The organism is Comamonas sp. UBA7528 (assembly GCF_002479375.1).
In the GTDB taxonomy this organism is placed as follows: Bacteria; Pseudomonadota; Gammaproteobacteria; order Burkholderiales; family Burkholderiaceae_C; genus Comamonas.
On the sequence record NZ_DLMU01000015.1, the window covers coordinates 169,571 to 223,047 of the forward strand.

Here is a 53,477-nt window from a genome sequence, read left to right on the forward strand (position 1 = left end):
GCCGCCCGCCAAGATGGAAGGCATGCACGACATCTACTACGGCACGGCCATTCCGCCGCGCCGCGTGCCGATCAACATGACGCATGCGGACGACCGCATCGGCCAGCCCTATCTGCGGGTGGACCCGAGCAAGGTGATTGCCGTGGTGGAGACCCACAAGGGCGACCGCGACAACGTGTTTGCCGTGCCGGACGAGAACTCCAACAAGATCGCCAGCTACATCATCGATTTCCTCTCGCACGAGATGAAGATGGGCCGCCTGCCCAAGGAAATGCTGCCCATCCAGTCCGGCGTGGGCAATGTGGCCAATGCCGTGCTGGCCGGCCTGCTGCACGGCCCGTTCGAGAACCTGCTGGGCTTCACCGAAGTGCTGCAGGACGGCATGCTGGACCTGCTGCGCGCCGGCAAGATGAGCAAGGCCTCGGCCACCTCCATCTCGCTGGGCGCCGCCGCCTGCAAGGACTTCGAGGACAACATCGACTTCTACCGCGAGCGCATCATCCTGCGCCCGCAGGAGATCTCGAACCACCCCGAGCTGGTGCGCCGCCTGGGCATCATTGCCATGAACTCGATGATCGAGGCCGACATCTACGGCAACATCAACTCCACCCACGTGATGGGCACGGGCATGATGAACGGCATCGGCGGTTCCGGCGACTTTGCGCGCAACGGTTATCTGTCGTTCTTTGTCACGCCGTCCGTGGCCAAGGACGGCAAGATCAGCTGCATCGTGCCCATGTGCTCGCACGTCGACCACACCGAACACGACACCCAGATCATCGTCACCGAACAGGGTCTGGCCGACCTGCGCGGCCTGTCGCCCAAGCAGCGCGCCAAGGTCATCATCGACCAGTGCGCCCACCCCGACTACCGCCCCATGCTGCACGACTATTTCGACCGGGCCCGCCAGCAAGGTGCACAGCACACGCCCCATCTGCTGACCGAGGCCCTGAGCTGGCACCAGCGCTTCGTCGACACCGGTGACATGCGCACCTGAGCCCCGTTGTGCCTCCCGCGCCACCGCCTGCAGCCGCACTGCAGGCGGCAGGACCACCCCGCCCGGCATGCCGGGCTTTTTTGTGCCCGCCCCGCGCGGTGCGGAACCTTACCAAACCGTCATGTGAAGTTCATGCCGCACGCGCCGGCCCGCTCCTAGCATCCACGACCTGTGCCTACCTGGGTGCGGGACGCCCCTCGACCTGCACCGTTTTGCGAAAGACTGTGCATGCTCGATCTGATTCCGTCCCTTCCCCTTTCCACGCTGTCAGCCCGGCTGCAGCGCCACCGCTCAGCGGCCTTGCTGGCCGGCGCACTGTGTGCCTTCCCGGCCTGGAGCGAAACCCCGCCCGCCGTGCAGGTGGCCCCGGCCGCGTTGCACGCCGTCCAGGTCGCCACGGTGCAGGCGCCACAGGCAGGTCAGCTGTTCTGGGCCCCCGCCCACCTGGAATACCTGCCGGGCCAGCTCGACAGCGTCGTGGCCCCGGTGCAGGCACGGGTGACCGCCATCCATGTGCAGCCCGGCCAGACCGTCAAGGCCGGCGCCCCGCTGGCGACCCTGGTGAGCGCCGATGCCCTGCGGATGCGCCACGAAGTCCGGGCCGCGCAGCTGGCCTCCGAGACCGCCAAAACCGAACTCCAGCGCCAGCAGAACCTGGTGGAGCGCGGCGTGGGAACCGACATGGAGCTGCGCTCCGCCCAGGCCCGCAGCAAGGAAGCTGCCCAGGAGCTGGAACGTGCCAGAGGCACCGCCGCCCTGCTGGGCCAGGATGGTGGTGACCGCATCGTGTTGCGCGCGCCGCATGGCGGCGTCGTGGCCCAGCACCAGGCGACCATGGGCGCACTGGCCGAAGCCGGCGCCGTGCTGTTCGCCATCGGCAATCCCCAGTCGCTGGGCATTGTGGCGGACGTGTTCGAGGCCGAACTCGCCGGCCTGAAAGCCGGCAGTGCCGCCCAGGTCGAGCTGCAGACCCAGGCCATCGCCGTGCCCGCCAAGGTGCTACAGGTCGGCGCCGTGGTGAACGCTGAATCCCGTCGCGCACCGGTCCAGCTGGCCTTTGCGGACAAGACCGTGCCGGCCGGCCTGCGGGCCGGCATGCAGGCCCGCGTCGGCATTGCCATGGAACGCGGCGACCAGATGATGGTTCCCCTGGCTGCCGTGCTGATCAAGGGCGAGAACCGCACCGTGGTGTTTGTGCAGACCGGCGAACACGCGTTCGCGGCGCGGGACATCCAGCTGGGCCAGCCCGTGCGCGGCTGGGTGCCCGTGATCTCCGGCCTCAAGCCCGGCGAGCGCATCGTGGTGCGTGGCGCCCTGCTGCTGGATGGCGCTGCCAGCCAGATGCTGTAAAGGATTCAGGACTACAGCATGCTGCGTGCGTTTATTGACTTCGTCGTCCACCGACGGCTGGTGGCCCTGTGCGCCACCCTCGCGATTGCCATCTACGGCATCTACGCCTACCTGCAGACCGCCATCGAGGCCTACCCCGATGTGACCAATGTGCAGGTGGGCATCATTGCGCAAGCCCCCGGCCTGGCTCCGGAAGAGGTGGAGCGCCAGATCACCCAGCCGCTGGAGCGTGAGCTCAACGGCACCCCCGGGCTGATCTCCCTGCGCTCGGAAAGCTACTTCGGCCTGTCCATGGTGAACCTGGTGTTCAACGATGACGCCAACAGCTTCAAGGCCCGCGCCGAAGTGGCGCAGCGCCTGCCCCAGGCCGACCTGCCCCCGGGCGTCACGCCCGAGATGGCGCCCGACTACACCCCGCTGGGCAAGATCTACTACTACCGCCTGCGCAGCGACCGCCATACGCTGGACCAGCTGCGCTCGGAGCAGGAATGGAACATCGTGCGCGTGCTCAAGCAGGTGCAGGGTGTGGCCGACGTGGTGAGCGTGGGCGGCTTCGTCAAGGAATACCACGTCGAGGTGAACCCCGACAAGCTGTACCGCCTGGGTCTGTCGCTGGGCGATGTGACCGAGGCCCTGGAGAAGTCCAACCGCAACGTGGGCGGCGGCCTGCTGCGCCGGGGCGAACAGTCGTTCATCATCCGCGGCATCGGCCTGCTGAAGTCTCCGCAGGAGATCAAGGACGTGGTGGTGCAGCTGCGCGGCGGCGCGCCCGTCACCATCGGCGATGTGGCCCAGGTCATCCAGTCGCACACCCCCCGCCAGGGCTCGGTGGGCATGGACGACGAGGACGATGTGGTGCAGGGCATCGTGCTGCTCAAGCGCGGCGAGAACCCTTCTGTGGTGCTGGAAGGCATCCATGAAAAGGTGGAGCAGCTCAATGGCGGCCTGCTGCCCGAAGGCATGCACATGGAGGTCACCTACGACCGCTCCGACCTCGTGGGCCACACCCTGGCCACGGTGCAGCACAACCTGCTGTTCGGCGCCTGCCTGATCATTGCCATCCTGTGGCTGGTGCTGCGCAGCATCCGCGGCTCGCTGATCGTGGCGGCCGTGATTCCGCTGTCGCTGCTGGTGGCCTTCATCGGCCTGCACTGGCTGGGCATGCCGGCCAACCTGATCTCCATGGGCGCCATCGACTTCGGCATCATGGTGGACGGCGCCGTGGTGCTGGCGGAGAACATCATCCGCAACGCCCGCCTGCGCAAGCCCTCCACCCAGCGCGAGATGCGCGCCATCATCATCGATTCCGCCATCGCCGTGGCCAAGCCCACGCTGTTTGCCATGGCCATCGTGATTGCCGCGCTGATCCCGGTGTTCTCGCTGGAAAGCATCGAAGGCCGCATCTTCCGTCCGCTGGCCATGACCTACAGCTTCGCGCTGCTGGGCGCCCTGCTGTTCGCCATGGGACTGGTGCCCGCCCTGTGCGCGCTGTTCCTCAAGCCCAAGCATGTGATGGCGCCCGAGCCGGCGGTGTTCGAGCGCATGGACCATGGCTTCCACCGCTGGATTGCCGCGACGCTGCACAACCCACGCCGCCGCACAACGGTGGCGGCAGTGGCCCTGGCCATCCTGGCGATTGCAGGTCTGTCCGCCACCAAGCTGGGCACCGAATTCCTGCCTGCCCTGGACGAAGGCGATGCCTATGTGCTGGTACAGATGCCCGCCTCCATCTCGCTGGATAAAGGCCAGGAAGTGCTGGCCGATGTGCGCCAGATCATCCGCCAGTTCCCCGAGGTGATTTCGGTCAGCACGGAACAGGGCCGACCGGAGTCGGGCACCGACAACGAGACCTTGAACATGGCCAAGGTGCTGGTCCGCCTCAAGCCGCTGAAGGAGTGGCGTGCCGGGCTGGACAAGTCCGCACTGATCGAGGAAATGCGCGCGCAGCTGGGCACCATCCCGGGGGTGGCGTTCAACTTCTCGCAGCCCATCCGTGACAGCGTGGAGGAGTCCACCTCCGGCGCCCGCGGACAGGTCGTGCTGAAGGTCTTCGGACCCGAGATTCCGCAGCTGCGCGCCATCCTGCAAAAGACCATGGAAGAGGTGCGCCACATCGAGGGCGTGGTCGACCTGGACCTGTACCGCGATGCCCCCGCACCGCAGCTGCACGTGGAGTTCAACCGCGACGCACTGGCACGCCAGGGCATCCCTATGGACACCGCGCAGAAGACGCTGGAGCTGGCCCTGGCCGGCGACATTGCCACCACGCTGTGGGAAGGCGAACGCGGCATACCGGTGCGCGTGCGCCTGCCCTATGCGAACCGCATGGATGAATCCAGCATCCGCGACATCGCCATCCCCACGGCCTCCGGAGGCTCCGTGCCGCTGCATGCCGTGGGCACGGTGTCGGTGAAGATCGGCAACGCCTCCATCTTCCGCGAGAACAACCTGCGCTACATGGCGCTGAAGTTCAACGTCGAAGGCCGCGACATCGGCTCGGTCGTCAAGGAAACGCTGGCCACCTTCAAGGACAAGGTGCAGGTGCCCGATGGCTACCAGGCCGTCTGGGGCGGCGAGTGGGAGAACCAGCAGCGCGCTGCCAAGCGCCTGCAGGTGGTGGTGCCGCTGTCGCTGCTGATCGTGTTCGCCCTGCTGTTCGGCGCGCTGGGACAGGCACGCAGCTCCTTTGTGATCCTGCTGTGCACGCCCTTCACCATGGTGGGCGGCATTGCCGCACTGCACTTCACCGGTATCGAGCTGTCCATCAGTGCGGCCATCGGCTTCATCGCCCTGCTGGGCCAGGTCGCGCTGGCGGGCCTGCTGGTGATCTCCTCGGTGGAGTCACTGCGCCGCCAGGGCACGCCGCTGCTGGAAGCGGTCGTGGAAGGCACGGTCGAGCGCCTGCGCTCGGTGCTGCTGGTCGCCATGCTGGCCTTGCTGGGCCTGTTGCCCATGGCTTTGTCCACTGGCGTGGGCAGTGAGACCCAGCGCCCCTTTGCCTCGGTGATCGTGGGCGGCATGTTGGTGCTGCCGATGGTTGCACTGGTGCTGCTGCCCGTGCTGTACGTATGGCTGGGCCCCAAGACCCTGAAGAAACCGGATGAGTTGGATGAAGACCATTAAAACCATTGCCGTGGCCGCTGCCCTGGTGGCAGCAGGTGCCTGCCTGGCCGCAGAAGCGGTGCCCGGCACGGGCACCCGCGTTGCGGGAACGCCTACCACCACCGCCACTGCCGACTCCCTGCCCCAGTCCCTGGGTCTGGTGGAGTTCCTGTCCCTGGTGCGCAGCCACCATCCGGCGCTGCGCGCCATGCCGCTGCGCCAGGGCATGGACCGTGCCGATGTGCGCACCGCCGGCACCTGGGCCAACCCCAGCATCCACTATTCCCACAAGCCCGATGAGAAGGAATGGGGCATCGAGCAGCCGGTGCCGGTCTTCGGCCAGGTGTCTATGCGCACCCAGGCCGCCCAACTGGCCGCAGCCACGGCACAGGCCGAGCGCTCCGTCGAAGAGCAGGACATCCTCAACCAGGCCGCCCAGCGCTTTGCGGAGCTGCTGGTGGCCCAGGAAAAGCTGAGCGCCAAGCAGCAAGCCATGGAACACCTGAACCAGGCGGTCAAGGTGGTCCAGGGCCAGGTGGAACTGGGGGCCCGCAGCCAGTACGACGGTGCGCGCGTCGAGCTGCAGCGCGCCCAGCTCGACGCCCAGCTGGAACAGCAGCAGGCCGAGACACAGTCCGCACAGGCCGCCCTGGCGGAGCTGCTGGCCCAGCCCCATTGGCACCCCCGAGCCATCGGCAGCCTGCTGCCGGCCAAGCCGGTGCCCGTTGCTGCCGACACATCGTTCGACCGCCTGTGGGAGCAGGCTGAGCCCCGGCTGCCACAGCTGCAGGCGGTCCATGCCAAGGTGCTGCAGGCCGAACAACTGATCAGCCAGCAGGCCCGCGAAGCCCTGCCCACCCCCAGCATCGGCGTGGCACGGGTGCGCAACCGCCCCGACGGCAGCAGCTACAACCAGGTCGGCATCTCGATGGAGCTGCCGCTGTTCGATCGCAAGCAGGGGGCGGTGGAACGTGCCCGGCTGGAGTACGAGCAGGCCCAGCTGGAAGAGCAGTCGGCACAGCAACTGGCACGCCAGCGCCTGCAACAGGCCCTGGCGCAACACAATCTGCTGCGCAAGACCCTGCAGTCGTTTGAGCGCCGCGGCCTGACCCAGCTGGACCCGCTGCGGCGCATGGCCCTGGATGCCTACCGCCTGGGGCAAAGCAGCATCCTGGAATGGCTGGACGCCATGGAATCGGTGGCAGAGCACCAGCAGCAGTACCTGGATCTGACGCTGCGCGTCTGGCAGGCCGAGTGGGAACTGCAGACGGCGCAAGGCCGCCAGCCGCTGCCGCCGCAGTGAAACGGCCTGCGGCGCCAACATGCCCCTATAGACAGGGGTGAACCACCCCTGTCTATAGTAGGCGGACTGCCGACTCCACCACTGCCATGCCCCGTTTCCTGATCATTGAAGACGACACCCAGAACGCCCGCTTTCTGGCCGAAGGCATGCGCGAGCTGCAGGCCGAGGTGTGTGTGTGCCACGATGGCATGGAAGGGCTGACCCAGGCGGTCACCGGCCACTGGGACGCCATCGTGCTGGACCGCATGCTGCCCGACGGTTTCGACGGCCTGAAAATCCTGCAGGCGCTGCGCGGCATGGGAAATACCACGCCGGTGCTGGTGCTCAGCGCCCTGTCCACCACGGACGAACGCGTGCGCTGCCTGAAGGCCGGCTGTGACGACTACCTGACCAAGCCCTTCGCCTTTTCCGAACTGCACGCCCGCCTGGAAGCCCTGCTGCGCCGCGTGCACACGCCGGCCCCCATCCCCATGCTGGAAGTGGCGGACCTGCGGCTCAATCTGCTCAGCCGCTATGCCGAACGCGGCGGCACCACCTTGCAGCTGCAGCCCCGGGAATTCCGGCTGCTGGCCTTTTTGGCCCGCCATGTGGACCAGACCGTCACCCGCACCATGCTGCTGGAGTCGGTCTGGGACTACCGCTTCGATCCGCAGACCAATGTGATCGACGTGCACATCAGCCGCCTGCGCAACAAGGTAGACAAGGGCTTCAACCCGCCCCTGATCCACACCGTGCGCGGCGTCGGCTACTGCCTGTCCACCACCGCACCCACCGCATGACCGCGCCGTCTTCCATCGGGCGCCCGTGGAGCTCCATCGCCTTTCGCCTGGCGCTGTACTACGGCGGTCTGCTGCTGCTGACCATGGTGGTGGTGCTGGCCATCTTCTACGTGCAGATGGTGGGGGTGCTCAGCAACCGCATGGACCAGCAGGCCAAGCAGGACCTCAAGCGCCTGGAAACCCTGTCCCGCCACTACGGCGAGGCCTCGCTGGAGCTGGAGATCCGCAACCTGCTCAACGACGGGGTCGACAGCCAGACCGAGATCGTGATCCTGACCGATGCCAACGGCGCGGTGCTGCTGGGCAATGCCAGCATCCAGCCCGAGCGCAGCCTGACGACCGCAGGCCTGCGCGAGCTGCGGCTGCAGCGCCATGGCCGCACCATCACGGGACGCGTGGCGGTGGCGCTGCTGCCCAGTGGCAACATGCTGGTCGTGGGTTCCGACATGGAGGCGCTGCGCGATATCGAACAGCGTTTCATGCGCGCCAGCCTGTCTGCGGTGGTGATCGTGGTGATCCTGGCCCTGTCCGGCAGCGTGGGTTTCCGGCGCCTGGTGGATGCGCGCGCCACCAGCATACGGCGCACCCTGCAGCAGGTGGCCAATGGCGAACTGGGAGCCCGCATTCCCCTGGCCGAGCGGGACGATGAATTCACCCGCCTGGCACACGACATCAACCGGATGCTGGACCAGGTCGAGCAGCTGATGGATGGCGTGCGCCATGTCTCCAACACCATCGCCCACAACCTGCGCACGCCGCTGACCCGGGTGCTGCTGCAGCTGCGCAGCGCCCGCTACCTGGAAGGCCCGGAACAGCGGCGCCAGCTCGAGCGCGTCGAGCAGGAGCTGCAGGACCTGGGCACGGTGTTCGAGAAGCTGCTGCAGATTGCCGAGCTGGAATCCGGTATGCGCCGCCAGGAATTCACCGCCGTGGATCTGTACACCCTGCTGGCCGAAGTGGACGATCTGTACGCCCCCGTGGCCGAGGATGCGCAATGCACCATGACGGTACAGCTGCACGATCAGCCCCGGGCACTGGGCGATGGCGATCTGCTGGCCAGCGCCTTGGCCAATCTGGTCGAAAACGCGCTGAAATATGCCTGCCAGCAGCCCGGCGGCCAGATCACCATCACCGCACAGCAGCATGACGCCGTGGTGGAACTGCGCATCCAGGACAACGGCCCGGGCGTCCCGCCGGAGCGGCTGCACCAGCTGACCCAGCGCTTTTTCCGCGCCCACGAACGCCAGCCCGGCCATGGCCTGGGTCTGTCCAGCGTGCAGGCCATCGTGGCCCTGCACGATGGACAGCTGGGCTTCGCCAACCTCCACCCGGGCTTTGAGGTGCGCCTGACGCTACCGGCCGCGCCAGCGGCATGAGCCCCTGCGCGACAAGGCCGCGTTGTCACGCAGTAGGCAGCGCCGCCACGCCACGCCGCGGCATGATGCCGGTCTAGCTACAAGGAGACAGCGCACCATGGCGATCTGGAAGAAGCAAGCCAGCCTGGAAGAAATGAACGCCCGCAACGCCGGTTGTGCAGTGGGCCATCTGGGCATCGAAATCACCGAAAAAGGCGACGACTACCTGGTGGGGCGAGTGCCCGTGGATGCGCGCACCAAGCAGCCCTTCGGCCTGCTGCACGGCGGGGTCAGCGTGGTGCTGGCCGAAACCCTGGGCTCGGTCGGGGCCTTCAATGCCTGCCCGGAAGGCCATATGGCCGTGGGGCTGGACATCAACGCCAACCACCTGCGCCCGGCCACCAGCGGCTGGGTCACGGGCACGGCCAGGCCGGTGCACATCGGCCGCACCACCCAGGTCTGGCAGATCGACATGGTCAACGAGGCCGGCGAGCTGACCTGCGTATCGCGCATCACCATGGCCATCCTGCCGCCGCGGGACTGAAGCAGGTCCTGCTGCGCCCAAAGCGCCAAAAGGAATGGCTCCGCGTGCGGAGCCATTTTTTCGTTTCCTTCAGCACTTCTGCCTGTTTTTCAGGCAGCCTCGTAGGCCTGCCGCGCCAGGGCCTGGGCCAGGATCCACGCGGGATCGACCAGGCTGGCGCCCTGAGCCTCGGGGGCCTGCGGCAGGGCCAGCGGAATCTCCGTGCAGCCCATGATCACCGGCACATCGCCATGCTGCTGGCGCATGCGTTCCAGCACGTGGCCGAAGCGCTGTGCGGCCAGCGCCAGATCGCCCTGTTTCACACCGTCGTAGATGCCTTGCATGAGCTGCTCGATGCCTGTGGCATCCGGCACCAGCGGTTCGATGCCGCAAGACCGCAAGGCCTCGTCATACAGGCCGGTGCGGTAGGTGCCCGCCGTGGCCAGCACCACGGCCCGGGTCGTTCCCTGGCGCTGCAGATGGGCCGCAGTTTCCTGCGCAATGTGCAGGATGGCCAGCTGCGGAAACAGCCCCTGCAACTGGCTGTGCCAGACATGGGCCGTATTGCAGGCCACGGCCACGCTGCGCACGCCGAGGGCGGCCAGGCGCCCTATGCCTTGCAGCATGTGCGGTGCCGGATCCTGGGGGCCTGGCGGCGTGCCGTTCAGGGCCTGGGTGCGGTCCGGAATCGGCATCTGCACCAGCCAGTGCTCAGGAAATGCCTGGTCACGCACCGGCTGGCCATGGTCGTGCAGATAGGCCGTGCACGCCTGCACGAACAGGCGCACAAAATCGGCCCCGGCGGCTGGCCCCATGCCGCCCAGAATACCCACCGCGCGCGGCGGAGCCATCACACCGGGCACCATGGTCAGAATGCAGGCTTGTCGCTCTGTTCGACCAGGTTCTTCTTCAGCGCGTCGCCCATGGCCAGGCCCAGGGCCGTGCTGGTGGGCGGGATGGGCTGCAGGAACCACTTGTCATACAGCTTGGTGAAGTCGCCGGACTTCATCATGCCGCCGATCACGCCATCGACCAGCTTCTTGAAGGCGGGGTCGTCCTTGCGCACCATGCAGGCATAGGGCTCGACCTGCAGCGAATCGCCGACCACTTCAAAGTCCTTGGCGTTCTTGGCGTTGGCGATCAGGCCGTACAGCAGGATGTCGTCCATCGCGAAAGCGGCAGCGCGGCCGCTTTCCACCAGCAGGAAGGCGTCGGCATGGTCCTTGGGCATCACGATGTTGGCGCCCCAGTTGTTCTCGGCATTGGCCTTGCGCACCACCTGCAGATTGGTCGTGCCCGAGGTGATGGCCACGGTCTTGCCCTTCAGGTCCGCATAGTTCTTGATGCCGGAATCCTTCTTCACCACCAGACGCGTGCCGGTGTAGAAGTGGTTGATGGCGAAGTCCACGTCCTTGCCGCGCGTGGTGTTGTTGGTGGTCGAGCCGCACTCCACATCGATCGTGCCGTTCATCAGCAGGGGGATGCGGTTCTGCGAGGTCACGGCCTGCCAGTTCACCTTCAGGTCGGGCTTGCCCACGGCCTTCTTCACGGCGTCGGCAATCGCGTTGGAGATGTCCACCGTGATGCCCACGGGCTTGCCGCCATTGAGGTAGCTGAAGGGCACCGAAGACTCACGGTAGGCCAGCGTGATCTGACCGTTTTCCTTGGCCTTGGACAGGGTGTCGGCGTGGGCGGTTGCCAGGCTGGCCAGACCCAGAGCGGCGCAAAGCAAAGTGGTACGAAATTGCATGTGATTCCCTCGTTGGCTGCAAATGTGCAGGCCAGTGTAGGAACTGTCCTGCCGTTTGAGGGATGCCAATTGCACGCCCATCCATGCCTTGTATTTATAGGATCAAAGGGTTTTCACCAAGACCGTGCAGCCATGCATCGAGTGGGTGCGCAGGGCACTTTTTTGGCGCAGCGCGGGGGCCTCAAAATCGCAAAACTCCATAACACTAGGGCATACCCTGTGTGCAAAACGCCATGCGACGCAGCACCCCGGCAGACCTACAGTTCTCCCCACCATGGAGAAGCCCCAAATGCATGTGTGTGTCATCGGTGCCGGCGTCGTCGGTCTCGCAACAGCCTATGCCCTGCAACAGGCAGGGCACCGTGTCACCGTGGTCGATCGTGCCGAGCGCCCGGCCATGGGGGCCAGCGGCGGCAATGGCGCACAGCTGAGCTATGCCTATGTGCAGCCGCTGGCCGATCCCGGCATCTGGAAACAGCTGCCCAAGCTGCTGCTGGAGCCGGACTCTCCGCTCAAATTCCGCCTGCAGGCCGATGCCCGGCAATGGTCCTGGGGCCTGCAGTTTCTGGGCGCCTGCAACGCCCGGACCTCGGCCGACAGCACCCGGTCCCTGCTGACCTTGGCCGCCGAAAGCCGCCTGGCCTTCGAAGCCATGCTGGCGCGCGAGGCCCTGGACTGCGACCACCACCAACCGGGCAAGCTGGTGCTCTACCCCACACAGCAGGCGCTGGACAGCGCCGCGCAGCAGGTGGCCCTGCAGGCCACGCTGGCGGGCCCGCTGCAGCAGGTGGTGGATGCGGCCGAAGTGGCCCGCCTGGAGCCTGCGCTGGCCAGCTATGCCCCGCGCATGGCCGGCGCCATCTACACCCCCAGCGAAAGCGCGGCCGACTGCCGCAACCTCTGCGAACAGCTGGCCCAATTGCTGGCACTGCGCGGCGCGGACCTGCATTTCGGCACCCAGGTCCACCGCCATGCGGTGCAGGGCGGCCGCATCACCGCACTGGACACGTCGGACGGCCGCATCACGGCCGACCAGTTTGTGCTGGCCAGCGGCTGGGAAAGTGCCGCGCAGGCACGCCAGCTGGGCGTGCACGTTCCGGTGTATCCGCTCAAGGGCTACAGCATCACCATCGATGCCGCGGCGGCACCGCACACCGGCCCCACGGTCAGCGTGACCGACACCACGCGCAAAGTGGTGTTCGCCCGCATCGGCGAGCGCGTGCGCGTGGCAGGCATGGTGGAGATCGTGGGCCACGACACCACACTGGATGCCGGCAAGATTGCCAGCCTGCAGCAGTCCACCCGCGACGTGTTTCCGCAGCTGGTACAGACCGGCGATGTGCAGCCCTGGACCGGCATGCGCCCGGCCACCCCCACGGGCCTGCCGATCACCGGCCGCGCCCAGGGCGGCCCGGCCAATCTGTGGCTGCAGACCGGCCATGGCGCGCTGGGGCTGACGCTGGCCTTTGGCTCGGCCCAGCGCCTGGTGCAGCAGCTGGCCCAGGCCTGAGGCTCTGCAGGCGCCTTTTCCAGCGCACCTTCCGCCCGCCTAGTCGCCCAGCAACTCGCGCAGTGCCTTGCGCATTTCCTGGGTCATGGCGCGCGCCAGCACCGAGCCCGGGCGCTGCGCCAGGTGCAGCGCGTTGATGCCCACGGTGATGCGCGGCAGCAGCGGCACCACATGCACCTTGTGGCGGTCGGCGGCCGAGGCGGTGCAGCCATCCACAATCGCGGCACCCAGGCCGTATTCGGCCATGGACAGAGCCGCATGGTAGGTCTGCACCGTCACCACCGGCGACAGGCCCACGCCATGCTCGCGGCAGGCCTGGTTGATGCGCATGCCCAGCGGATCCTTGCCATCCAGCGCCACCACCGGCAGATCCGCCAGATCGGCCAGATCCATGCCTTCGGCACGCACCTTGCGCGGGGGCAGCAGGCCTTTGGGCAGGATGCAGTGCATGTCCACCTCGGCCAGGGTCTCGTGCTCCAGCGCCGGCTGGCCCACCGAGCTGATGACAAAGCCCACATCGGCCTCCTGCAGCAGCAGGGCCGACACCACCTGGGGCGTGTGCAAGGCCTGCACATTCACCTGCACCTGCGGGTATTTCTGGCGGAATCCGGCCACGGCGCGCGGCAGCACTTCGCGGCTGAGCGCAAACACCGTCAGCACCTGCAGCCGGTCGGCTGCCTGGCCATGGCGCAGATTGGCCGCCAGGCGCTGCACCTCGTCCAGCTGTTCAAACAGTTTCTCGATGTGCGGAAACAGCGCCAGGGCCTCGTTCGTGGGCGTGAGCCGCCCGCGTGCCCGCTGGAACAGCGCAAAGCCCAGCTGCAGCTCGGCATGCTGCAGCGTGCGGCTGACGGCCGGCTGCGTCACATTGATCAGCCGCGCTGCCGCGCTGACACTGCCGGTCTGCATGACCGCATTGAATACCTCGATATGCCGCAAACGCATGCTGCTGGATCTCCTGGGTCGGCCTCATCACTCTTCAAATGCCATGGCGGCTGTGCGGCAGATGCCCGGTCATTGCGGTGCAGCCTGTTTCCACCTTGGCGCTGTCATGCCCTGCGCCGCCCTCCGCTGAGGCTGAGGGCGGATTACATGCAACGCTCCACCGGTCCTCACTCCCCGGCGGACAGGCGCGCCAGGCGTTCGCTCTTCCAGTACACATCGTCGCCGCCATCCATGCGATTGAGCACACGGGCCAGTACGAACAGCAGGTCCGACAGGCGATTGAGGTACTGGCGCGGCGCGGGGCGCATGGGTTCCACTTCCTGCAACGCCACCACCTGGCGCTCGGCGCGGCGCGCCACGGTGCGGCATACATGGGCCTGGGCGGCGGCGCGCGTGCCAGCAGGCAGGATGAACTCCACCAGGCGCGGCAACTGGGCGTTGTACTGCGCCAGCGCATTGTCCAGCTGCAGCAGCCCGTCGTCCTTGAGCAGTTCGTAGCCGGGCATGGACAGCTCGCCGCCCAGGTTGAACAGCTGGTGCTGCACATCGCCCAGCAGTTCGCGCACGTCCTGCGGCAGCGGCTCGCACAGCAGCAGGCCGATGTGGGAATTGAGCTCGTCCACATCGCCCATGGCGTGCGGACGCAGGCTGTTCTTGGACACGCGGGTGTTGTCGCCCAGGCCGGTGCTGCCGTCGTCCCCGGTCCGGGTGGCGATCTGTGTCAAACGGTTGCCCATGGCCTGCTCCTTGGTGAATGGCGGGAAAAACAAAGTCAGCACGCATTGTGCGTTACACATTTGCACCCCCATGTGTACGCGGGAAACAAGGGGAAAAATTACTGGCTTCCGGCCTGCCAGTGCTGTGCAATGTGCTCCTTGTTTTGATAACAGGAGTTGGCACGCATGCAACCCACCCGTTCCCTGTCCCGTATCCGTGTGCTGCACGGTTTCGATGCCCGCAGCCTGGTGCTGTTTGCCGGTCTGACCATGGGCGGCACCCAGGCCATCCTGGCGCAAAGCATCACCCCCCCGCCCGCGCAGCATGCGGCCCCGTCCCAACCGGTGCAACACGCCCAGGCCGCGCCGGCGACACCGCGGGCCGCACCCACCGCCGACCAGGCCTTCGACCGCGCCGACGCCAATGGCGACGGCAAGCTCACCCTGCGCGAAGCCGAGCGCTTTCCCGCCGTGGCCGAACGCTTTCAGCAATTCGATGTGGACCGCAACGGCTCGCTGTCCCGCGAAGAGTTCGCCAACGGCCTGAAGCAGCACTGAGCGCCGGTCCGCGCAGGCAGCGCCAGCGCGCTGTCGCTGGCGCTCCGGCCTTCCGCCAGCGGGCATGGCGCCCCCCGTTCAACACGCGGTCTGGCGGTGCCAGAGTGGCAGACAGGGCCGCACCCGGGTGGTATTCTTTTGGCCCCTCTTGGAGTCTCTTATGAACGCCCCCACCGCCGCCATCCACCTGCAACCTCGTGCCATCCCGCAAGCCTTTCTGGATGCACTGGCCGCACGTTTCGGCAGCCGCTGCTCCACCGCCCAGGCGGTGCGCGAACAGCATGGCCGTGATGAGGGCTCCATCCAGGCGCCGCCCCCTGCCGCCGTGGTCTATGCCGAAAGCACGCAGGACGTGGCCGATGCCGTGCAGCTGGCTGACCAGTACGAGGTACCGGTGATCGCCTATGGCGCCGGGTCCTCGCTGGAAGGCCATCTGCTGGCGGTGCAGGGCGGCATCAGCATCGACGTGAGCCGCATGAACCAGGTGCTGCGCGTCAATGCCGAAGACATGACCGTCACGGTGCAGCCCGGCATCCTGCGCAAGCAGCTGAACGACGCCATCAAGGACCAGGGCCTGTTCTTCCCCATCGACCCCGGTGCCGACGCCTCCATTGGCGGCATGACATCGACCCGCGCCAGCGGCACCAATGCCGTGCGCTACGGCACCATGCGCGAAAACGTGCTGGCCCTGGAAGTGGTGACCGCGCAGGGCCAGATCATCCGCACCGGCAACCGTGCCAAGAAAAGCGCCGCCGGCTACGACCTGACCCGTCTGATGGTGGGCAGCGAAGGCACGCTGGGCATCTTCACCGAGATCACGCTGCGCCTGTTCCCGCTGCCCGAAGCGGTGAGCGCCGCCGTGTGCTCCTTCCCCACGATTGCCGACGCCGTGCACACCGTGATCCAGACCATCCAGATGGGCGTGCCGATTGCCCGCGTGGAGCTGGTGGACGCTGCCACCGTGGCCATGGTCAACAAGCACAGCAACCTCACGCTGCGCGAGGAACCGATGCTGCTGATGGAGTTCCACGGCTCGCCCAACGGCGTCAAGGAGCAGGCCGAAATGGTGCAGGACATTGCAGCCGAATTCGACGCCAAGGGCTTTGAATGGGCCGACACGCCCGAGGAGCGCACGCGCCTGTTCACCGCCCGCCATAACGCCTACTTTGCCGGCATCCAGAGCCGCCCGGGCTGCCGCTCCATCACCACCGACACCTGTGTGCCCATCAGCCGCCTGGCCGACTGCCTGCTGGAGTCCATCGACGAAGTCAACGCCAGCGGCCTTCCCTACTTCCTGGTGGGCCACGTGGGGGATGGCAACTTCCACTTCGGCTACCTGATCGACCCCGACAACGCCGACGAGCGCCACCGTGCCGAAGCGCTGAACCACGCCCTGGTGCGCCGTGCGATTGCCATGGAAGGCACCTGCACCGGCGAGCACGGCATCGGCATCCACAAGCAGGACTTTCTGCGCGAGGAATGCGGCGACGGTGCCATCGCCATGATGGCTGCCATCAAGCAGGCGCTGGACCCTAAGAACATCCTGAACCCGGGCAAGATCTTCACGCTGTAAGTCCGGCGCTGCGCCCGCTCACCAGGGCCTGCCCTGCACCCGTGTGCATGGCAGGCTCTTTTTGCATCCAGCCCTCACCCCGCAGGGGAAGACCGTGCGGCCGCCGGCCTCAGTTGCGGTAGCCCGGCGATTCGCGGTCCAGCTTGCGCAGCAGCGACGGCCAGACAAACGCCCCACCCATGCCCCCGGTCTGCACCCTGGAGGCCTGGGACACGCCCTGCACGATGGCCGGGTTCACCTGCGTCAGCTCCGTGCCGCCGGCCAGGGCATCGACCTGGATCTTGCACGCCGCCTCGAAGGTGTACATCGACAGAAAGGCATCGGCAATGCTGCGCCCGCAGGTCAGCAGGCCGTGGTTGCGCAGCATCAGAAAGTTGGCGCGGCCCATGTCGGCCTGCAGGCGCGGCTTCTCGTCGTCGCGGAAGGCCACGCCCTCGTAGTCGTGGTAGGCCAGCGAGGCCAGCACGAACGTGCTTTGCTGGCTGATGGGCAGCACGCCGTGCTGCTGCGCACTCACCGCCACGCCGGCGCGCGTGTGGGTGTGCAGCACGCACTGCACGTCGTCGCGCGCGGCATGCACGGCGCTGTGGATCACAAAGCCGGCCGGGTTCACCGGGTACGGTGAATCCATCAGCTTGTTGCACTGCATGTCCACCTTCACCAGCGAGGAGGCGGTGATCTCGTCGAACATCAGCCCGTAGGGGTTGATCAGAAAGTGGTGCTCAGGCCCCGGCAGGCGCGCGCTGATGTGGGTGAAGACCAGATCGCTCCAGCCATACAGCGCCACCAGCCGGTAGCAGGCAGCCAGATCGACGCGCAGCTGCCACTCTGCGGGGCTGACCAGATGCTGCACGCTGGGGATGTCCGGGGATGCGGGAATAGGTTGGCTCATGGGGTGTCTCCTGATGGTCATGCGCACCACTCTAGGCAGCGCTCCCGGCGCTGTCTGTGCCGCAGCGGACACATGCGGGCATGTCCCGATCCGCCGGCGCCGCTCACGCCACTTGCACCGCTCACACCGCTTCGGCCAGCGCGCGCTCGTGCAGGTACTCGGTCAGGGTCTGGATAGCGCGGGTCTGAAAGCGCGTGGGCATGTACAGCAGGTATTTGTGCGTGGCCAGGAAGTCCAGGCTGCCGGCGGGCAGCGCCAGCGCCTGCAGCGCCCCTTGCGCAAGGGATTCGCGCACCATGTAGTCCGGCACCAGGCCCACGCCCAGGCCTTGCAGCAGGGCTTCGCGCAGAAAGTAGAAGTTGGGCGAGACCAGGCGCATGGACAGGGCGGCATCGCCCTGGCCCAGGGTCTGCAAGCCGGCCATGCGCAGCTTCTGCTCCGTCAGGCCCGAGGCGATCAGGGGCAGGCGCAGCAGCGCCTGCAGGGTCTGCGGCTGGCCCCACTGCGCCATGCAGGCCGGCGTGGCGCAGGCCACGTACTGCACCGGCCCCAGGTGGCGTGCCACCAGGTGCTCGGGCGGGTCGTTCATCACCCGCACGGCACAGTCCACGCGGCCGTCCATCAGGTCTTCGATGGCGTTGTCGAAGATCACCTCCAGTGCAATGCCGGGGTAGCTGCGCATGAAGTCGGTCAGCCAGCCGGCCATGGTCAGCTGGCCATAGCCGCTGGGCACGCTCAGCCGCACCCGGCCCTGCAGCGCCTGGCCCAGTGCGGCCACCGATTCATCGGCCGACAGCAGCTCGTGGCGGATGCTGCGGCCATGCTCATACAGACGCCGGCCCAGTTCGGTGGGTTCGATCTGGCGGGTGGTGCGGCGCAGCAGCTGCTGCCCCAGATCGCGCTCGAACTGGCTCAGCCGGTGGCTCACATTGGCACGGCTCATGCCCAGGCGGGCGGCTGCGCGGCTCAGGTTGCCGGCATCGATGATTTCCACCAGCAGGCCCAGGGCGTTCACGTCCATTGTCAACTTTCAATCAACATATATTTCAATTATCAGCACAATTGTCAAAATAATTAAACATATCGAAAATCAGCGGCTTGAACCATCTGCCGCCCGTACCCCGGGCGATGAGACAAGCAGGCATGAACAATTCCTCCCCCCTCCAACCCCTGGCCGGCATCCGCGTGCTGGACCTGTCGCGCGTGCTGGCCGGCCCGATGTGCGCCATGGCCCTGGCCGACTTTGGCGCCGATGTGATCAAGGTCGAACACCCGGCCCGCGGCGACGACACCCGCGACTGGGGAGTGCGCGTGGGCACGCGCAACACCTCGTACTTCAACAGCGCCAACCGCAACAAGCGCGCCATCACCTTGGACCTGCAGTCCGAAGCCGGCCTGCAGCTGGCCCGCGATCTGGCCGCGCAGTGCGACGTGGTGGTGCAGAACTTCAAGGTCGGCGGCGCAGAGAAACTGGGCCTGGGCTACGAACAGCTGTCGGCCCTGAACCCGCGCCTGGTGTACTGCTCGATTTCCGGCTACAGCCGCAGCGGCGGCGAGGCCCAGCGCCCCGGCTATGACCTGGTGGTGCAGGGCGAAAGCGGCATCATGGCCATGAACGGCGAGGCCGGCCAGGGTCCGCTGAAATTTGGCGTGGCCGCCGTGGACATGTTCACCGGCATGTACTCGGCCCAGGCCATTCTGGCTGCGCTGCTGGAGCGCGAACGCACCGGCACGGGCCGCCATGTGCAGATGGCGCTGTACGACTGCGGGCTGATGATCACCAGCTACTACGGCATGGAAGCGCTGCTCAAGGCCGGAGATCCCCCCAAGTTCGGCAATGCCCACCCCTCCATCGTGCCCTATGGCGTGTTCGAGGCTGCCGACGGCCCGCTGGTCATCACCGTGGGCAACAACGGCCAGTTCGTGCGCTTCTGCCAAGACGTGATCAACCAGCCCGAATGGGCCACCGACGAGCGCTTTACGACCAATGTGGCCCGCTCGGCCCACCGCACCACCCTGATGCCCCTGATCGAAGCCGCGCTGCTGCGCTTCCGCCGTGCCGAGCTGCTGGACAGGCTGCGCGCCGCGCAGATCCCCTGCGGCGAAGTGTTCGGCCTGCTGGATGCCCTGCAGTCCGAACGCACGCAGGAAGCCGGCCTGCTGCACCACTTCGACGACAGCGAAGCCGGCCCCCAGGCCGTGCTGGCGCCCCCCTATGCCATGGACGGCCAGCGCCTGCCGGTGCGCCGTCCGCCGCCCCACCTGGGTCAGCACACCGACGAGGTGCTGCACGAGCTGCTGGGCATGGCCCCCGAGGCCGTGGCCGCGCTGCGTGCACAGCACGTGCTCTGACACCGGTTCCGCTTTCTTTTCCCTATAAGACCAACATCCCCCCTGCTTGCCCTCTGGAGACAAACCATGCAACGCAACCCTTCGCGCACCACTGCTTCCACCTTCACCCGCCGCAGCGCCCTGCTGGTCTGCGGCGCAGCCCTGGCCGGCGGCCTGATCGCCCCGGCACAGGCCGCCGGCGCCTGGCCTGACAAGCTGATCAAGCTGGTCGTGGCCTTCCCCCCCGGCGGCCCCACCGACACGGCCGCCCGCCTGGTGGCCCAGAGCCTGTCCGAGCGCCTGGGCCAGAACGTGATCATCGAGAACCGCGCCGGCGCCTCGGGCTCCATCGGCACGGCCAGCTTCATCAAGTCGCCTGCCGACGGCTACACCCTGTCCATGTTCGGCATGCCGGCGCTGCTGGCGCCGGTGCTGTTCAAGAACAATCTGTACGACGTGCGCAAGGACTTCCTGCCCGTGGCCACGGTCTACGACCTGCCCATGGCCATCATCGTCAACCCGCGCGTGCTGCCCGATGTGAAGGACCTGCCCAGCCTGATCGCCTACGCCAAGAAGGCCCAGCCTTCGCTGAACTACACCAGCTCGGGCACCGGGAGCTTTGGCCACCTGTCGATGGAGCAGCTCAAGGACCTGGGCGGCTTCGACATGCAGCACGTGGCCTACCGCGGCAGCGCCCCGGCGGTGACCGATCTCATCGGTGGCCAGATCCCGGTGATGTTTGCCGACGTGGTCGCCGCCCTGCCCCACATCCAGGCCGGCAAGCTGCGTGCGATTGCCGTTAGCTCCAACCAGGCCAAGCTGCTGCTGCCCGGCGTGAAGTCGGTGGCCGAACAAGGTTTCCCCGGTTTCGATGCCGACACCTGGGGCGGCCTGGTGGCCCCGCTGGGCACACCCCAGGCCGTGGTAGACCGCCTGAACAAGGAACTGAAGGTGGTGCTCGCCGACCCGGCGCTGCAGCACAAGATGCAGGCCGCCGGCGCCATCGCCCGCTACCAGGACGGCGCCACCATGAAGGCACGTCTGGCCAACGACTTTGCCCGCTGGAGCAAGATCGCCAACGACAAGGGCATCAGCGCGCAATAAGCCGCTCGACAGACTGCACCGGAGCAGTCCATGACAAAAAAAGGGAGCGCTTGAAGCGCTCCCTTTTTTCATGGTGCCGAACGTTCCCCGTGCATTCAGACGGTGCGTGCGGCCACCGCGCCCTGCTTGCGCTTGTGCACACCATCGCCCACCACCAGGGCCGAAACCACGCTCAGTGCCAGGGCCGTGGCCGATCCGAAGAAGATGCCCAGGTACATGTGGTGGTCCAGCATCCAGCCAAACACCGGTGCAGCCACGCAAAAGCCCAGGTCCAGGCCCGAATACACGGTGCCGTAGACCCGGCCCGTGGCGCCTTCGGGGGCTGCACGCTTGATCAGCATGTCGCGCGAGGGGCCGGCCAGCCCGGTGCCCAGGCCGGCAATCGAGGCCACCACCACCGCGCCCATGCCCGGCAGCCAGCCCGTGCCCACCAGCGCCAGCAGCAGGGCCGAGCCCAGCATGCAGATCGAAATCACCTTCTCCAGCCGCTGCACGCGGCCCACCAGAAAACCGCCAATCAGCATGCCCAGGGCACCGCACAGCATGTAGCCGGTGACGATCAATGCCGTCACGCTCAGCGGCAGGCCGTAGACGGCGCGCAGCGAGGGGCTGGCAAAGTTCTGGATGGCGCTCATGGCGCAGGTGCTCCAGAAGAAGAACGAGAAGCACAGCCACACCGAAGGCAGCTTCAGGAACGCCATGGCGTGTTCCGGCTTGGCGGCCGCAGCGGCCTGGGTGGCGGCGGGCTTGGCCTGGTTGCCAATGGCCGCAGGATCGCGATCGTCCAGCCAGCGGCGGTTGACCAGCATGACGGCCAGCACCACGGCCGCCAGCGCCGCGCCGCACAGGCAGGCCACACGCCACGATCCGGTGGCGGTAGTGATACCAGCCATGAACACCGGCGCGGTGGCCCAGCCGATATTGCCCGACAGGCCGTGCATGGAGAACGCGTGGCCGATGCGCTGGGGCGAGACCCGCTTGTTCAGGATGGTGAAGTCCACCGGGTGGAAGGGCGCATTGCCCAGGCCCGCAAACAGCGAGGCCAGCAGCAGCATGGCGTAGTTCTGCGCCGTGCTGGCGACCACCCCGGCCACGACAAAGCTGCCCAGCGCGGCGAACAGCACCGGGCGGGCCCCCACCCGGTCCACCAGAAAGCCGGACAGCATCTGCCCGGTGCCGGAGACGATGAAGAACAGCGACACCATCACCCCCAGTTCCGAATAGCTGTAGCCGAAGTCGGCAATCAACCAGGGAAACAGCGGCGGCAGCAGCAGGTGGAAAAAGTGCGAGGACCCATGGGCCAGGCCAATCAGGCCGATGGTGCGGGCGTCCTGGCGCAGGTCAGCGGCCGGCGGCGTGGCGGAAGAGGTGGCAGAGGCAGTCATGGGGGTGATCTTAGGCACACGGGCAACGTCCGCATTACGATAGCCAGCCAACTCCTGTCGCCAACATGCCAAGCATTGCCCCCACGGCGCCGCTGCGCGCCGGCAAAGCGTCCACCTATGTGGAAACGCTCACGCCCCATCTCTATGTGCCCACGGTGCAGCGGCCGGTGCGCGCCAAGTGCCGCTGGCTGGCGGGGGACACCCAGGTCAAGCCCCACCGCCATCCCTGGGCGCAGCTGGCCATCTCCACCACCGGCACCATCCGCCTGACGGTAGCGCAAGGAACGTACATCGTGCCGCCCTCCCGCGCGCTGTGGGTGCCGCCGGACATGGAACACGCCGTCACCATGGTGGGCGATGCGGACCTGCGCACGCTGTACTTCTACCAGCCCGACGGCCGCTGCGGCCCCGGCGTCAGCCGGCAGGAAGAAGCTGCCTGGCGCCAGTGCCGCGTGCTCAATGCCTCCGACCTGCTGCGCGCCGTGGTGCGCGAACTGCCCACCCTGCCCGACGACCGCCTGCAGCTCAGCCCGCAGGACCGTGCGCGCGAGCACCATCTGAGCGCCCTGCTGCTGGACGAGCTGCGCCGCGCCAGCGCCGTGCAACTGGGGGTAAACCTGCCACAGGACAAGCGCCTGCGCGGCCTGTGCGAGGCCGTGCTGGCCGACCCCACGCGCTACGCCACGCTGGAAGACTGGGCGCGCGACACCGGCGCCAGCCCGCGCACCGTGGCGCGCCTGTTCCGCCAGGAACTGGAATGCACCTTCACCCAATGGCGCCAGCAGGTGGTGCTGACCAAGGCCGTGGCCATGGCGGCACGCCAGCATTCCATCCAGCACATTGCCACCTCGCTGGGCTATGGCCCCAGTGCCTTCAGCGCCATGGTCAAGCGCACCATGGGCATGGCGCCGGCACGCTTCTTTGGCCTGCACAGCGGCCAGGAAGACGGCGGGAATTGAACCCGCGTCCGCAAGCCTGCCCGCAATGAAGGGGGCGGCCTATTTACGCAATCCCCAGCGGTTGCGCTGCGGTGGCGGTGGGGGCGGACGGTGCTTGAGCCGCGGGGGCTGGCGGTGCGGGTAGATGGCGCTCCAGGCCTGCTCTTCCGGTGAAGGCGGGTGCGCATCCAGCGCCTGCTGCACGGCTTCGGCCGCATCTGGCCACAGCGGCAGCTGGTAGATGTGCAAGGTGTGGCCTGCGGCGGGCAGCGATGCACGCGCCTCCACATCCGGCACGGCAAAATCCAGGCTCACCAGCCAGCTGCCCGAGTACATCTCGCCCTCGGCCTTGAGCGCAGCGCGGGACATGCTTTCAGGCCGCTGGAACAGGTAGACCATGTCGTAGGCGCCCCAGTCCTCGGCCCAGATGTCGCCACGGCGCACCTTGGCCCAGGGACAGCGCAACGCGCTCACGCAGCGCAGCGGCCAGCTCCACTCCAGCCCCTCCAGCTGCGCCCGGGGATAGGCGGCGCGCAGTGCCTGCAGGCCGTCGCCCATGCCGCAGCCGGCATCCAGCACCAGGGCGCCATCGGGCAGCGGCACATGCTGCGGCAGAGCATCCAGCGCGCCCGCCGGCGTGGGGAACACCGGCGCATCCCGCCAGGCATTGAGCGGATAGACGAGCAGCAGCAACACCAGCGGCACCAGCCAGGCCCAGGCGGGCAGGCCCACCACGCCGACCACCGCCAGCGACAGCGGAAAGCCCAGCGCAATCATGCAGCGGCGCCACCAGCTGTGGCCCCACAGGCTGGCCACCGTGCCTACGGCACAGCCCACGCACAGCGCCAGCCAGACCGGCAGCACACGCCCGAGCGCCACAAAGGTCGCCCAGCTTGCGGCCCAGGCCAGCAGGGCCGGCAAGGGCCAGCTCCGCGCGAGAAATGGAAAAAAAGCAGGCATGGATGCAACAGCAAAAGGTAGAAATTGGTAACAGCACAGGATAGCAACAGACAGCCACGCGGCATCGGCTCCCGCACCCAGTTCACGGCGCTCCAGGGCCGTGCAGGCTTGAATACCACTGCATTCTCTTGGTTCCGGCTGCCGCACCGCACCTTGCGGTGCCTTGGCAAGCGACGGCGTTCTCCGGCATATTCACGTTTTACAACGTGAATAGCAATTGATTGCGTTTGTTACTATCAGCGGTTTCGATCTTTCCACCGACAGATTTTTTCCTTCAGGAGACACCATGCACCCAATGTTGTGGACCGGCTCGTTGCTTGCGCTTTCACTGGTGGGCTGCGCCGCACAATCTCCTGCGGAGCAGACTGCGCGGCCGGAAACCGTGCGTATCTGCCAGGGCAATGTCTGCGCGGACCAGCACCGCAGCACCACCACCTTCCAGGGCACCCCGGTGGATGCCGAAGCAGAACGCCGCATGCAGGCCCTGACCCGACTGGCCGAGCGCGACCCCCGAGCCGCCTATGACCTGGGCATGCGCCTGCTGCGCGGAGATGGCGTGGAGCGCAACAGCTACCAGGCCATCGAATGGCTGCGCAAGGCCGGCGATGGTGGCCACCTGCCGGCCCAGGTGGCACTGGGGCGCATGTACCTGACCGGTGTGGAAGAGATGGGCGCAGATCCGGCAGAAGCCGAATCCTGGCTCAGCCGCGCCGCCGCCCGAGGCGACCGGGAATCCCAGAAGCTGCTCAAGGAGGCCCAGGCGGCCAAGCAGGACGAGCAGCGCCTCTACCAAATCCGCGACGCCTACCGCAAATCCTGGGGCAGCTGGTACTACAGCGCGCCGTATTACTGGGTCTGGAGCTCCTCCGGCTGGAATCTGCGCTGACGCGCAGCGGCCTGCTGGTCCTCCGCTTTTCATCCACTCTTTTTCTTAGCGAGCCTTCTCTTTATGTCCAAGACCACTTCCGCCCTGCGCTGGGTTGCCATCGCCGCATCGCTGACCCTCGCCGGGTGTGTCACCCCTGGCGGCGGCACCATCTCCACGGGCACGGCCCCTACGGCCGCCACGGGTGCGGCAGGTGGCGCCAGCAGCGTGAATGCCAACCCGACGCTGGAGCGTTGCGATGCGCCTCTGGGCACCCTGGCCGTGGACGATGGCCGCAACAAGGAGTGGTATGCCAGCTTTGGCGCTGCCACCAAGATCACCACCATCGAGCCGCTGATCCGCCTGGCCGTGCAGCAGTCCAACTGCTTCGTGATCACCTCGGTGGGCAACAACCGCACGGAAAGCAAGATCTCGGCCATCACCGACAAGCAACGCAATTCCGGTGAATTCCGCGCCGGCTCCAAGCAGCAAAAGGGCCAGCGCGTGGCGGCTGACTACTACATGGAGCCGTCGATCATCATTGACAACGACGCCACCGGCCAGCTCGCCGCGGGCGTGGGCGGCCTGTTCGGCGGTGTCGGCGCCCTGGTGGGCGGTGCCATGCAGAGCAAGGCCTCCGTGGTCACGCTGAGCATGTTCGACATCCGTTCGGGCGTGCAGATCTCCATCTCCGAAGGCAATGCCACCGCCACCAACTTCGGTGCCGCGCTGGGCGGCCTGGGCGGTGGCGCTGCGGCCGGTCTGGGCGGCTTCTCGCGCTCGCCGGAAGGCAAGGCCACCGTGGCCGCCTTCATGGATGCCTACAACAACATGGTGGTGTCGCTGCGCAACTACAAGGCGCAGGAAGTCAAGGGCGGCCTGGGCCGCGGCGGCCAGCTGAAGGTCGGCAAGTAAGCAAGCGCCCGGCGCTCCACAAAAAAAGCCTCCATCCGGAGGCTTTTTTTATCGGCTGGTGGTGGGCGATGCGGGAGCATTTCCCGCATTCGGCCGGGGCCAGGATCAGCCGCGCAGGCGTTCGATCAGCCCGTTGAGCTCGTCCAGCGATCCGAACTGGATGGCCACCTCGCCCATGTCCTGCACCTTGCCGTGGCGCTTCACGCGCTTTTTGACGCGCACTTCCACCTGGGCCATCAGCAGATCGGAAAGCTCTTCTTCCACGCGCTGCACATCGCGCGATTTGGACACTTTCCTGGCCTTGGCTGCGGCCGTACCGTCGTTCTCTTCGGTGATTTTCTTGACCAGGCCTTCGGCCTCGCGCACCGACAGCTTGCGTGCCGCAATCTGGTTGCCGGCCGTGATCTGGCCGGCCTTGTCCAGTGCCAGCAGTGCACGGGCATGGCCCATGTCGATATCGCCGGCCATCAGCATCGTCTGCACCGGATCTGCCAGGTTCAGCAGCCGCAGCAGATTGGAGGCGGCGGAGCGGCTGCGGCCCACGGCCTGGGCAGCCTGTTCATGCGTCAGGCCGAACTCCTGCACCAGGCGCGCCAGGCCCTGGGCTTCTTCCAGCGGGTTCAGGTCTTCGCGCTGGATGTTCTCGATCAGCGCCATCGCGGCGGCGGCTTCGTCCGGCACGTCCCGCACCAGCACCGGCACGCTGTCCAGACCTGCCAACCGGGAAGCACGGAAACGGCGTTCGCCCGCGATGATTTCGTACTTGCCGGCGTTCGCTCCCTGGCCCAGCAGGCGCACCAGGATGGGCTGCATGATGCCCTGGGCCTTGATGCTTTCTGCCAGCTCATACAGCGCGCCTTCGTCCATGCGCGTGCGCGGCTGGTACTGGCCGGCCACCATCTGGTCCAGGTTCAGCGTGCTGGGCTGGCCGGTCTGCACGGCGTCGGCCTGGGCCGCCTTGTCATCCACCTTGGGGCCGAGCAGTGCTTCCAGGCCACGTCCCAGGCCCTTGGGTTTCTTGGTTGCCATGGTTCAGTTGTCTTTCATCAGTTGTTGCAGCAGCGCGTGGCCGGCATCCCAGTCGCCCAGCCCGCTGGCCGTGTTGATATGGCCCGCAGGGCCTGCATCCACCCACTGGCTGCCCCAGGCCTGGGCGAACTGCCGCGCACGCGCCTGGGCGCAATACGGGTCGTTGCTGCCGCTCACCAGCACCGTCGGGAAAGGCAGGGTCTGCAGGGCCACCGGCGACCAGCCCGGCAGCTGCGGGCGCAGATCGGGCTGTTCCACGTCGCCCGGGGCCACCAGCAAGGCCGCGCGCACCTGGGTGCGTGCCAGCGGCGAATGGGCCGCCCACCAGGCCGCCAGAATGCAGCCCAGGCTGTGTGCCACCAGCACCACCGGCGCCGGGGCATCGACCAGATGCTCCTGCAGCCGCGCCGACCAGTCACCGCGCAGCGGGCGCTGCCAATCGTGCTGCTCCAGGCGCTGGTAACCGTAGCGCTGTTCCCAGCGGCTTTGCCAGTGGTCGGCGTCGGAGTTCTGCCAGCCAGGCAGCAGCAGCACATCCGAAGGGGTGAAAGAGGCCATTGCTTCGCTTTTCATCGCTGCCGGCGCGCCCGGAAAGGGCCGCGGCAGCTGGTTGTCTTCATGTTCAGACGCGCATCTTCTTGATGCGGCCCACCATCTCTTTGGCAAAGGTGATGAAGGCTTTGCTGCCCTTGGCGGACGGGTCGAACACCACGCCCGGCAGGCCGTAGCTGGGGGCTTCGGCCAGGCGCACATTGCGGGGAATGACAGTGTCGAACACTTTGTCGCCAAAGTGGTCCTTGAGCTGGTCGCTGACCTGCTGCTGCAAGGTGGTGCGGGGGTCGAACATCACGCGCAGCAGGCCGATGATCTGCAGGTCCGGGTTCATGTTGGCGTGCACCTGCTTGATGGTGTTCACCAGATCGGTCAGGCCTTCCAGCGCGAAGTACTCGCACTGCATGGGCACGATCACGCCGTGGGCCGAGCACAGGCCGTTCAAGGTCAGCATGGACAGCGAAGGCGGGCAGTCGATCAGCACGAAGTCGTAATCGCCATCGACGGTATTCAGCGCGCCCTTGAGGCGTTCGTTACGGCGCTCCAGCGACACCAGCTCGATCTCGGCTCCCGACAGCTCGCGGTTGGCACCCAGCACGTGGTAGCCCACCTGCTCGGAATGCACGGCGGCTTCCTTGACGGAGGCGTTTTCCAGCAGCACGTCATACACCGTCAGCTCCAGGGCGCGCTTGTCCACGCCCGAGCCCATGGTGGCATTGCCCTGGGGATCCAGATCGACCAGCAGCACGCGCTGGCCGATGCTGGCCAGACCGGCTGCCAGATTCACTGCCGAAGTGGTTTTGCCGACGCCACCTTTTTGGTTGGCGACACAGAAGATTTTGGCCATAGTTTTTTAGCTTACTTGGAGATGGCCAACTTGAGGCCAAAACCGATCAGAAACACACCTGCTGTCTTATTCAGCACACGCACCACCACGGGATTGGCCCGCAGACGCTGGGCCATGCGGGCCGTCAGCAGCACCACCACCACGCTGTACAGCGCCGTCAGCAACGCCACCGTGGCGGCCATGACCGCAAAGGTCAGCACGCCCCGGTGCTGGGCAGGATCGACAAACAGCGGGAAGAACGCCATGTAGAACACGATGGCCTTGGGGTTGAGCAAGGTGATCAGTGCGCCCTGGCGGAAGTACTGGCGTGGCGCCATCTTCAGCACCGGCGCATCGCCGGGCTGGGCCCGCAGCATGCGCCAGCCCAGCCAGCCCAGATAGGCCACCCCCAGGTACTGCACCGCATGGAACAGCGCCGGATGCGCGGCCAGCAAGGCCGACACACCGGCCACCGCCAGCCACATCAGTACCTGGTCCGCGGCGATCACGCCCAGCCCGGTGACCATGCCGGCACCCACGCCGCCCTGGCCTGTGGAGGTGATCAAGGCCAGATTGCCCGGCCCGGGAATGAGGAGAAAAAGAAGAATGGCGACAACGAAAGCGCCGTAATCAGCCACGCCCAGCATGCATGTACCCTGCTCTATCAAAGCGCCGAGTTTATGCGACCGCTGCTTGCAGTGCAGCTTCCAACTGCAACCACTGAACCAGCGCGCTCAGCCAATGGGGCGCAACCAGACGATGCAGCGCTCTGCATCCAGGCCGGGAACCTCCAAGTGTTCCACGTGAAACACCTGCACATCGGCGCCCAGCACAGCCATCTCGTCATCGGGTTTTTTGCCTTTCATGGCGAACCAGATGCCTTGCGGCGCGATGGCAGCCCGCGACCAGGTGGTGAAGTCGATCAGCGAGGCGAAGGCCCGGCAGCTGACGATGTCGTACGGCCCCTTCAGGCTTTCCACCCGGGCGTGGATGCCCTTGAGGTTGGGCAGCTTCAGCGACACGGCCACCTGCTGCAGAAACGCCGCCTTCTTGGCCACGGTGTCCACGCAGTGCACATCCACCTCCGGGCAGCACACGGCAAACACCACCCCCGGCAGCCCCCCGCCCGAACCCACGTCCAGCTGCGCCACACGCTCGCCGGGCTGGCGTCCCAGGCTGGCCACATGGCGTCGCAGTGCGGGCACGGCGGCCAGGCTGTCCAGCAGGTGGTGGGTCATCATCTCCTGCGGATCGCGCACGGCCGTCAGATTGTAGACCTTGTTCCACTTCTGCAGCAGGTCAAGGAAGGCCATCAGGGTGTCGATCTGTGCCACACCCAGGCCCAGGTTCAGTTGCTGGGCGCCCCGCTCCAGCTGGGACCGCAATGCCGCGCTCATGCCTGTTGCTCCGTGCCGGCAGCAGCTGCGGGTGCAAAGCCCTTGAAGCCGCCCTTCTTCAGATGGATCATCAGCAACGAGATGGCGGCCGGCGTGACGCCGGAAATGCGCGAGGCCTGACCCAATGTCTCGGGCCGGTGCTTTTGCAGCTTCTGGCGTACTTCGATCGACAAGGCCGCCACCTGCATGTAGTCCAGCTCGGCCGGCAGCTTCAGCGATTCGTAGTGTGCAGCGCGCTGCACCTCTTCCTTCTGGCGATCGATGTAGCCGGAATACTTGGCGGCAATCTCCACCTGTTCCAGCACATCGTCGTGCAGGTCGCCCAGCGCTTCGCGCGATACCTCGGCGGCTTCGTACTTGCCGCCGTCCATGCCCACCAGGCTGGCGTATGCCACTCCCGGGCGGCGCAGCAGGTCGAACAGGTTGTATTCGTGTTCGATGCTCTTGCCGAGCACGCGCTCGGACTCGGCTGCCGGCAGATTGCGCGGATTCACCCAGGTGGCCTTCAGGCGTTCTGTTTCACGTGAAACAGCATCGCGCTTGCGGTTGAAGAGCTCCCACTGCGCATCGCCCACCACGCCGAGCTGGCGGCCGGCTTCGGTCAGGCGCATATCGGCATTGTCTTCACGCAGCTGCAGACGGAACTCGGCGCGGCTGGTGAACATGCGGTAGGGCTCGGTCACACCCTTGGTGATCAGGTCGTCGACCAGCACACCCAGATAGGCTTCGTCGCGGCGCGGCATCCATGGGCCTTGACCGCGCGCCTGCAGACCGGCGTTGATGCCGGCGAACAGGCCCTGGGCCGCGGCTTCCTCGTAACCCGTGGTGCCGTTGATCTGCCCCGCAAAGAACAGGCCCTGGATCTGGCGGGTCTCGAAACTGCTCTTCAGGCCACGGGGGTCGAAGTAGTCATATTCGATGGCATAGCCGGGGCGCAGGATGTGCGCATTCTCCAGCCCCTTCATGCTGCGCACCAGCGCGTACTGGATGTCGAAGGGCAGCGAGGTGGAGATGCCGTTGGGGTAGTACTCGTGCGTGGTCAGGCCTTCAGGCTCCAGGAAGATCTGGTGGCTGTCCTTGTCCGCAAAGCGGTTGATCTTGTCTTCCACGCTGGGGCAGTAACGCGGCCCCACCCCTTCGATCTTGCCGGTGAACATCGGGCTGCGGTCAAACCCGCTGCGGATGATCTCGTGTGTGCGTTCGTTGGTGTGCGTGATCCAGCACGGCATCTGCTGCGGGTGCATGGCGGCATTGCCGCGGAAGCTGAACACCGGCACATGGCCTTCGTTCATGCCGCCGGGCATGCCGTCGCCGGGCTGCTCGGTGCACTGGCTGAAGTCGATGCTGCGGCCATCGATGCGCGGCGGCGTGCCGGTCTTCAGGCGGCCCTGGGGCAGCTTCAACTCCTTCAGGCGCGCCGACAGCGTGACCGCAGGCGGATCGCCCGCGCGGCCTGCCGCATAGTTGTCCAGACCCACATGGATCTTGCCATCCAGGAAGGTGCCGGCCGTCAGCACCACGGTCCTGGACTTGAACTGGATACCCACCTGGGTGACGGCGCCCACCACGCGGTCGCCCTCCACCATCAGGTCGTCCACCGCCTGCTGGAACAGCCACAGATTGGGCTGGTTCTCCAGCATCTCCCGGATCGCCGCCTTGTACAGGATACGGTCTGCCTGGGCACGTGTGGCACGCACGGCCGGGCCCTTGGAGCTGTTCAGGATGCGGAACTGGATGCCGCCCTGGTCGGTGGCCAGGGCCATGGCGCCGCCCATGGCGTCCACTTCCTTGACCAGGTGGCCTTTTCCAATACCGCCGATGGACGGATTGCAGCTCATCTGACCGAGGGTCTCGATATTGTGGGACAGCAGCAGGGTCTTGCAGCCCATGCGGGCGGCAGCCAGTGCGGCCTCGGTGCCGGCGTGACCGCCGCCGACGACGATCACATCAAATTCTTGGGGGTACAGCATGTTCTTCAACTCCGTCGCGGGCGGCATCGCCATGCCACCCGAGGTCTTGGCAGTGCAGGCAACAGGCTGCCACTGCCGCCGGCGTCTGTGCAGGCCTTACGCGCTGTCACCCCGGCATTCCGCGCTGCATCCAATGTGCAGGCGCGTGCAAACCCTTGATTTTCCCACCCTTTGCCCGCCTTGTCTTTCGCCCAGGCCGGAACCGCGGTTTTCACCGGGCCTCGACGCTGCGGGCCTTGTCCACCCCCGGACGTGTTCCACGTGAAACAGTGCAGCGCACCCGTGCGCCCGGCCTTGTGTCCAGCAGGGATTTGGCAGCCAGGCGTGCGGCGATTTAGCATGTGCAACTGTGTTCAACCCCTGCCCTGCGTGGGCATGCCACACACCATGAAGCTTTACTACAGCCCCGGCGCCTGCTCCCTGTCTCCCCATATCGTGCTGGAAGAAGCCGGCCTGCCCTACGAAGCCATCCTGGCCAGCACCAAGAGCCACACACTGCAGGATGGCACGGACTTCTACACCATCAATCCGCTGGGCTATGTGCCCTTCCTGGTGCTGGACAACGGCCAGACCCTGCGCGAGGGCCCGGTGATCGTGCAGTACATCGCCGACCAGGTGCCTGCCAAGCAGCTGATTCCCGCCAGCGGCACCCTGGAGCGCTACCGCGTGCAGGAATGGCTGAATTTCATCGGCACCGAACTGCACAAGGGCTTTGGCCCGCTGTTCAACCCCAACACCCCCGCCGATTACAAGCCCACCATCCTGGCCCAGCTGCGCAAGCGCTTCGCGTGGGTGGAAAAAGAGCTGACCGGCAAGGACTATCTGACCGGCGCCCAGTTCTGCGTGGCCGATGCCTATCTGTTCACCGTCTCCAACTGGGCCCAGCATGTGGGTCTGGAACTGGGCGACCTGCCGCAGCTGCAGGCCTACCGCCAGCGTGTGGGCAGCCGCCCTGCCGTGCAGGCCGCCCTGCGCGCCGAAGGCCTGGCCAAATAAGCCGCCGCGCAAGGGCAGGTGCACCGACCGTGCAGCACTGCCACCCATGAAAAAAGGCCTCCAGCTGGAGGCCTTTTTTGTGCCGGGAGCCGATCAGCTCAGCAGCGCACGCTCTTCCTTGCGCTGGGCTGCCGCCACCTTGGGCTGTGCGCGCGGCGCCGCCACCGGTCGGCCGGCACCTGGCAGGCTGCCGATCGCGGCGACCGGCGCACGGCTGCCGTGCTGCACCTGCAGGCTCTGATCCAGGTGGAACTGGTTGACCACCTGGGCCAGGCGACCCGCCTGGTCGCGCAGCGAATCGGCGGCGGCCGAGGCTTCTTCCACCAGCGCAGCGTTCTGCTGCGTCATGCGGTCGATATCGCCCACGGCCTGGTTCACCTGACCGATGCCAGACGACTGCTCGTTCGAGGCTGCGGTGATCTCGCCAATGATGTCGCCCACCCGGCGGACACTGTCGACGATTTCCTGCATGTTCAGACCCGCCTCTTCCACATGGCGCACGCCGCCATCCACGGCGCTGACGCTGGTCTGGATCAGGCGCTTGATCTCGTTGGCGGCTTCGGCACTGCGACCCGCCAGCAGGCGCACTTCCCCGGCCACCACGGCAAAGCCACGGCCCTGCTCGCCGGCACGGGCGGCTTCCACGGCCGCATTCAGCGCCAGGATGTTGGTCTGGAAGGCGATCGAGTCGATCAGGCCGATGATGTCGCTGATCTTGCGGCTGGAGGTGGAGATGTCCTGCATGCTCTGCACCGCCTGCTGGACGATGGCGCCGCCGCGCAGTGCGGTGTCGCTGGCCGAGCTCGCCAGCTGGTTGGCCAGTTGGGCCGAACTCGCGGTCTGCTGCACGGTGGAGGTCAGCTGCATCAGCGACGCCACGGTCTGCTGCAGGTTGCTGGCGGTCTGCTCGGTGCGGCTGGACAGATCGGTGTTGCCCATGGCGATTTCCTGGCTGGCCGTGGCAATGTTGCCGCTGGCGTCATGCACCTGGCCCACCATCTGGTTCAGGCTGCGGCGCATTTCCTGGAGCGCGGTTTGCAGATCCGCCACTTCATCCTTGCCTTCCACCTGCATCTGCTGGGACAGATCGCCCTTGGAAATGGCCAGCGCCATGCGGCGGGCAACTTCCAGCGGGCGGCAGATGGACACCATGTTCAGCAGCGTCAGCGGGGCCACCACCAGCACCGTGATCACCACGGACAGCAGGAACAGCCACTGGGTCTGTGTGGCGGCTTCGCTTTCGTTGCGCTGTGCAGCATCCGCCTCGTCCTGCAGCACCTGAGCCAGCTTCTGCACCAGATTGTCCACTTCCACCAGCTCGGCCATGGCCTTGTTGCCCATGCGGTAGGCGATGGTGGCGGTGTCATAGCCATTGGCTTCCAGCTGGCGTACCACCGGCTCGAACTGCTTCTGGTAGTTGTCCATGCGCTGCATCAGCTCCTGCACGAGCGCGTCGTCGGCATCGCTGACTTCACCCACGAACTTCTGGGACACGGCCTTGACCTGCTCCAGCCCCTTGAGCCACGACTCCTTGGCCTTGGTCACGCGCTCCGGGTTTTCGTACTGGATGATCATGTCCTTTTCGTGCTGCCGCACCAGCCCCAGGCTGGCGCGCAGCTGGGACAGGTGCTGGGCCTTGGTGTACGAGGTTTGACGGAAATCCTGGCTCATGTCCTGGATGCGGAACATGCCCCACATCCCGGCCCCTCCCAGCATGCCCAGCAGTACCAATACCACCGCGATGGCGCCCAACATGCGCAACCTGATCGTGAAACCCCGCATGAGTGCAAACACATTCATGACCGCAAACCTCCAAAGCACTGAGCAACAGACGGATCCAGCTGAACACACAGGATTTCCACGTCCGTCGGCGTCATATTGCAAATAAATGCAAATTCTGGATAGAAGTGTCAAAGTTTGCCAGACATCGACCCTTTGTGGCCTGGGGAAACTGACGGGAATTCCCCGGGAATACGGGGTTTCAGTTGCCCGTGCAGCTTCCTCCGATCTTTTGTGCAGTGCAGCATAGCCACCCATCCCCCATGGTTTCACGTGAAACCATCCCCGTCATGGCAGGTGGCGGCACAACCGGCTTGACTTTGCCATCATGTGAAGGTTCATCATGGACCCATCCCAGGCACCACACCCATCCGGGTCCGCCTCTTTTTTCTCAGGAGAACCACCATGGAACATGAATTTCACGTTGAAGGCATGACCTGCGGCCATTGCGAGCGCGCCGTCACCAATGCGGTGCACGAAGTCGATGCGTCGGCACAGGTGCAGATCGACCGGGCCCAGAAGAAAGTGGTGGTGCAGAGCGCCGCCGAACGCGAGACCCTGCGCCATGCCATCGCCGAAGAAGGCTACCAGGTCGCCGCCTGACGCGGCGGCACCGGCCCACTGGCCGGTGCCCATTGGCGACGCCGCACGCCTGGCCGGCGTGTCGGCGCGCATGGTGCGGCATTACGAATCGCTGGGTCTGCTGCCCGAAGTGGCCCGCACCGACAGCGGCTACCGCCAGTACGGTCCGGCCGACGTGCACACGCTGCGCTTCATTCGCCGCTCCCGCGACCTGGGCTTTTCCATGGAAGAGATCAGCCTGCTGCTGGGCCTGTGGCGCGACCAGGCGCGCAGCAGCGCCCAGGTCAAGCAGATTGCCCAGCAGCACATTGCCGAGCTGGGCGAGCGCATTGCCGCCATGCAGGCCATGCAGCGCAGCCTGCAGTCGCTGGTGTCCTGCTGCCGGGGCGATGACCGCCCGGACTGCCCCATCCTGGACGATCTGGCCGCACCGGAACTCGCCCCCCCGCACTGACGGGACCACCACACCCACGGCCCCGCCGCATCCGGTCACGCAGATGACCAGGGCGGCGGGGCTTTGCATTTCCAATGTGCAAACGCACAATTTGCGGCTGGACCCGGCACAGCGAGGCCGCGCCAGCACCCCGACCCATTTCTCAGGAGACAAGCATGAGCCAGACCCGCGAGGTTTTCCTCGTCAGCGCAGCCCGTACCGCCATCGGCACTTTCGGCGGTAGCCTCAAGGATGTGCCCAACACCCAGCTGGCCACCACCGCCGTGAAGGCGGCCATCGCCCGCGCCGGCATCGCCCCCGATGCCGTGGGCCATGTGGTCATGGGCAATGTGATCCCCACCGACACCAAGGATGCCTACCTGTCGCGCGTGGCCGCCATCGATGCCGGCTGCCCCATCGAAACCCCGGCCTTCAATGTGAACCGCCTGTGCGGCTCCGGCCTGCAGGCCATCGTGTCCGCAGCCCAGGCCATTGCCCTGGGAGACTGCGATGTGGCGATTGGCGGCGGCGCGGAATCCATGAGCCGCGGTCCCTATTTCGACCAGGCGTCGCGCTGGGGCCAGCGCATGGGAGATGCCAAGAGCATCGACTACATGCTGGGCATCCTGCACGACCCCTGGCAGAAAATGCACATGGGCATCACGGCCGAAAACGTGGCCGAGCGCTACCGGATCTCCCGCAGCATGCAGGACGAACTGGCCGTGCTGAGCCAGCAGCGCGCGGCGGCCGCCATCGAGGCCGGCCGCTTCAAGGAGCAGATCGTTCCGGTGGAAATCGCCAGCCGCAAGGGCACGGTGCTGTTCGACACCGATGAGCATGTGCGTGCGGCGACCACACTGGAGACCCTGGCGGGCATGAAGCCCGCGTTCAAGAAAGAAGGGGGCTCGGTCACGGCTGGCAATGCGTCGGGCATCAACGATGGCGCCGCCGCCGTCACCCTGGTGGCCGGCGATCGCGTGCAGGCCCTGGGCGTCAAGCCGCTGGCCCGCCTGGTGGGCTATGCCCACGCCGGCGTGGAGCCGGCCTATATGGGCATAGGCCCGGTACCCGCCACCCAGAAGGTGCTGGCCCGCACCGGACTGAAGATCCAGGACATGGACGTGATCGAGGCCAACGAAGCCTTTGCCGCCCAGGCCTGCGCCGTGATCCAGGAACTGGGGCTGGACCCCGCCAAGGTCAACCCCAATGGCTCGGGCATCTCGCTGGGCCACCCGGTGGGAGCCACCGGCGCCATCATCACCACCAAGGCGGTCTACGAGCTGCACCGCACCGGTGGCCGCTATGCACTGGTGACCATGTGCATCGGCGGCGGCCAGGGCATTGCCGCCATCTTCGAGCGCGTCTGACGCCTGCCCGGCGCGGGGGCTGGACCCCGCGTTGCTGCCAGGGGTCCGCCTCTTTCCGGGTGGTTGGCTCCTCGCATCCGCGCCGACAGCTGCGCCAAGACAAGCTCTGTCACACATACCGCGCTGCGCCACAGTCGATGGCGCAGCGCGCGCCCTATCATCTGCGCATCAACCACCCTGCATCCCAGCTTCCCATGGAATCCTTGCTGCCCCGTCTGAGCCACACCCTCGTCCATGCCAAGTCCCTGGAGGAGCTGGCCCGCCCCCTGCTCGACATGCTGCAGCAGGTGAGCAAGCTGGATTCGACCTACCTCACCCGCATCGACCTGCCGCACAGCCAGCAGCATGTGCTGTACACCTGCAACCGCGGCAAGCTGGAGATGCCCGAAGGCCTGGTGGTTCCCTGGCAGGACACCCTGTGCCGCCGCGCGATGGAGGACCAGCAGCCCTATACGGCGGATGTGCAGGCCAGCTGGGGCGATTCCGAGGCTGCCCGCGCCCTGGGTTTGCACACCTATGTCAGCGCCCCGGTGCGCCTGCCCCAGGGCCAGCTCTACGGCACGCTGTGTGCTGCCAGCGGCGTCGAGCAGGCCATGTCCGCCGAGGCCATGGCCACGCTGGAGCTGTTTGCCGGCCTGATCGGCCAGCAGGTGGAGCGCGAGCTGCTGCTGCAAGAGCTGCAGCAGCGCAATCTGGAGCTGGCCAACTATGCGCTGACCGACGCCCTCACCGGCCTGCCCAACCGCCATGCCCTGATGGAGGAGCTGCCCCGCATGTGGGCCCGGGCCGAGCGCGACGGACGCAGCGTGCTGCTGGCCTTCATCGACCTGGACGGTTTCAAGCAGATCAACGACCAGCATGGCCACGAAGCCGGCGACCAGTTGCTGCAGACCGTCGCACGCCAGCTGCTGCATGCGCTGCGCGACAGCGACTTTGCCGCACGCATCGGCGGCGATGAGTTCGTCATGGTGGGCACCGGCCCGGAACTCTCGCAATCGGCCACCCAGATCCTGTACGAGCTGGAGGAGCGCCTGGTGTTGGCCACCCAGTGCGATGTGGCCGTGTCCGAGAATCTGCTGCACTACTCCGGTGCCAGCGTGGGCGTGGTGGCCGTGCACCCGGCACAGACCAGCACCGAGCAGGCCCTGGCCCTGGCCGATGCCGCCATGTACGAGAACAAAACGCGCCGCCGCGCGCGTTCTGACATCCACTGAGGCCCTGCCCTACCCCCAGCCTCTAAAAGGGCTTACAGGGCTATTGCGGCCCAACCAGGAACAGGGCGAACCACAGGCAAAGGCTTGGGCTAGGATGGCTTCATAGCCTATCCCTCGCCAAGCCATGCTCTCGTTAGCGCCAGACTTCCTCACTGCCCTGGGCATGATCGGCCTGGCTGCCTGGGTGCTGGCCTGGGTGATCTGGGTGCTGGGACGGCCATTCTGGTACCAGGGACTGTCACAGGGCCTGTGGTGCAACACCCTGATCGGCCTGGCCTATCTGCTGCTGGCCCTGGTCAGCCGCAACGCCAGCCTGGCGCTGCTGATGGCCGCCCTGCTGCTGGTCTGTCTGGCCACCTCCTGCTTCACCATTGCGCTGCAGCGCTTTCGCCAGAGCGACCGCCTGGTGCGCGACAGCCTGATCCTGTTTCTGCCCCAGGCCATCACCATGGCGTTGGCAGCGCTGCTGCTGCCGCAGGACTGGGGGCTGTTTCACCGCCTGCATGCCGCCCTGCTGCTGGGGCAACTGCTCTACCTGCTGTGGCTGCTGCAACGCATGCGCCGCAGCACGCCGGGCAGCGGCTGGGTGCTGGTGGTGGTGGCGGTGCTGGCGCAGAGCGCGGCCCTGCTGCCGCTGATCGTGCAGGAGACCTCTCCCCTGCCGTTTTCGCGCCAGCGCCTGTCGGTGTATGAGCAGCTGGCGCTGTGGAGCGTCTGCCTGACGCTGTTCGTGAACCTGGTGCTCTCCAGCATCGGCCTGCTGCTGATGCTGCATGACCGCCAGGCCGCGCTGGACCAGGACAAGGCCCGGCTCGATCCGCTGACCCAGTTGCCCAACCGCACGACCCTGGTGCAAGGCCTGCTCGACGCCATGGCCCAGGCAGTGCACACCGGCACGCCCTTGTCGGTGATGGTGCTGGACATCGATTTCTTCAAGCGCATCAACGACAGCCACGGCCACCTGGTGGGCGACCGGGTGATCCAGAGCGTGGCTCACACGCTGCAAAGCCATCTGCGCAAGGGCGATCTGGCCGCGCGCTACGGCGGGGAGGAATTCGTGCTGCTGCTGCCCCACACCCATTCCGCCGAGGCCCTGCCCCTGGCCCAGCGCCTGTGCGATGCCGTGCGCCTGAGCCCGTTGCAGCTGAGCACCGGCCCCCGCCTGGAGTTCACCATCAGTGTCGGGGTCTACACCGCCCAGCTGCAGCAGCCCAGCCCGTGGGAAGCCCTGGTGGCGGCCGCCGATGCCGCCATGTACGAAGCCAAGCGCAACGGCCGCAACCGCGTGGTGCTGGCACAGCCCACGGCGGAGTCACTGCGTTTTATAGAGCGCAGCCACCGCGACGCACCGTTTTGAGGGCTTCGCGGCGGCCCCGCCTCGCCTTCAGAACGGCACGCTCTGCGGGTCGGTATCCACCGGGGCTTCGGCCGGCCCGGTGACCTTGCCGCCCTGCCCGGCTGGCCTGCCACCGGCCACGCGCACCGCCAGGGTTTCGGTCCCCGTGCCCGACGGCTGCAACGCCGCAGGCAGGTCCTGGCCCAGCTCGGTACGGCCTTCGCCGCCCAGGGCGTCGATCAGGTCCGGAATCAGGCGGCTCAGCTCACCGGTGGCAATCGCCACATCGGTGTCAAAACCACCTTCATCGCCGGCCTCATCCAGCACGCTGTCCAGGAAGGCAATCTTCTTGACCTGCAAGGTATCGCTCAGCACAAAGCTCACGCGGTCATCCCAGGTCATGGCCAGCTTGGTCGGCAGCTTGCCCTGCTCCACATGCTGCTTGACCTCGTCGATATCGAGCGGGTGGCGTGCGTAGCGCACCACCGCCTTGGATTCGTCTGCGGCCTTGAGCTCGCATTCACGGTCCACCGAAAAGCCCACCGGCGGCTCCTGGCTGATCAGCCAGTGCGCCATGGCTGCCTGGGGGCTGGTCTGCGTATCGAGCAGCGCCACACCAAAGCCCTGCAGGCTCTCGACCAGCAGCGTCACCACCTCGTCGGCACGGCCCTGGGCGCCGGTGTCCAGCACCAGCAGCTTGGCCTGCGGATCCAGCCACACCCACATGGCCCCCTGCTTGGTGAAGGCCATGGGCAGCAGGTCCAGCTTGGCTTCGTCCTTGAGCTCCTGCTTTTCCTTTTTGCCCGGTTTGCGGCCAAACTCTTTTTCAATCGCTTCGGCCTTCTCAGCCACCTTGCGGTTCAGCACGCTGGCGGGCAGCATCTTGCTCTCGCTCATATAGCGCATCACCCATTGGCCACCAACGCTTTCGGCCAGCAGACCATGCTCCTCGCCACGCGGTGGCACCCAGCCGGAAGACTTTTCCTGCGTCGCTCCACAGGGGGTGAAAGGCGTCTTTTGCAGCGCTTCTTCCATCTGTTCCAGTGCACCCTGCCATTGCGCCGCAATGCGGTACACGATCATGTTCTTGAACACGCAGCAACCTCTTTTCTGTGTCATGCAGCGCAGCGGCTCCGTCGGCGCTGCGCTTGATCCAAACCATGGCTATCCACGCCCGAGCTTGTGGCGTGGAAATTCCCCAATTTGCCCATTGTGGACCACCCTGCCATGCCAGGTGCGGCGTGCAGAGGGTCTCCAGGCTTCGCATTACTTTACACAGCATCACGGTTTCCACATGGAACGCTTACAGACAGTCCCCACACTTGCATTCAAGCGCTGCAACCAAGCTGCAGCGTCCCCCTCAACCTGAAGGAAAGGACATCACCATGGCCCTCTTGCAACGCTCCCTGATCGCCACCGCCACCGCTGCTGCACTGGCCGGCGCCTTCACCCTGCCCGTGTGGGCACAGAACACCGCCGCACCGGCAGCCCCCACGGCCCAGACCGCCCCTGGCCACCCCCACCAGGCGGGCCGCCCTGCCCTGGACCCCGCCGCCATGCATGCCCAGCACATGGAACGCGTCAAGCCCTTGCTGCAGCTGACGGCCGCCCAGGAAAGTGCCTGGAAGAAATACGTGGAAGCCACCCGCCCTGCAGAGCGCAAAGCGCCTCGCATGGACCGTGAGGCCTTCAGCAAGCTGACCACGCCCCAGCGCATCGACCAGGCCCAGAGCCTGCGCAAGGAACGCAACGCCGCCATCGAGCAGCGTGAAAACGCCACCAAGGCCTTCTACGCCAGCCTGAATCCGGCGCAGCAAAAAGCATTCGATGTGGCCATGCCCATGCACGGCCACGGCCATGGCAAAGGTCCTGGCATGCACCGCGGTGGTCCCCATGGCGAAGGCCACCCCGGCATGGGTCAGCCTGGTCAGGCAGCCCCCGCTGCGGCGCCCGGCGCCTGAATCGGTTTCGGTTGTGCGCCATCCCGGTTGCCCAGCCGGGACTCCACCCTCTTCAGCAGGCCTTGTGCCTGCTTTTTTTTTGCCTGCAGTTTTCAACCGGAAGCAGCAGGCCCGCAGTACATCGGTCCCATGGCCGCATGGGCGGCACATGCCGGGTTGTTCCCACGCAGCACACCCCACACAGCGCGAAAAATTCTTTTCACCTTCCTGCCGCTGCCACGGACCCGCTTGCCGCCACCACAGGCCGCCCCCTTTGGTGACAGCGATGCAGCACCAGGACGCTCGGGCTACCTCTGCCACGGCGCATGCACCTGCCAGCGCCCTGGCCTGCATCCGCCCAGTGCAAAGAATTAATATAAAACAACAACTTAGCCAACAAAAGTAACTAAGTTACCAGGTTTGGCGACATTTTAAATTCCCGTAACCGAGTTACATCCGGTGGGGAGCCTCCCACGCCCACACCAGGAGAGTTGTTTTGGCTTGTCGCGGCCTGTTCGACCGCTTTCCAGGCCTGTGGACAAGCATGGGCAGAAAAAAAGAGCAACTTGGCACTTATCCACTGGCTGGAAAGTTTTTTTCAGCTTGTACCCAATTGGGTGACAGCGGCAGCCCGGTACCAACCACATGCTTGAACAATCTCCAAATCATTGAAATGAAAAGAAAAAGAAGACTTGTCCACAGAATATGGCGATGCTTACTATGACTACTAATTTAAAAAATTAAAGATAGAAACAACATCTGCGCGCAAAGTTTGTGCGGCTTTTCATCCCTTCCATCCCGATTGCGTTTTTTTCAATCCACTTTTCCGTTATTTTTGGTAACCACCAGACTGCCAACAACGAGGTTCCCGATTGTTGGTAAACCTTGGTTTTTCAGTTATCCACATCAAAATTAATAGCTGCATCTCCTTTGTCTACAACAAAAATCTCCTAAAACTGCGTTACATCAGAAGGGAGAGCGTTTTGTGGACAAGTTGCCTTGAAAAAAAAGGTTTTCCACAAAAATCCAGGGATGTGCGCAGTTGTCCCCGTTGCGAGGACACCAGAACTTGTGCATGACCCACATGTTTTTCCACCATGCAAGCCCTTGAAAAAGCACGGACTCAGTGGGTTATCCACAAAAAAACCGGTGCTTTACTACTACGACTAATTTATTTCATTGAAATAAAGAAGAAGTCATAGAGAGGACTCCGAGGTCAGGGCTCCGCAAGGGACATGACCGCACGGAAAGCCCAGTTTTCGAGGAACGGCAGACAGCCGTGCTCTGAAAAGCGGCATACTTCGCCGCATGCGCTGCATGGGGTTGAAAAGTGTTTTTCAGCCGGATCGGCGTGACCATCCAGCCTTTTTCTCGGACATCCAGCGGTTTTTATCCACAGAAAGTTATGCAAGGCATGGGATAACTGGACAACTTGCCTCTGAAAACCAGAGTGTTCAAAAAAATTCAATGCACCCGGCGCATCCCTGCCGGCCGTTGCCTTGCCACAGGGAAACGGCTGGAATTCGGAGGCTGGGCGCGTTGAAAAAACAGTTGTGCACAGCCCATGACAGGCATGTGCACGGCGAGGAAGACGGGAGGAGCTTGCGTTTTTTGCTGAAAAAACAGGCAGGGTGTTGACTGGGGTGCACGCACCAGGCACAGCCGCTCTCAGGGGCGCTGAACCGGCCTGCACATGGTGCGGCCATGTAACGCATGCGGTGTCGCACAGAGCTTGGCCCCTTCTGCGAGGTGCGCAGGAGGCCGCAAGACCGCGCTAGGCTGCCCGCTTGGCCAGCGTGAACGGTGGCAGGCCCTTGAGCAACTGGGCGCCATAGCTGGTGGCAACCAGGCGCTTGTCGTAGCAGTAGACATGGGCCTGGTCTTCCTCGGTGCGGATGGCACGGCCCACCCATTGCGCCAGGCGGATGGCGGTGGCCGGCACCACCAGCTCGTTGAAGGGGTTGCGGCCACTGGTACGCAGCCACTCGGCACGGGATTCGCCCACCGGGTCATCCGGCGGGGCAAATGGCAGCTTGGTGATGAACAGCGATTCGCACAGTGCACCGGGCAGATCCAGTCCCTCGCCAAACGACTGCATGCCGAAGACGATGGAGGGCAGGCCCGACTCCACCCGGTTGCGGTGGTCGGCCAGCAGCATGGTGCGTGGCATGGCGTTCTGCACCAGCACGTAGCTGCGCATGTGGGAGGGCAGGGCGTCCACGGCCTGGCGCATCTGCTCGCGGGAAGTGAACAGAACCAGGGCGCCGGCCTGCACCAGCGCCAGGTCGTTCAGCAGGGCGTCCACCATCTCGGCGGTGAAGGCCTGGGCCTCCCGCGGGTCGGCATGGGTTTGGTGGGCCACCAGCGTGCCCTGGGCGGCATAGTCGAAAGGGCTGGCCACCTCCAGCGTCTGCACGCTGGCGTCGCCGTGCAGGCCGGCTTCCCGCAGAAAGAAGTCGAAGCCGCCGCAGCTGGTCAGGGTGGCCGATGTGAGCACAGCCCCCCGCACCTGGCTCCACAGGTGGTGGCGCAGCGTGGCGCCCGGCAGGATGGGGCTGGCATGGGCCTTGACGACGATGTAGTCGCCATCGATCTCCAGCGTGAACCATTTGGCATTGGGCACCTGGGCGCTGCCGTCGGCTTGCATCTCCGGCTGCTGGCTCAACAGCTGGGCCGTGTCGTGTACCGATTCCAGGCGTGGCGCCAGGGTGCCCACCTGGGCATACAGGGCGGACAGGCGCTGGGCTTCCTCGGGCTTGTCCTTGATCTCCGCGCGCAAGGCTTTGGAAATGGCCCGCAAGGCGTCCAGAAAGCCGCTGGCGTGGTGCATGACCTGTGCCAGGGGGTTGATCAGGGGTTCCGGCAAAACGCCGCGTGGCGCCCGTACACGGGCCGGGCCCCAGCTGTCTTTCTGGCCCTTCAGTGCGTCGCCGTAGATTTCCATCACCAGGCGGGCCAGATCCGTCAGATGCTGGCGCAGGCCGGCACTGTGGCCGGGCAGCTCGGCGATGTCCTCCACCTCCATCAGCTGGCCCACGCGCAGGGCCCGGCTGGTGAGCTTGTCGATCCACTGCAGGCGGCTCAGATCCATCTCGCAGGCGAACTGGGAGAGGGCGGTCTGCGGCAGGTGGTGGGCCTCGTCCAGCACCAGCAGGCAGTTGTCCAGCTCGGGCAGCAGACGGGCGCCCAGTGAGGACAGCAGCAGATCGTGGTTGGCCACGATGACCTGGGCCGCCACCATGTCCTTGCGTCGTTCGTAGTAGGTGCAGCTGCTGAACACGGGGCAGTGCTTGCCGGTGCAGCTGCTGCCTTCGGCGGCCACGGGGCTCCAGGCCTCGGGTTCGGGCGGGGTTTTCAGGCTGTCGCGGTCACCATCCCATTCGCCGGTGGCCAGGGCGTCGGCCATGCTGGCATAGAACTGCATGCGCGCCTCTTTTTCGGCCGGTGGTCGGGCCTTGCGCTGCGCCGCTTCTTCTTCGGCAAAGAGGTCATCGGCCTCATCGCTGTGCTCACCGGTGCTGGACAGCCGCTCGAGCTTGAGTTTGCAGACAAAACGCCCACGCCCCTTGGCCAGCGCAAATTTGAACGGGACCGGCATTTTCTGCGCCAGGGCCGGCAAATCCTTGTTCACCAGCTGTTCCTGCAGCGCCACCGTGGCGGTGGAAATCAGCACCCGCGTGCCGCGTGCCAGGGCGGTGCTGATGGCGGGGACCGAATACGCCAGCGACTTGCCCACCCCGGTTCCGGCCTGGACCACGGCGATCGACTTTTTTGGCTCCGGAGCGCCTTCCTCGATTTTGCCCAGCTGGGCCTGGGCGAACGTGCGCGCCACCTGATCGGCCATGCGCCGTTGGCCGTCACGGCTGCGGAACCCGGGGATGGATGCGACAACGGAATCGAACGATTCAAGGGCCAGCGCGGCCCATTTTTCCTGGCTCATGGAGGGTGTGGAGAGCGGTCTTTCGTGGGAAAACCGGTGTTTTATATGAATAAATACATGGATATGTAGTGGATAAGATGTGAAATCTTATGAATAAACACTACAAATCCCGTATTGCAGGCTGTATGCAAGGGTGCCCTGCATGCCATACAACGCAGCCGGTATCCGGCTCCGTCCACCGATTGTCGCAGCCTCGCGGGACATGTGGACAAACGCTCTCTAAATCCCTGATGCACAGTGGCTTGCAAGCTGTGGGCTGGGGTGTTGCACAGCCTAGCGGCTTGGGGCAAGTTTGTGAATAGCCGCTTGATACCTGGGAACAACATTCGCGGGGTATTGAAAATATCTTTTCATATCAAACAGATGTTGTGCACAGGCAGAGGGTGCATGGTTATCCACACGCCGGGCACATGCCCGGTCCATTCGGGCCAAAAATTTATCCACAAAATGGTGCAAGCGGGTGTTCACATCTTGTGTGGAAAAGGTGGCGTACTGGTGCGGTCCTGTGGCATCAAAATCCGCGGGAAAGGATGGATGAAAAGCGGTTTTCAATGCGTTTTCAGTTTCCGGCAGCGGCAGGCCATGGCCGCTGTGCAACTTGCCTGCCAAAAAGGCAGTCGGGAGCGAATGTAACAGCGCGCTAATCAAAAAAGATAGCGTCTTGGACAGGTTTGGTAAGGATTTAATGCAGAAGTGGCTGAAAAACATGTTTCAGCCGCGCCGGGCCGCAGTTTTCAGTTTGTATGATTTCATATGAAACCATACAAAATGCTCTGCATGGGGCGGGATATGGCATGGCCAGTGCGGGTCATGCCGCGCGAAGTGGCCTGCGACCGTACCGGCCATGGGCTGTGGTGCCGGCAGAAGGAGGGCGGTCAGCCCGGCAACGCCTGTGCCGTGGCGCTGGATGGAGGAAGGGCACGCAGTGCGGTCTGTCGGTCTGCGTGCGTGCAGGATCCGTGATCCTGAGACGGGTCAGCCACCCTTTCCCAAGGGCGGCAAGGGGCTGGCGCTGGAGGCCGGTACCGTGGTGCGGGCACTGTTCATCACCATCGACAACAAGGTGTAGTAGCCGTTGACGCCGATCAGGTCGACCACCCCTTGCTCGCCCCACAGGGCAACGGCCTGGGCCCAGGTGGCGTCGCTGATGCCCTGGTGGCGGTGCAGCTCGGTACAGAAGGCGTAGAGCACGGCTTCATCCGGCTGCAAGGCGCTGGGAGTGTGGCCCTGGGCGATATCGGCCAGGGCCGCAGGTGCAATCCCTTCACGTTCTGCAATGGGCGCGTGAATGGCCCACTCCACCTGCTGCGACCAGTGGCGGGCCGTGATGCAGATGGCCAGCTCCGACAGCCGCAGGCCGATGCTGCTGCGAAAGCGCAGGTACTCGCCCATGCGCTGGGCATGGTCCATCAGCTCCGGGCTGCGCAGCAGCGGCACAAAGGGCGAAATCAGTGCACCGCGCGGTCCATCGATGATGGGTTGGGCCAGGCGCCGCTGTTCGGGCGTCCAGTCGCTTTCGGGAATGGGGGGCAGGCGGTCATCGGAGGGGGTGGACATGGCGGCTTTCGATCGCGCAGACCCGGGACTGCCGCGGGGCCGCGGTGCGGATCTGCTCAGGCAGGAAAAAGCCAACGATAGGTGCAGAGGCCTGGCATTGCGGTCACCCAGCGGACGCCGGGGGGGCGCTTGCATGCCGACGTGGCATGTCCGGCATGTGGCAGCCACGGCTGCGGGGGCCGCAAGCGCGACAAATAGATGTTGTCCTACAGTTACCAAATGTATTGGCGGAGGCCGCATGTAACAGCCCCTGTCCACAATATCGCTAGCTCTCCTCCACGTCCTGGGCGTCATGTTGCACGCCAGGGCAGTCCGGGGCATTTCGAAAGTCCTGCATCCATGGCCATTCCCGTCAGCCCCGAAAACGAAGCCGCGACACTGCGCCAGGAAATGGGGCGGTCGCTGGAAATGCTGCGGTTTGCTTCGCCGGTGCTGGAGCAGGAATTCACCCAGGAGCTGCGTGTGCAGCAGCGCCGCAGCACGCTGTTCACATTGGGCTTTCTGGGCCTGGTGTGGATCTTCTTTGCGGCCTTCGACTGGTGGCGCATGCAGGCGGTTCTGGGCACCGGCCGGGAACTGCAGTTTGTGCTGGGCGTGATGCTGCAGCGCTGGGTGGTGCTGGCCTGCTTTCTGTGCACCCTGTATGTCTTGCTGCACCCCGGGACCCGGTCCGCCACCCATGAGTTCTGGATCGTGGTGTCGGTGGTGGCCTGTGGCTGCGGGGTGGTGATTTCTTCCTACACGGCCAAATCGCTGGGCCTGCCCGAGGCCAGCATCGTCATGCTGCTGACGGTGGTGGTGGCGCTGTATCCGCTGGGCATCCGGCTGCGCAAGGCCCTGCTGGCCGCGGTGGTGGTGTGCGTGATATCCACGGCCGCGGGGCCGTGGTTGCTGCCGCAGCCCCAGCAACTGGCCGAGCACTGGCTGGTGGTGGTCATGATGTGGGTCACGCTGGTGCTGTCCGGCGTGACGGCGTATTTCCGCGAACGTGCACTGCGCCAGCAGTTCGTACTGCGCAAGTTGCTGGACTGGGAGGCTTGCCACGACCCGTTGACGGGGCTGGCCAACCGCCGGATCTTTCGCGAGCAGTTCCAGCGCAACATGCTGCACGCCAAGCGGGAGAAGGAATCCCTGTTCCTGGCCGTGATCGATATCGATCACTTCAAGCTCTACAACGACCTCTACGGTCACCAGGCCGGCGATGAGGTGCTGCGGCTGGTGGGCAATCTGCTGGCGGACTATGCACGCCGTCCGCTGGATCTGGCCGTGCGGCTGGGCGGGGAGGAATTTGCCCTGGTGGCTTATGACGAAGATGTGCAGTCGCTGCGCAAGCGCATGGAAAAGCTGCTGATCGACCTGCATGGCCTGAACCTGGCCCACGACGCCTCGCCCACCGCTCCCTATGTCACCGTGAGCGTGGGCCTGGCCCAGGTGCGCGACGAGGACACGGTGGACACCGTGTTCAAGCTGGCCGACAGCCTGCTGTTCCAGGCCAAGGAACAGGGACGCAACCAGGTCTGCGGCGTGGCCTCGATTGCCATGCCGGTGATCAACCCGCGCCGTCCCAGCTGGGCACAGCAGGCAGCGGCCATAGGGCCAGCCAGTTAAACAGCGGCGCGCTACACTGGGCGACTTTTGCTGCGTGTTCGCTCTGGGAACTTTGTGCGAGCGCCGGCCATCCCACTTCGCTGAACTGCTTTTTTCGCTATGCACGCCAACTTTGGCTGGCTGGATGCCCTGATCCTGGGCCTGGTCCAGGGCCTGACCGAATTCCTCCCCATCTCCTCCAGCGCCCACCTGCGCATCCTGGGCCCTTTGCTGCCCGGCCATGCCGACCCAGGCGCTGCCTTCACCGCCATCACCCAGCTGGGAACCGAGCTGGCGGTGCTGATCTATTTCCGCAAGGACGTGTGGCGCATGCTGACGGCCTGGCTGGCTTCGCTGCCCGTGATCGGCAGCCGCCGTGCGGGCGAGCCGCTGAGCGCCGACGCCAAGCTGGCCTGGCTGGTGATTCTGGGCACCATCCCCATCTGTGTGCTGGGCCTGCTGCTGCGTGATTTCATTGAAACCACCTTCCGCACGCTGGCGCTGACTGCGGTGATGCTGATTGTCTTCGGCCTGCTGCTGGGCTGGGCAGAGCGCCGGGGTAGCCAGACCCGCACGATTGCGCAACTGGGTGCCAAGGATGGTGTGTTGCTGGGCCTGGCCCAGGCCATGGCGCTGATTCCGGGCGTGTCGCGCTCGGGCGGCACCATCACCGTGGCCCTGCTGCTGGGCATGACGCGTGAGGCGGCGGCCCGCTTTTCCTTCCTGCTGGCGATTCCGGCCGTGCTGCTGTCGGGCTTTTACATGCTGCTGTTCAAGCGCGAGCCCATGTCACCCGACCAGTGGGGTATGACGCTGGCTGCCACGCTTGTCGCTTTTGTCGTCGGTTATGCGGTGATCGTGTGGTTTATGCGCCTGATTTCACACAAGGGCTTTACATTCTTCGTTGTGTACCGTGTTGTGCTGGGCCTGCTGATTCTGGCGGGCCTGTACTTTGGCCTGATTCAATAACCTTTCACCCTAGGAAAGCTGTAATGCTGCGGCAGGCCACCGCAGCGACCCACCATCATGGAAATTCCGATACTTATCGCCCTCATCCTGCTCAACGGCGTATTTGCCATGTCCGAGATCGCGCTGGTCACGGCACGCAAGGCAAGACTGCAAAAGCTGATTGATGAGGGCGACAGCGCGGCTGCTGCAGCGCTCAAGCTGGGGGAAGACCCCACACGTTTCCTCTCCACCATCCAGATCGGCATCACCTCCATCGGTGTGCTCAACGGTATCTTCGGTGAGGCCGCGCTGGCCCAGCCGTTGTCGGTGTGGCTGGAGCAATGGGGCATGCCGGCCAAATACGCTGGCACCGCCGCCACGGCCGTGGTGGTGGTCCTGATCACCTATGTGTCCATCGTCCTGGGCGAACTGGTCCCCAAGCGCCTGGGCCAGACCAACCCAGAGTCCATCGCCCGTCTGGTGGCCCGCCCTATCAACCTGCTGGCCAAACTGACCAAGCCTTTTGTGTGGATGCTCACCAGCTCCACCCTGGGTCTGCTCAAGCTGCTGGGCGTGCGCCAGAGCAATGAATCCTCGGTGACCGAGGATGAAATCCATGCCATGCTGGCCGAAGGCACCTCGTCGGGTGCCATCGAAAAGAACGAACACGCCATGGTGCGCAACCTGTTCCGCCTGGATGATCGCCAGATCTCCTCGTTGATGGTGCCGCGCTCCGATGTGGTGTGCCTGGACATCTCGGCCAGCTTTGAAGAGAACCTGGCGCTGATCGAAGAGCACGACCACGCACGCTTCCCCGTCACCAGCGGCAGCTTTGAAGACCTGCTGGGCGTGCTCAATGCCCGCCAGTGGATGGCCCATGCCCTCAAGGGCGACCGGGAGCTGACGCCCACCAGCGTCTTCCTGGAAAAGCCGCTCTACATTCCGGAAACCATCACTGGCATGGAGTTGCTGGAGAACTTCAAGAACTCCGGCGCGCCCATGGCCTTTGTGATCGATGAATACGGGGTGGTGCAGGGCATTGTGACTGTGCACGATTTGATGGAAGCCATCACCGGCGAGTTCGTCACCGAAGACCCCAGCGACGCCTGGGCGGTGCAGCGCGATGACGGTAGCTGGCTGCTGGACGGCCACATTCCCATCATGGAGCTCAAGGACCGCCTGAACCTGAAGAGCGTGCCGGAAGAGGAAAAAGGCCGCTACCAGACGCTCAGCGGCATGGTCATGCTGCTGACCGGCAAGCTGCCCACCGAGGCCGACAAGGTGGTCTGGGAATCCTGGCAGTTCGAAGTGGTCGACATGGACGGCAAGATCATTGACAAGATCCTGGCCACCCGGCTGCAGGACAATGTGATTGAGACCTTGCAGGACGAGTAAGCGTCCCCCATCCCCCGTAAAAGGCTGCCCCAGGGCAGCCTTTTACATGGGGGGGCCACAGGTGGAGGCTGGCGCAGGGTGCCACAGGCGGTGTTCAGGCTGTCGCGTTGCGCGCCCGCAGCGCCGGAATCACCTGGCTGCGCAGCAGCGGCGCCAGGGTGTCCGGCAGCGGCTGGTCCAGTGCCAGCCACTGCACACCGGCAATCTCGGCCGTAGCCTGCACGGTCTGCTGCAGGGGGGCATGTGCCACCAGCACATGGGCGTGCACCTGGGTGCACGCCTCGTTGGCGGCGATGGCGCTGAACTGGCCCAGGGGCGCAAAGTCTGCGGCCGCCATGGTGATCTGCAACTCCTCCTGCAGCTCGCGCACCAGGGCCTGCAGCGGCGTTTCCTCTCCATTGCGCTTGCCGCCGGGCAGCATCCAGGCCTGGGTGCCGCGCTTGCGCACGGTCAGCAACTGGCCCTGGGCGTTGAACAGGCAGGCGGCGGCGATGTGCAGGTGGTGCATGGGGGCGGGCTGGTGGGGCGGAACGGGACGAAGGGTCGGATAGGCTGCAGAGGTCCGACAGGCCTCAGAGGCGGGCGTTCTTGTTGCCGTAGGCGCAAAAACCCGGTTTGGGGCCTTTCTTGGGGTGCAGGCGGCAGGTCTCCGGGCGCTGCTCGTACACCGTGCAGCGGCGTGTGGTGGCATCCAGAAAGTTGCAGTCTCCGCTGGCGCGCCGCGCCATGGTGAAGATCTCGTGTTTGGGATTGAAGTGGTCGATCAGTCGCATCTTGGTCAGGCGCTTGGCGATCTGCTTGGGTTCGATGTGCTCGACCTCGAACGGGTCGACCAGGCCCAGGCGCACCAGGTCGGGCAGGCGCACCTCCAGCGGCATGGTGCAGCAGTTGGCGGCACAGGTATCGCACATGCCGGGCTTGTACTTGCTCCAGGTTTCCAGACGGTCCACGTCCACGATGCGGATGGAGGATTTCATAGGGCTTGGCAGCCAGCGCCCGGGTGCTCACGAAAAATGAGCATGCGGTGCGCGCATGGCTTGCAACTCCGTATCAATTGATGGGGATATTTTTCTGGGGCAGGTGCCACCAGTCGACAGGGAACGAGCGGTGTTTTTCGTCGTCACCGGGCCGTGCATGCCGGAGGCGGCATGGTACCGGGATTGGCCAAAGGGGACGGGTGCAGGGTTACCGCTGCGCTGGTGCCGCCATGGGACGGTGGTTCGCGCTTGCTTGCAAGCGTTCACTATGCAGGGTGACTGCGCTGCCTTTGATTTTTGTCAAGTGCGCCGGGTCACTCCGCCAGCGTTGAACGCGACCCTGGCCTACAGGGCGCAGTGCAGTCTTGGAGCATTTCTGAACGCGATGGCGCTATTGCATGCGCCCACTGAATCTTGGCTGCTATGCCTTTTACATGCATTTCACACAATGCTTGACATTTGCTGCTGCATAAAAGGTGCGGTATTGGCGTCGGCGCCAATAGTGACTGCAAGGGGATATCCCTAGGATTGCGCATATTAAGTCGCCAGCGGACAAGGTATTCGCGGCAGTTCCTCGAGCTTATTGAAAGTGATAGATGGCAAGTACTCCCGTGCTGGTGACACAGCTGACAGGCCAGGCCTGGGTTCGTGATGCGGATGGCAATCTCACGCCATTGCGCCAAGGTATGCGTATTCCCGCGGATGCGGAGGTTGTGACCGCTTCAGGCAGCACCGTGGTGCTGCAGGCCGACGGGCAGCCGCCGCTGGTCCTGGGGGAGAACCAGGATGTGGCCTTGAGCCCGGATGTGTTCGAAGACATCCCTGCCACGGAGGCCGCCGTACCCACCACGGTCGATCCCCTGGTGGAGAACCTGATTGCCGCCATCAACAACGGCCAGGATCCCTTGGCCGAGCTGGATCCCACTGCCGCAACCAATGCCGGTGGTGGTGGTGGTGACCACACCTTTGTGCGTCTGGCCAGTGTGCTGGAAGCCACAACGCCGCTGGCGCTGGCATACCCCCGCCCCGCAAGCGACGTGGTGGAAGACCGCCTGGGCGGTGCGGCCGGCACGACGCTGCCGCCGCTGTACGAAGGCACACTGACCCTGAGCGCACAGCAGCAGGTGACGGAAGGCGGCATGATCATCGTGACCGCCACCGTGGACCGCGCACCCCGCGGGAGCGACCTGGTCATCACGCTCAGGACCGGAGAGGTCATCATCATCCGGGTCGGCGAGACCTCGGGTTCGGTGGAGATTCCCACCCGCACGGACGATGCCTATGTGCAGGGTACGGACCCGCATCTCTTTGAAGTGGGCTCCACCACGGGCGGCGGCTACGACCGTCTGGATACCACCAGCACCACCAGCACCAATGTGGTGGACGACCAGGACCCCACCGAGATCGTGCTCAGCGCCGACACCCAGGTGACCGAAGGCGGCAAGATCACGGTCACCGCCACGGTGGACAAGGCGCCCCAGGGCTCGGATCTGGTCATCACGCTCAAGACCGGCGAAACCATCACCATCAAGGTGGGCGAGCTCACCGGTTCGGTGCTCACCGACTCCCGTCCTGACGATGGCTACCTGCAAGGCACGCAGGGCCAGCAGTTTGAAATCGCCCAGGCCGAAGGCGGCAATTACGAGGTGCTGGACACCAGCAGCACCACCTCGACCCAGGTGCAGGACGATGCCGACACGGTGACCGTGAAGCTGACCGCCACCCAGGCGACCGGCGAACACGGCCGCACCATCACCTACACGGCCAGCCTGGTGGACGCCGCCGGCAAGCCGGTGACCAC

Annotated in this window: 46 protein-coding genes and 1 pseudogene (1 of these 47 cut by a window edge); 26 read left to right on the forward strand and 21 right to left on the reverse strand. The window is 65.4% G+C overall.

Translation table 11 applies throughout. The annotated features are described in order from the left end of the window. The 7 genes from scpC to B3349_RS19205 all read left to right on the forward strand — a co-directional run. Positions 1-997, forward strand: partial view of a succinyl-CoA:acetate CoA-transferase ScpC gene (gene scpC / locus B3349_RS19175; RefSeq protein WP_291591145.1) — the 3' portion only. It extends 518 nt beyond the left edge of the window; the window shows 997 of its 1,515 coding nt (coding positions 519-1,515); its start codon lies beyond the left edge, outside the window; it ends in the stop codon at positions 995-997. 228 nt (positions 998-1,225) lie between these two features. Beyond that, positions 1,226-2,347 carry an efflux RND transporter periplasmic adaptor subunit gene (locus tag B3349_RS19180; protein ID WP_291591147.1) on the forward strand — a complete coding sequence of 374 codons (1,122 nt, stop codon included), beginning with the start codon at positions 1,226-1,228 and terminating at the stop codon, positions 2,345-2,347. Positions 2,348-2,365: 18 nt separating this feature from the next. Further along, entirely contained in the window at positions 2,366-5,470 is a 3,105-nt protein-coding gene (locus tag B3349_RS19185) for an efflux RND transporter permease subunit (RefSeq protein WP_291591149.1), read from the forward strand. Further along, positions 5,457-6,752: a TolC family protein gene (locus B3349_RS19190; protein ID WP_291591151.1), complete on the forward strand. Its 1,296-nt coding sequence runs from the start codon at positions 5,457-5,459 to the stop codon at positions 6,750-6,752. The genes B3349_RS19185 and B3349_RS19190 overlap by 14 nt, the downstream gene beginning before the upstream one ends. Positions 6,753-6,838: 86 nt before the next feature. Continuing rightward, positions 6,839-7,531, forward strand: coding sequence for a response regulator transcription factor (locus B3349_RS19195; protein ID WP_192334593.1), 693 nt, complete (start codon positions 6,839-6,841; stop codon positions 7,529-7,531). After that, positions 7,528-8,907 carry a sensor histidine kinase gene (locus tag B3349_RS19200; RefSeq protein WP_291591152.1) on the forward strand — a complete coding sequence of 460 codons (1,380 nt, stop codon included), beginning with the start codon at positions 7,528-7,530 and terminating at the stop codon, positions 8,905-8,907. Before B3349_RS19195 ends, B3349_RS19200 begins: the two co-directional genes overlap by 4 nt. Positions 8,908-9,004: 97 nt before the next feature. Beyond that, complete coding sequence (locus B3349_RS19205) at positions 9,005-9,430, forward strand: hotdog fold thioesterase (RefSeq protein WP_066538554.1); 426 nt, start codon at positions 9,005-9,007, stop codon at positions 9,428-9,430. A gap of 89 nt (positions 9,431-9,519) precedes the next feature. Here the strand turns inward: B3349_RS19205 and B3349_RS19210 are convergent, their stop codons facing one another. Then, a complete protein-coding gene (locus tag B3349_RS19210) occupies positions 9,520-10,260 on the reverse strand; it encodes an aspartate/glutamate racemase family protein (RefSeq protein ID WP_291591154.1) in 741 nt (246 codons plus the stop codon). 17 nt (positions 10,261-10,277) lie between these two features. Then, on the reverse strand, positions 10,278-11,159 hold the full coding sequence (locus tag B3349_RS19215) for an amino acid ABC transporter substrate-binding protein (RefSeq protein WP_291591156.1): 882 nt from the start codon (positions 11,157-11,159) through the stop codon (positions 10,278-10,280). A 145-nt stretch (positions 11,160-11,304) separates the two neighbouring features. Here B3349_RS19215 and B3349_RS19220 point away from each other — a divergent pair, with 145 nt between their 5' ends. Further along, positions 11,305-12,669, forward strand: coding sequence for a D-amino acid dehydrogenase (locus B3349_RS19220; protein ID WP_291591157.1), 1,365 nt, complete (start codon positions 11,305-11,307; stop codon positions 12,667-12,669). 39 nt (positions 12,670-12,708) lie between these two features. Here B3349_RS19220 and B3349_RS19225 read toward each other — a convergent pair whose 3' ends face one another. Continuing rightward, entirely contained in the window at positions 12,709-13,614 is a 906-nt protein-coding gene (locus B3349_RS19225) for a LysR substrate-binding domain-containing protein (protein WP_291591159.1), read from the reverse strand. Between the two features lie 167 nt (positions 13,615-13,781). Continuing rightward, positions 13,782-14,351 carry a cob(I)yrinic acid a,c-diamide adenosyltransferase gene (locus B3349_RS19230; protein WP_291591161.1) on the reverse strand — a complete coding sequence of 190 codons (570 nt, stop codon included), beginning with the start codon at positions 14,349-14,351 and terminating at the stop codon, positions 13,782-13,784. A gap of 165 nt (positions 14,352-14,516) precedes the next feature. On the opposite strand from B3349_RS19230, the gene B3349_RS19235 reads away from it, so the two are divergent. Further along, a complete protein-coding gene (locus tag B3349_RS19235; protein ID WP_291591162.1) occupies positions 14,517-14,888 on the forward strand; it encodes an EF-hand domain-containing protein in 372 nt (123 codons plus the stop codon). Positions 14,889-15,048: 160 nt separating this feature from the next. Further along, positions 15,049-16,461: an FAD-binding oxidoreductase gene (locus B3349_RS19240; protein ID WP_291591165.1), complete on the forward strand. Its 1,413-nt coding sequence runs from the start codon at positions 15,049-15,051 to the stop codon at positions 16,459-16,461. Between the two features lie 109 nt (positions 16,462-16,570). Here the strand turns inward: B3349_RS19240 and B3349_RS19245 are convergent, their stop codons facing one another. Continuing rightward, positions 16,571-17,353, reverse strand: a complete 783-nt coding sequence (locus tag B3349_RS19245; RefSeq protein ID WP_291591167.1) for a class II aldolase/adducin family protein — start codon at positions 17,351-17,353, stop codon at positions 16,571-16,573. A gap of 121 nt (positions 17,354-17,474) precedes the next feature. Next, positions 17,475-18,374 carry a LysR family transcriptional regulator gene (locus B3349_RS19250; protein WP_291591168.1) on the reverse strand — a complete coding sequence of 300 codons (900 nt, stop codon included), beginning with the start codon at positions 18,372-18,374 and terminating at the stop codon, positions 17,475-17,477. Between the two features lie 122 nt (positions 18,375-18,496). Between B3349_RS19250 and B3349_RS19255 the strand changes: the two genes are divergently transcribed. Continuing rightward, on the forward strand, positions 18,497-19,705 hold the full coding sequence (locus B3349_RS19255; protein ID WP_291591170.1) for a CaiB/BaiF CoA transferase family protein: 1,209 nt from the start codon (positions 18,497-18,499) through the stop codon (positions 19,703-19,705). A 66-nt stretch (positions 19,706-19,771) separates the two neighbouring features. Next, positions 19,772-20,788: a Bug family tripartite tricarboxylate transporter substrate binding protein gene (locus B3349_RS19260; RefSeq protein ID WP_291591172.1), complete on the forward strand. Its 1,017-nt coding sequence runs from the start codon at positions 19,772-19,774 to the stop codon at positions 20,786-20,788. Positions 20,789-20,883: 95 nt separating this feature from the next. Here the strand turns inward: B3349_RS19260 and B3349_RS19265 are convergent, their stop codons facing one another. Then, a complete protein-coding gene (locus B3349_RS19265) occupies positions 20,884-22,173 on the reverse strand; it encodes an MFS transporter (protein WP_291591174.1) in 1,290 nt (429 codons plus the stop codon). A 65-nt stretch (positions 22,174-22,238) separates the two neighbouring features. Between B3349_RS19265 and B3349_RS19270 the strand changes: the two genes are divergently transcribed. Continuing rightward, on the forward strand, positions 22,239-23,132 hold the full coding sequence (locus B3349_RS19270) for an AraC family transcriptional regulator (RefSeq protein ID WP_291591176.1): 894 nt from the start codon (positions 22,239-22,241) through the stop codon (positions 23,130-23,132). A gap of 189 nt (positions 23,133-23,321) precedes the next feature. Here the strand turns inward: B3349_RS19270 and B3349_RS19275 are convergent. After that, positions 23,322-24,071 (reverse strand): annotated as a pseudogene (locus tag B3349_RS19275) (class I SAM-dependent methyltransferase); the annotation flags it as partial. Positions 24,072-24,357: 286 nt separating this feature from the next. Here B3349_RS19275 and B3349_RS19280 point away from each other — a divergent pair. Beyond that, positions 24,358-24,957 carry a tetratricopeptide repeat protein gene (locus tag B3349_RS19280; RefSeq protein ID WP_291591178.1) on the forward strand — a complete coding sequence of 200 codons (600 nt, stop codon included), beginning with the start codon at positions 24,358-24,360 and terminating at the stop codon, positions 24,955-24,957. 63 nt (positions 24,958-25,020) lie between these two features. Next, entirely contained in the window at positions 25,021-25,851 is an 831-nt protein-coding gene (locus B3349_RS19285) for a hypothetical protein (RefSeq protein ID WP_291591180.1), read from the forward strand. 105 nt (positions 25,852-25,956) lie between these two features. Here B3349_RS19285 and B3349_RS19290 read toward each other — a convergent pair whose 3' ends face one another. From B3349_RS19290 to mnmG, 6 genes are all read right to left on the reverse strand, one after another. Then, positions 25,957-26,880 carry a ParB/RepB/Spo0J family partition protein gene (locus B3349_RS19290; protein ID WP_291591182.1) on the reverse strand — a complete coding sequence of 308 codons (924 nt, stop codon included), beginning with the start codon at positions 26,878-26,880 and terminating at the stop codon, positions 25,957-25,959. A gap of 3 nt (positions 26,881-26,883) precedes the next feature. Beyond that, positions 26,884-27,453, reverse strand: coding sequence for an RBBP9/YdeN family alpha/beta hydrolase (locus tag B3349_RS19295; protein ID WP_291591184.1), 570 nt, complete (start codon positions 27,451-27,453; stop codon positions 26,884-26,886). Between the two features lie 49 nt (positions 27,454-27,502). Next, a complete protein-coding gene (locus tag B3349_RS19300) occupies positions 27,503-28,279 on the reverse strand; it encodes a ParA family protein (RefSeq protein ID WP_291591186.1) in 777 nt (258 codons plus the stop codon). 11 nt (positions 28,280-28,290) lie between these two features. After that, positions 28,291-28,905: a LysE family transporter gene (locus B3349_RS19305; RefSeq protein ID WP_291591188.1), complete on the reverse strand. Its 615-nt coding sequence runs from the start codon at positions 28,903-28,905 to the stop codon at positions 28,291-28,293. A gap of 87 nt (positions 28,906-28,992) precedes the next feature. After that, on the reverse strand, positions 28,993-29,655 hold the full coding sequence (gene rsmG, locus B3349_RS19310) for a 16S rRNA (guanine(527)-N(7))-methyltransferase RsmG (RefSeq protein WP_291591189.1): 663 nt from the start codon (positions 29,653-29,655) through the stop codon (positions 28,993-28,995). Continuing rightward, positions 29,652-31,625, reverse strand: a complete 1,974-nt coding sequence (gene mnmG / locus B3349_RS19315) for a tRNA uridine-5-carboxymethylaminomethyl(34) synthesis enzyme MnmG (protein ID WP_291591191.1) — start codon at positions 31,623-31,625, stop codon at positions 29,652-29,654. Before mnmG ends, rsmG begins: the two co-directional genes overlap by 4 nt. A 387-nt stretch (positions 31,626-32,012) precedes the next feature. Here mnmG and gstA point away from each other — a divergent pair, with 387 nt between their 5' ends. Next, complete coding sequence (gstA, locus tag B3349_RS19320; protein WP_291591193.1) at positions 32,013-32,621, forward strand: glutathione transferase GstA; 609 nt, start codon at positions 32,013-32,015, stop codon at positions 32,619-32,621. Between the two features lie 93 nt (positions 32,622-32,714). Here gstA and B3349_RS19325 read toward each other — a convergent pair whose 3' ends face one another. After that, complete coding sequence (locus B3349_RS19325; protein ID WP_291591195.1) at positions 32,715-34,421, reverse strand: methyl-accepting chemotaxis protein; 1,707 nt, start codon at positions 34,419-34,421, stop codon at positions 32,715-32,717. Positions 34,422-34,805: 384 nt separating this feature from the next. On the opposite strand from B3349_RS19325, the gene B3349_RS19330 reads away from it, so the two are divergent. The 5 genes from B3349_RS19330 (at position 34,806) to B3349_RS19350 (ending at position 39,353) form a co-directional block, all read left to right on the forward strand. Next, positions 34,806-35,003 (forward strand): heavy-metal-associated domain-containing protein, encoded by a 198-nt coding sequence (locus B3349_RS19330; RefSeq protein WP_291591196.1) that lies wholly within the window; start codon positions 34,806-34,808, stop codon positions 35,001-35,003. Next, positions 34,966-35,436, forward strand: coding sequence for a Cu(I)-responsive transcriptional regulator (cueR, locus tag B3349_RS19335; protein WP_291591198.1), 471 nt, complete (start codon positions 34,966-34,968; stop codon positions 35,434-35,436). Before B3349_RS19330 ends, cueR begins: the two co-directional genes overlap by 38 nt. A gap of 155 nt (positions 35,437-35,591) precedes the next feature. Next, positions 35,592-36,782, forward strand: coding sequence for an acetyl-CoA C-acyltransferase family protein (locus B3349_RS19340; protein WP_280012986.1), 1,191 nt, complete (start codon positions 35,592-35,594; stop codon positions 36,780-36,782). Between the two features lie 194 nt (positions 36,783-36,976). Beyond that, entirely contained in the window at positions 36,977-37,996 is a 1,020-nt protein-coding gene (locus B3349_RS19345) for a GGDEF domain-containing protein (RefSeq protein ID WP_291591201.1), read from the forward strand. 124 nt (positions 37,997-38,120) lie between these two features. After that, entirely contained in the window at positions 38,121-39,353 is a 1,233-nt protein-coding gene (locus B3349_RS19350; RefSeq protein ID WP_291591203.1) for a GGDEF domain-containing protein, read from the forward strand. A gap of 27 nt (positions 39,354-39,380) precedes the next feature. Here B3349_RS19350 and B3349_RS19355 read toward each other — a convergent pair whose 3' ends face one another. Beyond that, on the reverse strand, positions 39,381-40,427 hold the full coding sequence (locus tag B3349_RS19355) for a recombination-associated protein RdgC (protein ID WP_291591232.1): 1,047 nt from the start codon (positions 40,425-40,427) through the stop codon (positions 39,381-39,383). Positions 40,428-40,717: 290 nt separating this feature from the next. Here B3349_RS19355 and B3349_RS19360 point away from each other — a divergent pair, with 290 nt between their 5' ends. Next, positions 40,718-41,293: a Spy/CpxP family protein refolding chaperone gene (locus tag B3349_RS19360; RefSeq protein WP_291591206.1), complete on the forward strand. Its 576-nt coding sequence runs from the start codon at positions 40,718-40,720 to the stop codon at positions 41,291-41,293. A gap of 1,753 nt (positions 41,294-43,046) precedes the next feature. Here B3349_RS19360 and dinG read toward each other — a convergent pair. The 3 genes from dinG to B3349_RS19375 form a co-directional block, all read right to left on the reverse strand. Next, positions 43,047-45,212 (reverse strand): ATP-dependent DNA helicase DinG, encoded by a 2,166-nt coding sequence (dinG, locus tag B3349_RS19365; RefSeq protein ID WP_291591208.1) that lies wholly within the window; start codon positions 45,210-45,212, stop codon positions 43,047-43,049. A 273-nt stretch (positions 45,213-45,485) separates the two neighbouring features. Next, on the reverse strand, positions 45,486-45,920 hold the full coding sequence (locus B3349_RS19370) for a hypothetical protein (protein ID WP_291591210.1): 435 nt from the start codon (positions 45,918-45,920) through the stop codon (positions 45,486-45,488). Between the two features lie 267 nt (positions 45,921-46,187). Further along, complete coding sequence (locus tag B3349_RS19375) at positions 46,188-46,769, reverse strand: carboxymuconolactone decarboxylase family protein (RefSeq protein WP_291591211.1); 582 nt, start codon at positions 46,767-46,769, stop codon at positions 46,188-46,190. Between the two features lie 339 nt (positions 46,770-47,108). Between B3349_RS19375 and B3349_RS19380 the strand changes: the two genes are divergently transcribed. The 3 genes from B3349_RS19380 to B3349_RS19390 all read left to right on the forward strand — a co-directional run bounded on the left by B3349_RS19380 (position 47,109) and on the right by B3349_RS19390 (position 50,699). Further along, complete coding sequence (locus B3349_RS19380) at positions 47,109-48,377, forward strand: GGDEF domain-containing protein (RefSeq protein ID WP_291591213.1); 1,269 nt, start codon at positions 47,109-47,111, stop codon at positions 48,375-48,377. Between the two features lie 99 nt (positions 48,378-48,476). Next, positions 48,477-49,325, forward strand: a complete 849-nt coding sequence (locus B3349_RS19385; protein ID WP_291591215.1) for an undecaprenyl-diphosphate phosphatase — start codon at positions 48,477-48,479, stop codon at positions 49,323-49,325. Between the two features lie 57 nt (positions 49,326-49,382). Further along, complete coding sequence (locus tag B3349_RS19390) at positions 49,383-50,699, forward strand: hemolysin family protein (RefSeq protein WP_291591217.1); 1,317 nt, start codon at positions 49,383-49,385, stop codon at positions 50,697-50,699. 94 nt (positions 50,700-50,793) lie between these two features. Here the strand turns inward: B3349_RS19390 and B3349_RS19395 are convergent, their stop codons facing one another. Both B3349_RS19395 and B3349_RS19400 read right to left on the reverse strand, forming a co-directional pair. Continuing rightward, complete coding sequence (locus B3349_RS19395) at positions 50,794-51,207, reverse strand: NUDIX hydrolase (protein WP_291591219.1); 414 nt, start codon at positions 51,205-51,207, stop codon at positions 50,794-50,796. Between the two features lie 64 nt (positions 51,208-51,271). Beyond that, complete coding sequence (locus B3349_RS19400; RefSeq protein ID WP_066538451.1) at positions 51,272-51,676, reverse strand: YkgJ family cysteine cluster protein; 405 nt, start codon at positions 51,674-51,676, stop codon at positions 51,272-51,274. A 596-nt stretch (positions 51,677-52,272) separates the two neighbouring features. Here B3349_RS19400 and B3349_RS19405 point away from each other — a divergent pair. Then, positions 52,273-53,477: retention module-containing protein (locus B3349_RS19405; RefSeq protein ID WP_291591222.1), on the forward strand; the 1,205-nt coding region annotated here is incomplete at its 3' end.

Coding starts and splice junctions, on each gene's coding strand:
- B3349_RS19185 (WP_291591149.1), top strand. CDS start 2,366: ATGCTGCGTGCGTTTATTGACTTCGTCGTCCACCGACGGCTGGTGGCC.
- B3349_RS19350 (WP_291591203.1), top strand. CDS start 38,121: ATGCTCTCGTTAGCGCCAGACTTCCTCACTGCCCTGGGCATGATCGGC.
- B3349_RS19195 (WP_192334593.1), top strand. CDS start 6,839: ATGCCCCGTTTCCTGATCATTGAAGACGACACCCAGAACGCCCGCTTT.
- B3349_RS19295 (WP_291591184.1), bottom strand. CDS start 27,453: ATGAAAAGCGAAGCAATGGCCTCTTTCACCCCTTCGGATGTGCTGCTG.
- B3349_RS19280 (WP_291591178.1), top strand. CDS start 24,358: ATGCACCCAATGTTGTGGACCGGCTCGTTGCTTGCGCTTTCACTGGTG.
- mnmG (WP_291591191.1), bottom strand. CDS start 31,625: ATGCTGTACCCCCAAGAATTTGATGTGATCGTCGTCGGCGGCGGTCAC.
- B3349_RS19235 (WP_291591162.1), top strand. CDS start 14,517: ATGCAACCCACCCGTTCCCTGTCCCGTATCCGTGTGCTGCACGGTTTC.
- B3349_RS19385 (WP_291591215.1), top strand. CDS start 48,477: ATGCACGCCAACTTTGGCTGGCTGGATGCCCTGATCCTGGGCCTGGTC.
- B3349_RS19225 (WP_291591159.1), bottom strand. CDS start 13,614: ATGCGTTTGCGGCATATCGAGGTATTCAATGCGGTCATGCAGACCGGC.
- B3349_RS19370 (WP_291591210.1), bottom strand. CDS start 45,920: ATGTTTTTCAGCCACTTCTGCATTAAATCCTTACCAAACCTGTCCAAG.
- B3349_RS19375 (WP_291591211.1), bottom strand. CDS start 46,769: ATGTCCACCCCCTCCGATGACCGCCTGCCCCCCATTCCCGAAAGCGAC.
- B3349_RS19180 (WP_291591147.1), top strand. CDS start 1,226: ATGCTCGATCTGATTCCGTCCCTTCCCCTTTCCACGCTGTCAGCCCGG.
- rsmG (WP_291591189.1), bottom strand. CDS start 29,655: ATGAGCGCGGCATTGCGGTCCCAGCTGGAGCGGGGCGCCCAGCAACTG.
- B3349_RS19380 (WP_291591213.1), top strand. CDS start 47,109: ATGGCCATTCCCGTCAGCCCCGAAAACGAAGCCGCGACACTGCGCCAG.
- B3349_RS19305 (WP_291591188.1), bottom strand. CDS start 28,905: ATGCTGGGCGTGGCTGATTACGGCGCTTTCGTTGTCGCCATTCTTCTT.
- dinG (WP_291591208.1), bottom strand. CDS start 45,212: ATGAGCCAGGAAAAATGGGCCGCGCTGGCCCTTGAATCGTTCGATTCC.
- B3349_RS19270 (WP_291591176.1), top strand. CDS start 22,239: ATGCCAAGCATTGCCCCCACGGCGCCGCTGCGCGCCGGCAAAGCGTCC.
- B3349_RS19340 (WP_280012986.1), top strand. CDS start 35,592: ATGAGCCAGACCCGCGAGGTTTTCCTCGTCAGCGCAGCCCGTACCGCC.
- B3349_RS19215 (WP_291591156.1), bottom strand. CDS start 11,159: ATGCAATTTCGTACCACTTTGCTTTGCGCCGCTCTGGGTCTGGCCAGC.
- B3349_RS19400 (WP_066538451.1), bottom strand. CDS start 51,676: ATGAAATCCTCCATCCGCATCGTGGACGTGGACCGTCTGGAAACCTGG.
- B3349_RS19245 (WP_291591167.1), bottom strand. CDS start 17,353: ATGAGCCAACCTATTCCCGCATCCCCGGACATCCCCAGCGTGCAGCAT.
- B3349_RS19390 (WP_291591217.1), top strand. CDS start 49,383: ATGGAAATTCCGATACTTATCGCCCTCATCCTGCTCAACGGCGTATTT.
- B3349_RS19330 (WP_291591196.1), top strand. CDS start 34,806: ATGGAACATGAATTTCACGTTGAAGGCATGACCTGCGGCCATTGCGAG.
- B3349_RS19285 (WP_291591180.1), top strand. CDS start 25,021: ATGTCCAAGACCACTTCCGCCCTGCGCTGGGTTGCCATCGCCGCATCG.
- B3349_RS19210 (WP_291591154.1), bottom strand. CDS start 10,260: ATGGCTCCGCCGCGCGCGGTGGGTATTCTGGGCGGCATGGGGCCAGCC.
- B3349_RS19360 (WP_291591206.1), top strand. CDS start 40,718: ATGGCCCTCTTGCAACGCTCCCTGATCGCCACCGCCACCGCTGCTGCA.
- B3349_RS19265 (WP_291591174.1), bottom strand. CDS start 22,173: ATGACTGCCTCTGCCACCTCTTCCGCCACGCCGCCGGCCGCTGACCTG.
- B3349_RS19260 (WP_291591172.1), top strand. CDS start 19,772: ATGCAACGCAACCCTTCGCGCACCACTGCTTCCACCTTCACCCGCCGC.
- cueR (WP_291591198.1), top strand. CDS start 34,966: ATGCCATCGCCGAAGAAGGCTACCAGGTCGCCGCCTGACGCGGCGGCA.
- B3349_RS19395 (WP_291591219.1), bottom strand. CDS start 51,207: ATGCACCACCTGCACATCGCCGCCGCCTGCCTGTTCAACGCCCAGGGC.
- B3349_RS19190 (WP_291591151.1), top strand. CDS start 5,457: ATGAAGACCATTAAAACCATTGCCGTGGCCGCTGCCCTGGTGGCAGCA.
- B3349_RS19250 (WP_291591168.1), bottom strand. CDS start 18,374: ATGGACGTGAACGCCCTGGGCCTGCTGGTGGAAATCATCGATGCCGGC.
- B3349_RS19240 (WP_291591165.1), top strand. CDS start 15,049: ATGAACGCCCCCACCGCCGCCATCCACCTGCAACCTCGTGCCATCCCG.
- B3349_RS19205 (WP_066538554.1), top strand. CDS start 9,005: ATGGCGATCTGGAAGAAGCAAGCCAGCCTGGAAGAAATGAACGCCCGC.
- gstA (WP_291591193.1), top strand. CDS start 32,013: ATGAAGCTTTACTACAGCCCCGGCGCCTGCTCCCTGTCTCCCCATATC.
- B3349_RS19300 (WP_291591186.1), bottom strand. CDS start 28,279: ATGGCCAAAATCTTCTGTGTCGCCAACCAAAAAGGTGGCGTCGGCAAA.
- B3349_RS19200 (WP_291591152.1), top strand. CDS start 7,528: ATGACCGCGCCGTCTTCCATCGGGCGCCCGTGGAGCTCCATCGCCTTT.
- B3349_RS19230 (WP_291591161.1), bottom strand. CDS start 14,351: ATGGGCAACCGTTTGACACAGATCGCCACCCGGACCGGGGACGACGGC.
- B3349_RS19290 (WP_291591182.1), bottom strand. CDS start 26,880: ATGGCAACCAAGAAACCCAAGGGCCTGGGACGTGGCCTGGAAGCACTG.
- B3349_RS19255 (WP_291591170.1), top strand. CDS start 18,497: ATGAACAATTCCTCCCCCCTCCAACCCCTGGCCGGCATCCGCGTGCTG.
- B3349_RS19345 (WP_291591201.1), top strand. CDS start 36,977: ATGGAATCCTTGCTGCCCCGTCTGAGCCACACCCTCGTCCATGCCAAG.
- B3349_RS19325 (WP_291591195.1), bottom strand. CDS start 34,421: ATGAATGTGTTTGCACTCATGCGGGGTTTCACGATCAGGTTGCGCATG.